Here is a 53,824-nt window from a genome sequence, read left to right on the forward strand (position 1 = left end):
AAAGTCAATTTATTACAATGCCTTATCAGCTCGTTCGAGCTAAGCAGCGGCGATGGCGGAAAACGGATGCTGTGACTTCCGGAAAAGACATGGTGTGACCGACAACAACTGGGGGAAGATGGTAGGCCCGGCAGGACTTGAACCCGCAACCAAGGCGTTATGAGCGCCCTGCTCTAACCAATTGAGCTACAGGCCCACCATTGCCCCCTCCTCTACCACGGCGCGCGCGGGCGTCAAGAAAAGGCGGCGCGGGGCGCGGCTTGGCGTTGCGAGCCGTGCGCCATTACGCTAGGGCTTCGCCCCAAGGAATCCCTGATGGAGAGCGCCGCCATGAGCGAGACAAAACCGGGCCTGACCTATGCCGATGCGGGCGTCGATATCGACGCGGGCAATGCGCTGGTCGAACGTATCAAGCCGGCGGCGAAGCGCACGCAACGCCCGGGCACCATGTCGGGGCTCGGCGGCTTCGGCGCGCTCTTCGATCTGAAGGCGGCGGGCTATAGCGATCCGATCCTCGTGGGCGCGACCGATGGCGTGGGCACCAAGCTGCGCATCGCGATCGACACCGGCAACGTGGACACGATCGGGATCGATCTCGTGGCGATGTGCGTCAACGATCTGGTCTGCCAAGGTGCCGAGCCGCTGTTCTTCCTCGACTATTTCGCGACCGGAAAGCTCGAACTCGACCAGGCGACGCGGATCATCGAGGGCATCGCCGAGGGCTGCGCGCAGTCGGGCTGCGCACTGATCGGCGGCGAAACGGCGGAAATGCCGGGCATGTATCACAAGGGCGATTTCGATCTTGCCGGCTTTGCCGTGGGTGCGATGGAACGCGGCGCGGACCTGCCCGCGGGCGTGGCCGAAGGCGATGTGCTGCTGGGCCTTGGCTCGAACGGGGTGCATTCGAACGGTTATTCCTTCGTGCGCAAGGTGGTCGAGCTGTCCGGCCTTGGCTGGGACGCGGATTGCCCCTTCGACGAGGGTTCGCTCGGCGCGGCGCTGCTGGCGCCGACCCGGCTCTACGTCAAGCAATGCCTCGCGGCGGTGCGGGCGGGCGGCGTTCATGCGCTGGCCCATATCACCGGCGGCGGGCTGACCGAGAACCTGCCGCGCGTGCTCCCCGAGGGCATGGGCGCGACCATCGACCTTTCGAGCTGGCAACTGCCCGGCGTGTTCCGCTGGCTGGCCGAGACCGCGTCGATGGAAGAGGCGGAACTGCTCAAGACCTTCAACTGCGGCATCGGCATGATCGTCGTGGTCGCCGCCGACAAGGCCGACGAGATCGCGGCCCTGCTGGCAGGCGAAGGCGAGAGCGTGACCCGCATCGGCACCGTCACCGCCGGTCAGGGCGTCGCCTATGAGGGCAAGCTCCTGTGATCCGGGTCGCGATCCTGATCTCGGGGGGTGGGTCAAACATGGTCCGCCTCGTCGAGAGCATGGTGGACGACCACCCTGCCCGTCCGGTCCTGATCGCGTCGAATGATGCGGGCGCGGTCGGGCTGGAGAAGGCCGCGCGCATGGGCGTGCCGACCGCCGCCATCGACCATCGCCCCTATGGCAAGGATCGCGCCGCCTTCGAGGCAGAGCTGCTCAAACCGATCCTCGCGGCGAAACCCGATATCCTTTGTCTTGCCGGTTTCATGCGCGTGCTGACCCCGGATTTCGTGGGCCGGTTCGAGGGACGGATGCTGAACATCCACCCCTCCCTGCTGCCGAAATATCCCGGCCTGCACACCCATAAGCGCGCCATCGAGGCGGGCGATACCGAGGCGGGTTGCACCGTCCACGAGGTGACACCTGTCCTTGATGACGGGCCGATCCTTGGCCAGGCGCGCGTGCCGATCGCGGCGGGCGATACGCCCGATGATCTCGCCGCGCGGGTGCTGGTGCAGGAGCATCGCCTGTATCCTGCGGTGCTGCGCCGCTTTGCCGAGGGCAATCGCGAACCGCTTTACCTTTAAGCGCGCTCACGCCGAAATGCACCGGACCCCGCTTGCGGGTGGGCGCGGCTTCGCGCATGAAAGTCGCATGGCAAGCACCGAGCATACGGCCCCGCGCGGGCGGATGATCGCGCCCGACCTGATCCGGGCGGTGGCGCTGATCGGCATGGCGATCTTTCACCTGACCTATGATCTGGAGAATTTCGGCTTCCTCCCTGCGGGGACGGTCTTTCACCCCGCCTTCCTCGATTTCGCCCGCACCGTGGCGAGCACCTTCATCTTCATGGCCGGATTGAGCCTCGTTCTCGCCCACCGGGGCGGATTTCGCGCAGGCCCGTTCTGGCGGCGCATCGGCAAACTCGCAGGTGCGGCGGCGCTGGTGAGTGCGGCGACCTATGTGATGATGCCGGAGTATTTCATCTATTACGGCATCCTGCATTCGATCGCGGTCAGCTCGCTGATCGGCGCGGCGCTTCTGGCCCTGCCCTGGCTCGTGCTGGCAGCGCTTGGCGTGCTCGCGATCTGGGTCAATCTCTATTACGCCTTCCCGGCCTTCGATCATGCATGGCTCTGGTGGATCGGCCTCTCGACCCATTGGCGCCCGTCCATGGATTTCGAGCCGGTCTTTCCCTGGATCGGTCCTTTCCTGATCGGGATGAGCGTGGCGAAGCTGGCCGAGCGCGTGGGCTATTGGCGGCGTGCGGCGCGTTACCAGCCCACGGAGGTCACGGGCGCGCTCAAAATCGCGCTTTTCGCGGGGCGCCACACCTTGCCGATCTACCTGATCCATCAGCCCGTGCTCTATGGGCTGACCTGGGCAGCCTACCTGCTCACCCACTGAACCTTGGCGCTTCTGCCACGCTGCGCGGCGCACGACACGCGCCGCCCTTCCCTTTCGCCCTCCGAGGGGCTAGGGAACTTTCAGATGCGCGGGATGACCCCGCACCCAAGTGAAAGCGCGACATGCAGACCATCTCCACGACCGAGGCCCTCGCGGCCTTCTGCGAAAAGGCCAAGGCCGAAGCTTACGTCACCCTCGATACCGAGTTTCTCCGAGAGCGGACCTACTGGTCCAAGCTCTGCCTCGTACAGATGGCGCTGCCATCGCATGGCGATCAGGAGGGCGAGGCGGTTCTGGTCGATCCGCTGTCCGACGGTCTGTCACTCGAACCGCTTTACGATCTCTTCCGCCACACGCCGACCGTAAAGGTGTTTCACGCCGCGCGGCAGGATCTCGAGATCTTCTTCACCGACGCGCAGGTCTTCCCCGACCCGCTGTTCGACACCCAGATCGCGGCGATGGTCTGCGGTTTCGGCGAGCAGGTGGGCTATGAGACGCTGGTGCGCAAGATCGCCAAGCAGTCGCTGGATAAATCCTCGCGTTTCACCGACTGGTCGCGCCGCCCGCTGACCGAGGCGCAGAAGAAATACGCCATCGCGGATGTGACCCATCTGCGCGTGATCTACGAATTCCTCTCCGACCAGCTGAAAAAGACCGGCCGCGAGGCCTGGGTAGAAGAGGAAGAGGCGGTCCTGCTGAACCCCGAGACCTATATCAACCGTCCCGAGGATGCCTGGCAGCGTGTCAAGACACGCACCAATTCCGGCCGTTTCCTCGGCATCGTGCGCGAGCTGGCGCGGTTCCGCGAGGGCTACGCGCAGGCGCGCAACATCCCCCGGTCGCGCATCTTCAAGGATGACGCGCTGCTCGAGCTCGCCTCGACCAAGCCGAGCTCGATCGACGAGCTGGCCAAGTCGCGCCTCCTTCTGCGCGAAGCCCGCAAGGGCGAGATTGCCGAAGGGATTTTAAACGCGGTGAAGGAAGGGCTCGAGATGCCCTCCGAGAAACTGCCGCGCCCGGCGGATCAGGGCCAGCAATTGCAGGTGGATACCGCGCTTGGTGATCTTCTGCGGGTACTTCTCAAATCGAAATCGCAAGAGGCCGGGGTCGCTGCGAAACTGATCGCGACCTCATCGGATCTCGACCGGATTGCGGCGGGCAAGCGCGATGTGGCGGCACTCAATGGCTGGCGCCTCGAAGTGTTCGGCCATGACGCTCTGCGCCTTGCCAAGGGCGAGGTGGCGCTGACGGCCGATAGCGGCGCGGTGAAGCTGATCGAAGTGTGAGGCCCGCGTCGCGGCTCACGCCTTGCTGGAAGAAATTAAAAGGCTCGGGGATCGCCCGAGCCTTTTCGCTATTGGAATATGATTTGCCCTCAGCGCCGCACGGAGCGGGCGTTTCCGGCGCTTTCCACCACGATCTTGCGCACGCCTTCGAGCTTGTAATTGCTCAGGAAGGCCGCGGCCGAGACCTCGCGCGATTGCGGCGTCATCACCCGGCGCGCGGCCGTGCTGTCGGCGGGCGGCGGGGCGACCATGAACATGTAGGTGATGGTGCCGGTTTCGTCGGGCTTGCCGTCATTGAGCGGCACCAGATCGGTATCCCAGAACCCTTGCGTCGGGGGCAGGCCCATCGCGGTGATGATCGCGCCCGAGGGGATCTTCTCGACCGTCAGGCTCGAGACTTGCGCGACGGGCTGCTGATGGGCCTTGCCCACCTTCGTCGGATATCCGCCGCGCGGGGCAAGCGTCTGGCTCTGCTCGACGCGATCCTTGCCGAACCAGTTGAACGGATTGATCTTGCTGTCGCGGATACGGCCGCAGCCGGCGGTCGCGATAGTCAAGGCAAGTGCCGCGATCAAAGCTTTCTTCATGGTGGCTCCGATACTGTCCCTGCCCTCTCGTAGCCCATTGCGTCAGTTTTGAAAAGCCGCGTCTGGACCCTGCGCGCGCGAGCCGCTACCCAAGGGGCAGACGAGAAGTGCAAGGATGGCAAACCCATGGCAAGCGAAGCCTTTGAAGAGATCGCCGAGACCTTCGAATTCCTCGATGACTGGGAGGACCGCTATCGTCACGTGATCGAGTTGGGTCGGGAACTGCCGCCCCTCGACGAGGCGGTGAAGGTTCCCGCAACCAAGGTGGAGGGATGCGCGAGCCAGGTCTGGCTCCTGCCGCGCATCGAGGGCACCGGACCGCAGGCAAGCTTCGATTTTCAGGGCGAGAGCGACGCGATGATCGTGCAGGGCCTGATTGCGATCCTGCATGCGCTGTATTCGGGCCTGAGCGTTGAAGAGGTTCTGAAAGTGGATGCCACGGCAGAGCTGGGGCGTCTGGGGCTGAACGACCACCTCTCGGCGCAGCGCTCCAATGGCTTGCGCGCGATGGTGGAGCGGATCCGCAAGTTGGCCGGTGAAGCGGCGAGCGCCTGATCTTATCGCCAAGCCGCGACGAGGGACACGCCCGACCCTTGGGTGGGCGCGTTACCGTCCTGCGTGGTCTGCGCTTTATCTCAAAAGCCCGCATGCCGGGTGACCCCGCGAGACCTCGCCAATGCGCCCTCCCGGGGGGAGGGTCGGGCGCGGCCCGGGGCTGGTCGCCCCGCGCCAGAGCTCAAAACGAAAACGGCCGGTCCATCGACCGGCCGTCTCCATTTCCATTCATCCGAAGATCAGTCGATCAACGGCAGAAGCTGGTTCACCGAGTCCTTGGCGTCGCCATAGAACATCCGCGTGTTCTCCTTGTAGAAAAGCGGGTTCTCGATGCCCGAGTAGCCGGTGCCCTGACCACGCTTCGAGACAAACACCTGCTTGGCCTTCCACACTTCCAGAACCGGCATGCCGGCGATCGGCGAATTCGGGTCTTCCTGTGCGGCGGGGTTCACGATGTCGTTCGAGCCGATCACGATCACCACGTCGGTATCGGGGAAGTCCTCGTTGATCTCGTCCATTTCCAGAACGATGTCGTAAGGCACCTTCGCCTCGGCCAGCAGCACGTTCATGTGGCCCGGCAGACGACCTGCGACCGGATGGATCGCAAAGCGCACGTCCTTGCCCTGCGCGCGCAGCTTGCGGGTCAGTTCCGACACCGCTTGCTGAGCCTGCGCCACGGCCATGCCGTAACCCGGCACGATGATGACCGAATCCGCGTCACGCAGCGCCGAGGCCACGCCATCGGCGTCGATCGCGACCTGCTCGCCCTCGACTTCCATCGCCGGACCGGTCGTGTTGCCGAAGCCGCCGAGGATCACCGAGATGAACGAACGGTTCATCGCCTTGCACATGATGTAGGACAGGATCGCACCCGAAGAGCCGACCAGCGCGCCGGTCACGATCAGAAGGTCGTTGCCCAGCGAGAAGCCGATCGCCGCCGCGGCCCAGCCCGAATAGGAGTTCAGCATCGAGACCACGACCGGCATGTCGGCGCCGCCGATGCCCATGATCAGGTGGTAGCCGATGAAGAAGGCCAGAAGCGTCATCGCGATCAGCGCCCAGGCGCCAGCACCGTTCATGAAGGCGATCAGCAGAACGACCGACAGGATCGCGGCGCCTGCATTGAGCATGTGCCCGCCCGGCAGCTTGGTCGCCTTCGAGGTGACCTTGCCTGCGAGTTTGCCGAAGGCTACGACCGAACCAGTGAAGGTCACTGCACCGATGAACACGCCAAGGAACAGTTCGACGCGCAGGATCGACAGTTCGACCGGCGATTTATGCGCGATCAGCGCCGCGAAGCCGCGCAGGCCCTTTTCATGCAGCGCCGCCGCCATGCCCGCCTCGTTGAGCGTAGGCGACATCGACGCCTTGATCGACATCACGTTGGCCATCTCGATATAGGCGTTATAGCCCACGAAGACGGCCGCGAGACCGACCAGCGAGTGCATCGCGGCAACCAGCTGGGGCATCTCGGTCATCTGAACGCGGTTCGCCACGAACCAGCCGATGATGCCGCCGGCAGCGATCATCACCACCGAAATCAGCCAGAGGCCCGAGCCGGGGCCGATCAGCGTGGCGACAACCGCCAGCGCCATACCCACGATGCCGTACCAGACCGCCCGCTTGGCGCTTTCCTGCCCCGAGAGGCCGCCCAGCGAGAGGATGAAGAGAACTGCCGAAACGACATAGGCAGCGGTCGAGAATCCGTTTTCCATTGTCTCGGCCCCCTTACGATTTCTGGAACATGGCGAGCATGCGCCGGGTGACCATGAAGCCACCGAAGATGTTGATCCCGGCCATGAAGACCGACAGCGCCGCGAGCACGATCACGAGCCAGCTGCCCGAACCGATTTGCAACAGCGCGCCCAGGATGATGATCGAGGAGATCGCGTTGGTGACAGCCATCAGCGGCGTGTGCAGCGAGTGCGAAACGTTCCAGATCACCTGGAAGCCGATGAAGCAGCTCAGCACGAAGACGATGAAGTGCTGCATGAAGCTGGCAGGCGCCACGAGACCGACCCCCAGAAGCACGATCGCGCCCACGGCGATCAGCGTCACCTGGCTCTTGGTCTGCGCCTTGAACGCGGCCACTTCGGCGGCGCGCTTTTCTTCCGGCGTCAGTTCCTTCGGCTTCTCGGTCGGCTTCTTCGCCGCGATCGCAGCCACTTTCGGCGGCGGCGGCGGGAAGGTGATCTCGCCCTGATAGGCGACCGTCGCGCCCCGGATCACGTCGTCTTCCATGTTATGGACGACGACACCGTCCTTCTCGGGCGTCAGGTCCGTCATCATGTGACGGATGTTGGTCGAGTAGAGCGTCGAGGACTGCTGCGCCATGCGCGACGGGAAGTCGGTATAGCCGACGATGGTCACGCCATTGTCGGTCACGATCTTTTCGTCGGCCTTGGTCAGTTCGCAGTTGCCGCCGCGCTCGGCGGCGAGGTCCACAATCACTGAGCCGGGCTTCATCGCCTCGACCATGTCCTTCGTCCACAGCACCGGGGCATCGCGGCCCGGGATCAGCGCGGTGGTGATGACGATGTCGATATCGGGGGCCAGCTCGCGGAACTTCTTGAGCTGGGCCTCGCGGAACTCCGGCGAGGAGGGCGCGGCGTAGCCACCGGTGGCGGCCCCGTCGGTCTGCTCTTCCGCAAAATCGAGATAGACGAACTCGGCGCCCATCGACTCGATCTGTTCGGCCACTTCGGGACGCACGTCGAAAGCGTAGGTGATCGCGCCGAGCGAGGTCGAGGCCCCGATCGCGGCGAGACCGGCCACACCGGCGCCGACCACGAGCACTTTCGCCGGGGGAACCTTGCCCGCCGCCGTCACCTGACCGGTGAAGAAGCGGCCGAAGTTGTTACCGGCCTCGATCACCGCGCGATAGCCCGCGATATTGGCCATGGACGACAGCGCGTCCATTTTCTGGGCGCGCGAGATCCGCGGCACCATGTCCATCGCGATCACATTCGCGCCGGTCTTCTCGGCGGCCTTCAGAAGCTCTTCGTTCTGGGCCGGGTAGAAGAAGGAGATCAGGGTCTGGCCGGGTTTCAGGCGCTTGACCTCGACATCGGTGGGGGGTCGTACCTTGACGACGAAATCCACCTCCTTGAAGAGCGCCGCGGCGGTCTTGATCACCGTCACGTTCGCGGCTTCATAAGCTGCATCGGTGAAGCCCGCCTTGAGCCCCGCCCCTGCTTCGATGAAGCACTCATGGCCCAGCTTCTGCAATTGCAGAGCCGAGTCGGGCGTCATGGCGACCCGCGCCTCACCCTCGAAAATCTCCTTCGGAGCTCCGATTTTCACTGTAACTCCCCCTTGATAGCGGCGCATTCGCCCAGCGGCTCGCACGCCCGGAATCTGGCGATGCCTTCCTTAGCATCGCGCAATAATGTTTCACAAGCACCGATGCGCCGTAAAACCTTGTTAATCTGTCGCAGCCGAGATCACGCAGCCGTGTATACCATTGGATACCGTTTGAAATCCGTTTTTTCGCATGAATTTCAAATCCCTAAGCCTCATCCCGCCGGGAAGCGCGGCAAATCCGCCCGCGCGACTTTTTTGCACGCGCAGCATTTTCGCCACATGGCGTTCAGAGCCAGCGGCGGGTGCGGGCGCGATAGGCGGCGTAGCTCTCGCCGAAATGCGCCGCGATCCGAGCCTCCTCGCCCAGAATGTAGCGACGGGTGATGAACGCCATGAAAAGCGGCACCAGCAAGAGCCCCAGGGGCGCGTGCCAGTAAAGCGCCAGCCCCCCAAGCACCAGCGCATCCCCCAGATAGATCGGGTTGCGCGAGAACGCGAAGACGCCGGTGGTCACGAGGTCCGAGGGATCGCGACGCGGGATGAAGGTCGTATGATGGAGCACCATCTGCGCCGCCGCGATCGCCATCAGTGCAAGCCCCAGCCCGATCAAAGCTCCCCCCAGAGCCCGGTCATAAGGCAGCGGCGTCGCGGCCACCTGCGCCAAGGCCCAGGTGATCGCGGCAAAGACCGCCAGCCAGAGCGGCGGCAAATCGATTTCGCGCAGAAGCCTTCTGATCATCGCAGGCCCTCAGAGCCGGTAGACCACGAGCTCGGGCAGCTCGGTCAGAGGAACCTCGAGCAGACGCAACGCGGGCAACGACACTTCCGAGCCTGACCCTGCGGGTTTGCCCGAGGGGATCAGCGTCACCTTGGCGGATTTGCCGGTTCTCGGATCCTCGATTCGGCCCTCGGCCTCGGCGCTCACCAACCCGGTGCGCACCCAGAAACCGGGTTGCGTCGGGTCTCCAAGACTTGCGATCGTCGCGCCCAGCCGCTCTTCACCGCCGGAGGGTTTCTTCGCGGCCTCGGCCCGCTGCGCGGCAGTGGTGGTGTCGAGCGCCTCGGCACTGGTCGCCGCGGGCTTGGGCATCGGGGTCACGACCGCCGCCGGGGCGGGTGCGGGCGCTGCGGTTTTCGTGCTCGGCCCGAGCCCCAGTGTCGCGCAGCCCGCAAGCGGGCCGAGCAGGGCGGCCAGAAGGAAAATACGCATTCTCATCCTCCTCGATTTGCCCCGAGCTTAGGCGGCTTGGATCGTCGGCGCCATCCCTTGCCGCGCGCAAGCCCTCTTGCCCCCTTGCCGCCCTGCGGCCCTCGGCTTACTTTCCCAGCCATGGAACACGCGCCACTCATCGACCCTTTCGCCCGCCCGATTGACTATCTGCGGGTCTCGGTCACCGACCGCTGCGATTTTCGCTGCACCTATTGCATGGCCGAGCACATGCAGTTCCTGCCGAAAAAGGAACTCCTGACGCTGGAAGAACTCGACCGGCTCTGTTCGGCCTTCATCTCGCTGGGCGTGAAAAAACTGCGCATCACCGGCGGCGAGCCGCTGGTGCGGCGCGATATTATGACCTTTTTCCGCTCGATCGCGCGCCATCTCGACAGCGGCGCGCTGCGCGAGCTGACGCTGACCACGAACGGCTCGCAACTGGCGCGCTTCGCCGATGAGTTGGCCGATCTGGGGATGAAGCGGATCAATGTCTCGCTCGACACGCTGGTGCCGGAGAAATTCGCCGAGATCACCCGTTGGGGGCGGCTCGATCAGGTGCTCAAAGGTCTGGAGGCCGCGAAACGCGCGGGGCTGAAGGTCAAGATCAACACCGTCGCGCTGAAAGGCTTCAACGAGGACGAGCTGTTCCCGCTGATCGACTGGTGCGCCGCCGAGGGCCACGACCTGACCTTCATCGAGGTGATGCCGATGGGAGAGATGGGCGAGGAGCTGCGTCTCGATCAATATTGGCCGCTCTCGGATGTGCGCAAGGCGATGGCGGAGCGGTTCACGCTGACCGAACTCGATGAATCCACGGGCGGGCCTGCACGCTATGTGCGCCTTGAGGAAACCGGGCAGAAGATCGGTTTCATCACGCCGCTCACCCATAATTTCTGCGAAAGCTGCAACCGCGTGCGCGTGACCTGCACGGGCGAGCTGTTCATGTGTCTCGGACAGGAAGACAATGCCGATCTGCGCGCGCCCTTGCGTGCGAGCGCCGATGACGCGCCCCTCATCGAGGCGATCCGTGCCGCCATCGCGCGCAAGCCCAAGGGCCACGATTTCGACTATTCGCGCCAGAAGGTCAAAGGCCAGATGTCGCGCCATATGAGCCATACCGGCGGATGAGCCCCAAGGCCCAGCGTGCAGCCCGCGCGTTTGTCGCGGGGCTGATCGGGGCGGCCATCATCGCGCTCAGTCTCTGGGCGCATCTGGTTATCGGCAATTTCGACGTGCTCTCCGGGCTCGGCTATGCCGGACCGGGATCGCGCCCGGTCACCGAACTCGGGCTCTTGCTGGACGCTGGACGTTTCAGCGCGTTTCTGGTCCTGCCGCTTGCGCTGCTGGCCGCCTTTTCCGGGCCCTGGCCATTGCGGGCGCTGCTCGCGGTGCTTTTCGCTTTCGGGTGGTACTGGGCCGCCGAACGGGTCGCGGGCGGGTTCGCCTCGGCCACGGGGGGTGGCTGGCTGCCAGGCGAGGCCTTTGCCGCGCTGATTTATCGCGACACGCTCACCCCCGTTGTCTGGACGCTCGCGGTCCTGACTTTTCTCTTCGTGATCTGGCGGTTGTGCCGACGTCCCGGCTGAACCGCCAGCCTGTACCAAGTGACCCAAATCAATGCCCGCGTCGCTATTTTGCGCGATGCTTCAGCGAAGCGAAAGGAAGCCAGACCATGTATTCCAATATCCTCGTGCCCGTGGCCTTCGATGACGAACACAATCCAGACGCGGCGCTGAACGTGGCGCGGACGCTTGCCAGCGACGGCGCGCGGGTAACGCTCCTGCATGTGATGGAGGACGTGCCCGCCTATGCAATCAGCTACATGCCCGAAGGCTATGCCGACGAACTGCGCAAGGCGATCGAGCGCGACCTGAAATCGCGCGCGGCCGAGTTCGACAATGGCGCCTGGTCGATCGTCGAGGGTCAGGCGGGCCACGAGATCCTGTCCTGCGCCGAGGAGATCGGGGCCGATTGCATCGTCATCGCCTCGCATCGTCCGGGCTTCGGCGATTACCTCATCGGGTCGACCGCATCGCGGGTGGTGCGCCACGCGAAATGCGCCGTCATGGTGATGCGCTGAGGCTGGCGGGGGACGTCACTCGGAGGGCAGCCGCGCCTCGATCATGCCGACGAACCAGCTTGCCCCGGCGGGAAGGATCGCGTCGTTGAAATCATATTGCGCATGATGAAGCGGCGCGGAGTCGCCGTTTCCGATGAAGCCATAGGCTCCGGGGCGGGCTTCGAGCATATAGGCGAAATCCTCCGCCCCCATCATCGGCGCGACCACGCGATCCACATGGCCCGCGACCGCCTCGGCCACCTGGGCCGCCGCCTCGGCCGCCTGAGCGTCGTTGCGCGTCACCGGATAGCCGCGGCGATAATCGACAGTCACACGCGCGTTATGGGTGGCGGCCACGCCTTGAGCGATCTCGCGCAGACGGGTTTCGGCCAGATCGCGGGTCGCGGTGCTCATCGTGCGCACCGTCCCGCCAAGCGTCACCGAATTGCCGATCACGTTGAGCGCCTTTGACTCGGTCGCAAGCGTCGTGACCGAGAGCACGATTTCCTCGAACGGATCGGCGGTGCGCGCCACGATGCTTTGCAGCGCGAGGATCAGGTGCGCGGCGATCGGAACCGGATCGGTCGTCTCCTGCGGCTTCGCGGCGTGACCGCCCTTGCCCTCCAGCGTGATCTCGAAGAAGTCCGCCGCCGCCATCATCGCGCCGGGACGGATCCCGAAAGAGCCCGCCGCCATTCCCGGCATGTTATGAAGCGCGTAGACTTCCTCGATTTCGAACCGCTCCATCAGCCCGTCGCGGATCATCGCGCGCGCGCCTGCCCCGCCCTCTTCGGCGGGCTGGAAGATCATTACTGCACGACCCGAGAACGCTCGCGTCTCGCAAAGATATTTCGCCGCCGCCAGCAGGGTCGCCGTGTGCCCGTCATGCCCACAGGCATGCATCTTGCCGGGTATTTCCGAGGCATAGGCCGCGCCGGTCTTCTCCTCTACTGGCAGCGCGTCCATGTCGGCGCGCAGCCCCACGCAGCGCAGCCCGCCCTTGCGCGCGCCCTGCCCCTCGATCACCCCCACGACGCCGGTCTTGCCGATCCCTTCGACCACCTCGTCGCAACCGAAAGACCGCAGCAGCTCGGCCACCCTGCCCGAGGTGCGCGGCAGGTCATAAAGCAGTTCCGGATTGCGGTGGAAATCGTGGCGCCATTCCACCGCCTCGGGCAGCATATGGGCAAAACGGTTCTTGATCGGCATGGTGGCTCCTTGGTTCGCGCTCACCCTGCCTTGGCAGTGAGGTGGGCGCAAGCGGGGCTCACTCAAGCCGGATCGGCAGCGTGAATGTGTAGCTTTGTCGTTCGAGCTCCTTTGGAGCTTTTGGCAAATTGCCTATTCGCCGCACGGCGGCAAGCACCTCTCGATCGAGCTCGGGAACCCCGGTGCCCTTGACCAGAGATATCGCCAGCACCCGACCTTCGGTGGTCACCTTGAACTCAATCATAAGTCGCGTCGATTTATTCCCTGGAGGAAGGACTGCGCGACGTTGAACATGTGCCGCGATCCGTCCCCCCCAAGTGCCCATGAGAGAGCGGATCTGCCCCGTCGAAGGTGTCGCGGAATTTGCCGACTGGTTGTTCCCGGCAACCGGTCTGCCGCCCTGCCCTTTCGCGCGCAGTTCGGGCTGCGCCTGCGAGGTACGTGAGGCCTTCGCCTTCGTGGGCGCTTTCGGCCTCACCGGTTTCGTCTCGGGCTGCACGGGCTTCGCCAGCGGGCGCGGCGTCTCGGGCGGGGCCGGGTCCGCTTGCGCGGGCAAAGGCGCGTCGGGGGCGGGTGGCGCGGTCAGGGCCGAAGGGGCGGCGACCCGGGGCTGGTCCTGCGGTTGTGGTTCGGCGCTTTCGGGCTGCGCCTGCGGCGGAACGGGCTCGGTCATCTCGGGCTCTGAAGTTTCGAGCTCGGGCGGGCGCTCCCACTGGGCGACCATCGCCTCCATCGCCGCCGAGGCGGGTGCGAGCGAGACCAGCGCCTCGCCCCCCTCGCCCGAAGATTGCGCGCCACCCGAAGGCGCGGGCTCCCAGATCGCAAGTACCCCGGCATGCACGCCAAGCGCCGCAAGGAGCGCTCCCGCAAAGGCCAGCCCCCGCGCGGTCATTTCCCGCGCACCACGAGTTTGAGGTTCTTGAAGCCAAGCGCGCTCAATTCCGGCACCAGCTTCGCCAAGGCCTCGCCCGAAACCTTCGAATCCGCCCGCAGCGTGAGCGTGTCGGCGCACGCGCCACAGGCCGCCCGCGCGCTTTGCGCCGCAGCCCCCAGCACCGCAAGCGCCGCCGCGCCGCGCGCCTCACCAAAGCCCAGCTGGCCGTCCGCACCCACAAAGAGCGTCAGGTCGCCGGGGTCGGCCTGCTCCCCGCCCATGGCCTCGGGCGGAGAGACCTCGAACGGCGTCGGCTGGGCAAGCGTCGCGGCAAGCAGGAAGAAGATCAACAACAGGAAGACCACGTTGATCATCGGCAAAAGCGGCTCGGGCAAGCTGCGCCGGGGCGTGTCGGTGAACAGCTTCATGGGATCAGCACCAGCTGCGTGAGCCCCGCACCGCGCAGCGCGTCGAGCACCTGCGTCACCGCCCCCAGATCACCGCCCTTGGGGCGCAGCACGACAGGATCGGTCGCGGCCTCCATCAACGGCGCGAGATCGGCGGCCAGATCGCTCAGTGCGACCGGCTGGCCATTGAGCGCAAGCGCGCCATCCGTCCCGATATCGACCAGCCGCGGCGGTCCCGACCATTCCGCCTGCGCGCCGCCCCCGCCAAGGGTGAGATCAAGCGTGCGCTCCACGCCGAAACGCGAGGCGAGCATGAAGAAGACAAGCAGCAGGAACACCACGTCGATCATCGGCGTGAGCGCGGGACGGCGGCGCGGGCGGGATGGCCCGAAGGCGAACATCACTCGGCTGCGGCGCGCGGCCGCTCCCTGTTTGTATCCCCGTTCTCAGCGGGCGCACGCGCAAAGATCCGGGTCGCGGCATCTTCCATGTCATGGCGCAGCCGATCGACCACCGCGTCGAAACCCGAGAGCGCGATCTGCGCAGGAATCGCCACCGCCATACCGGCGGCAGTGGTCAGAAGCGCCTCCCAGATCCCGCCCGCAAGCGTCGCCGGATCGGCCTGCACACCCGCCTCCTGCAATGCGCGGAAAGCCGCGATCATCCCCGCAACCGTGCCCAGAAGCCCCAGCAGCGGGCCGATCACCACGGCCAGCTCCAGCCCGCGCAACCCCGAGCGCGCCCGCGCCAACAGATTGCGCGCCACCCGCGCGGTTTCGGCCTCGGCGCCAGCCCGGTCAAGCTGCGGATCACGCAGGCTCGCCATCGCGGCGCGGGCGAGCTGCGCACGCAAGGACCGGCGATCCTTCAGCTCGGCCTCGGCCGCGCCGATATCCCCGCGCGCCCAGGCCTCGATCGCGGCCTGCGTACGCGCGCCGCCCGACCAGGCACCGGCGGCGAGAAGATCCCAGAGTTTCCAGAAGATCAGCGCCAATGAAAGCACAGAGAGCGCGGCAATCGCCCACATCGCGGGCCCACCAAGCACAAGCGCATCGACCATGCGGCCCGGGAGCGCCCCGGAGATCTGAGCGGTGCTGTCCATCGCGCCCCCCGAAAGGCTGACTGGTGCCGGCGGAGGGACTCGAACCCCCGACCCCCTGATTACAAATCAGACGCTCTACCAACTGAGCTACGCCGGCGTGACCGGCCCGCAATAGCGCGGCTGGAATTTTCGCGCAAGTCGGGGCTCAGCGAGAACGGCCGAGATTGGCGCGCGCGAGGATCGCCACTGCGACAAGCCCAACGGCCGAGACCAGAAGGGCTGCCGGCGATGCGTCACCGAGATTCTCGAGGCTCGCCTTCTCCTGCGTGCGCGTCGCCAGCGTCTCGAAATTGAAGGGGCGCAAGAGCAGTGTCGCGGGCAATTCCTTCACGCAATCGACGAAGACCAACAGCAGCGCCGAGCCGACCGAGCCGCGCATCAAGGGCAGGTAAAGCTCGCGCAATACGCCTCCCGGCCCCCGCCCGAGCGAGCGCGCCGCCATCGGCAGCGAGGGCGGCACGCGGCCGAAGGCGCCATCCGCGGCCCCCTGTGCGATGGCGAAGAAACGCACCGTATAGGCGAGGATGATCGCGAAGGCCGACCCGGTCAGCATGAGCCCGGGATCATAGCCCGTGAGCGCTGCGATCGTATCCGCCAGCGCGTGATCGAGCCCGGCGAGCGGGATCAGGATACCGACCGCCAGCACCGCCCCGGGCGCCGCATAGCCCAGCGTCGTGAGCGGCAGCACCACGCGCGGCAGGCTGCGCCCCGAAAGCCGCACTCCGTACACCATGAAGAGCGCCAGCGCCACCGTGATCGCCGCGGCCACCCCTCCGGTGAAGATCGTGTGCCAGAGCGCAAGGCCAAGGCCGCGCCCGAACCAGGCATCCGGATTGGCGAGCGCATGGCTCCCCATCACAGCGACGGGGAGAACGAACCCCACCGCCACCGGCAGCGCACAAAGCAGGCTCGCGCCCCAGCCCGCCCAGCCGGTCAGGCGTTGCGGCAGAACCGGGCGCGATTGCCGCGCGGTCTGGAAATAGCGCACCTTTCGGCGCGAGAGCTTCTCAAGCGCGAAGAGCGCGAAGACGATCCCGAGGATCACCAGCGCCAGTTGCGCAGCACCCCCGGCATTGCCACCCGACAACCATGTCGTGAAGATCCCCGTTGTCAGCGTCTGGACGCCGAAATGATCGACGACGCCGAAATCCGCCACCGTCTCCATCATCGCGATCGCGGCGCCCGCAGCGATTGCGGGACGGGCGAGCGGCAGTCCGACGCGCCAGAACAACCCGAACGGTCCGGTGCCGAGCGCGCGCGCTACCTCGTAGCTCGCCCCCGATTGCTCGCGCAGGGCCGCGCGGGTGATCAGGTAGATATAAGGGTAGAGCGCCGCGGAAAGCACGACGACGGCAGCCTCGCGCGAACGGATCTCGGGAAACCAGTAATCGCGCGCCGAGGCCCAGCCGAACGCACCGCGCAGCGCCGTCTGCACAGGCCCGGAATAGTCGAGGAAATCCGTGAGCGCATATGCCCCCACATAAGCCGGGATCGCGAGCGGCAGCAGCAACAACCACTCCAGCACCCGATGACCGGGGAAGCGATACATCACGACGAGCCATGCCGCGCCCGCCCCGACGGCCGAAGCCAGCAGCCCGACTCCGCCGGTCAGCACGGCGGTATTGGCAAGATAGCGCGGCAGGGTCGTGGCGATCAGATGCGGCCAGATATTCTCGCGCGGATCGAGCGCCATCCAACCCACCGCAAGGATCGGCGCAAGCACCAGCCCCGCGATCACGAGAGCCCCCAGCGACCACAGCCCCGAACCCGGAACGTGTCTGCGGGCCGAGGGTGCGCGCGCGCCAATTACCTGAGTTGTTTGCTCGGATTTCATCCCTCCCCTCTATCCCGAAACGCGTTTGCCTGTCCAGAACTCTACGGCTAGAGTGACGCGCAATCATAAGAGCTTGGCCAGACTGAGCATATTGAGGCGCGCAGCATGAAAGTCGTTTTCCATCTCGGGGCCCATTCGACCGATGAGGACCGCATCGTTCGCGTGCTGGCTGGCAATCGCGACGTGCTCGAAACATACCGTATCGCGGTGCCCGCGCCGCGCCGTTACCGGATGGTGCTGCGCGATGCACTGGTCTCGCTCAAGGGTGGCCCCGCGCCGCAAGACATCCAGGACGCTCTGCTCGAAGCTTGCACCGACCGCCCCGACATCGAGCGGCTCGTCTTCAGTCACGAGTTTTTCCTGTGCATCCCCGAACGCGTGGTGACGCAAAAGGGTTTCTACGTGATGGCGCCGGGCAAGCTAGGCCCCCTCGCCAATCTCTTCCCCAGTTCGGAAACCGAGTTCCACCTCGCGCTGATCAACCCCGCGACGCTGCTTCCGCAACTCGTCAGGCGCCTGCCCAAACGCAGCTACGAACAGATCATGCAGGGCCACGATCCGCGCGATCTGCGCTGGGAACCGGTGATCCGTGACATGGCCGCGGCCGCCGGCGGACGCCGTCTGGTGATCTGGTGCAACGAGGATCTGCCGATGATCTGGCCCGAGGTGCTGCGCGCAGTCGGCGGGCTACCCGAGAGCCAGGCGCTGGACGGCGAGTTGATGATCCTCGAGCAGATCATGCCGCCCGACGGGGTGGCGCGGCTGCGCAGCTATCTCCAAAGCCATCCGCCGAAATCGATCCTGCAACGGCGCAAGATCTTTACGGTTTTCCTCGACAAATACGCACGTTCCGAGGCGATCGAGATCGAGGCGCCGCTGCCGGGATGGACCGACGAACTGGTCGCCGAGATCACCGCGCAATATGATGCGGACGTTGTCGCGATTGCACGGATGCCGGGGGTGGAGTTCATCGCGCCCTGATGCGGGCGCGAGGATGCCCGCGAAGGCTCAGGACATGCCGAGCGCGGATTTGTAGAGGTCGAGGATCGCCTCTTCCTCGGCGACATCGTCCTTGTCGCGCTTGCGCAGGGCGACGATCTTCTTGAGAACCTTGGTATCGTAGCCGCGCGCCTTGGCTTCGGACATGATGTCCTTCTGCTGCTCGGCAATGTCCTTCTTCTCGGCCTCCAGGCTCTCGAATTGCTCGATGAACTGGCGCAGCTCGTCGGCGGCGACATTATAGGCGGCATCGCTGGGCATCGGGCTCTCTCCTGCTGCTCGACTGGATCGGCGCCTTCACTAGCCCGCCCCGCCCCGCGCATCAAGAGGCGCCGCGCGCGCCTCCGGCGTCGAGGGGGCGCTGCCCCCGTCCGCGACACGCGGACTCCCCCGAGATATTTGGATCAAGAAGAAGGGCGATTTTCCGCTTCTTCTTGAAAAAAATATCTCGGGGTGAATGCCGAAGGCAGAGGGGCCGCGCCCCTTTTCCTTGCCTTGCCCCGCGCGCTCGGCTAGGGCAGGCGCGCATCATCGCAGGAGGCAAGTATGGAATTTCTGATCTGGGCCGGAGCCGGCGTTTCGGTGCTGGGGCTGATCGGCATCCTCTATTGCATCATCGCGGTGGCGAAGGCCAAGCGTGCGGGGCTTCCCGACGACGCGCTGCGGGCAAAGCTTCAGAAGGTTGTCGCGCTCAACATGGGCGCGCTTTTCGTCTCGGTGATCGGGCTGATGATGGTCGTGGTCGGGATCTTCCTGGGCTGACGCGTTTGCGTTAGCGCCGGTCGAGATCAGCGAAATTCTTGCCGTTGCGGATCAGCACGTCCCAGAGCGTGACCGGCGCAGGCGCACCTTCCTCGGCGAGGGCGCGCAGCAGTTTGCGCGTCGCGATCAGCCCGGCCCGGTCGGCCGCGAACATCACCCCTCCGAGGCTCGCCGGCAAACCCAGCGCGTAGCGCGCGGCGAGGTCGATATCGCAGGCGCGATGGGCCTGGGCACGCTGCAACAGAGCCGCACCTTCATTGGCGAGCTCAGCCAGGATTCGAGCGCGGATCTGTGCGGTGCCCAGACGGCGCGGCGCAATCCCGGCCTCGCGGCGCAGCGCGGCGAGGGCCTCGGCCTGGTCGGGGATCGGACGCGCGGCGCGGTTCGACCAGTCGTAGAACCCCTGACCGCTCACGCGGCCTTCCTGTCCTTCGAGTTCGAGGAGCCCGAGGAACGGCCCCGGCGCGCGGTGGATCTGCTCGAGCCCGGCGCAAACCCTCGAGATCCCAATCGTGTCGGCCAGCCGCAGCGGCGGGGTCGTGATCCCCAGTTGCGCAAGCGCCTCATCGACCTGGGCGACCGAAGCGCCGGCGATCACCGTACGTTCCGCCGCAGCGATATAGGCAAGGCGCAGATGGGTGACGATGCCACCGACCCCGGGCCCGCCGATCACAACGGGCTCATCCCCGAGACGCAGCAACGCCTCCAGCCGTGCGAGGTCTTCGGGCGTGGTCTCTGCGCCGGGAACCAGCTCGGCGATGCCGCCCGCGCGGATCAGCACCGGCCCCGTCTGGTCGGGCAGCGCGCGGTCGAGCACGGACAGGCGCATCGGCACCTCCGGCACCGGCTGCTGCCCCGTCGCAATCAGCAAATCACAGCCGACCAAACCGTCGCGCGTCATCGCCGCGCCGAGCCGCGCCCAATCCGTGTCGCGGGTTTCGGGATCGAGGCTGCCTTCCTGCACTTGCCGTTCCTGTTCGCGGGCGATGGCCGCGAACCCCGCCTCGATCGCGCCGGGATCGCTTGCCCCGAGCACCACCGCATGGCCGGCCGCCAGAAGCGCGCCGGCAAATCCCGGCGGTTGATCCCAGAGCCCGATCCGCATCGGCTCGGGATGCTCGGCTGATCGCACCCGCGACGTACAGCGTTCGGCGTGGCGCAGCGCTTGCGACAGCGGCGCGGCGCTCAGATCCTCGAGGGCAACGGCCTCGAAATCGAGCGCTTCCTCGAGTGGCAGCAGCAGCGCGCCTTCGATCACCTCAAGCGCCCGCGCGCCCGGCTCGGCAAGCGCCCCCTTGCGCAAGCCGGCGCGGCGCGGCTCGATTGCGGCGAGATAGGCGGCAGGATCGGAGAGCGCGGCATCGGCTGGCGGCACGCCCTCGTCATGGAGCAATTCGAGCGCGGCGGCGATCTCGGGCGGCTCGGGATCGGAAAGGATTATCTCGCACAACCCAAGCCCCATGGCTTCCGTGGCCCCAAGCGGCGTCTCGCGGGGGAGCAATTCGAGCGCGGCCGCGCCGCCCGCGCGCCGCGCAAGCCTGACCAACCCGCCTGCGGCCGGGATCGCGCCGAGAGAGAACTCGGGCGAGAGGAACGTCGTTTCGGGATCGGCAATGCGCAGATCGGCGGCCTGGGACAGCGCGAGACTTCCCCCGGTGATCCGTCCCGACAGTCGCGCAAGCACCGGCAGCTCGAGTGTCGCCAGAGCCTGCGCAAGCGTTGCGAGATCGGGGGCCTCGCCCACGGTCGCATAATCCTCAAGCGGGTCCGGGGCGACGGGCCAACCCGCTGCATCACCCTGAACGATCACGCCGCGCAGGGAGTGGTCGCGCGCCACGAGGTCGAGGAGCCCGCCAAGTGCGGCACGCAGATCAGGCGTGTAACCAGCAGGTGCGCCGCTTGCGTCGAGACCGCACAGCGTGATCCAAGCCAGCCCGTCCTGGGTCCGAAATCTCACCCGCTTTGCCATTGCCCCCGCCACTGCATCGACCGACCGAACGCTTCGCTCGCGCCGCAAGTCTAAGGCCGACGAGCTTCAAAACAAAGGGTTTTTACCCGTTGCGAACCGCAAACGGCAAGAAGGCGCGGATCGGGACCAAGGACAGGCGCGCTCAACCGCGCCCGGTCTTGGCGCCGGGGGCATGCTTGCGGCAGAAGGGCGTGGCGGGCAGCACATCGAGGCGTGCCTCATCGATGCGCTCGCCGCAGGTGACGCAAAAACCGTATTCCCCTTCCGCGATTCGCCCGAGTGCAGCCTCGATCGCGCGCAATTCCTGCTGCGCCGACTCGCCAAGGTCTTCAAGAACCTCATCTTGTTCCTGCTCGACCGCAGCGTCGTCCCAATCCTTCTCGACATGGCTGTCGAGCTCGGATTCGACCTGTTCCATCCGCGTCATCAACTGTGCGCGGCGTGCTTCCAACTCCGCTTGGCGGGTTTCGACCGATTTCATGCGCTCCTCCATCTGCTCGGCAAATCATAGCAGTTAAAGGGCTTTTCCAACGTTGATACAAGTCAACCGGAAAAACCGAAACATATGCGGATATCAAAATCCTTGCACGAGAGCCCCGCCGGGTTCTAGCATTGCAATTCAGACGGGTTTGGGAGACCCCGTCGTGTTTCAAAGTACGAGCACAGGGAGAGCTCATGCATCAGGATTGGATTTGGGGCCTCGTCGGCGGTCTGATGATCGGCGCGGGTGCCGGAGTATATCTATTGGTCAATGGCCGCATCATGGGCGCGAGCGGCATCATCGGCGGGCTGATCGACGGATCGGGCCGCGATACGGTTTCGGAACGCGTGGCTTTTCTGGGCGGGCTCATCGCCGTGCCACCGCTTCTGGTTCCGCTCTACAAGGTCGTTGATACCCACGTGACAAGCTCGATCTGGGTGATCGTCGCGGCGGGCGTGCTGGTGGGTCTGGGTACGCGGCTTGCCAATGGCTGCACCTCGGGGCACGGGGTCTGCGGCATCTCGCGCTTCTCTCTGCGCGGTATCGTGGCGACGGCTTTCTACCTGCTTGGCGGGGGGCTTTCGCTGGTGATCTTCCGCCATCTGCTGGGAGTGATCTGAGATGCGCAATTTCTTTGCATTCCTCTCGGGAGGCCTCTTCGGCGCGGGGCTTCTGGTGGCCGGCATGGTCGACACAAAGAAGGTTCAGGGCTGGCTCGACGTGTTCGGCGACTGGGATCCGACGCTCGCCTTCGTGCTGTCCGGTGCGGTGGGCGTTATGTTCTTTGTCTGGATGGTCGCGCAGCGGCGCGAGAAGTCCATGCTCGGCTCACCGATGCCGGGGGCATTTCCGCGTCTCGTTGACCGGAACCTCGTGCTTGGCTCGCTGTTGTTCGGCGCGGGCTGGGGCATGGCGGGGCTTTGCCCGGGTCCGGCGATGGGCTCGCTGAGCTTCAACGGCTGGCAAGGCTGGCTCTTCATCATCGCGATGGGCGTGGGCATGGCAATTGCGCCGCGGGTCAAGGACTGGCTCTCCGCCCTCGATCGCACGAAGCTCGAAGTGCCACCCTGTGAGAACATCCCCGAGGAAGAGCGCGCACTGGCAGGCAACACCTCGCGCGCAGTGGCTCGCTGAACCTTACAAACCCGATCCGATCTTGAGCGGCGGCAGGTCTCCTGCCGCCTCTTTCTCATTCGCGAGACCGCGCAGGCCATCCATTCCGCCCAGCCCACCGAGCCCGTCACCCTCTTCGGGCAAGTCTAGCCCGCCCAACCCTGCGCCAGTCTCAAGCCCTCCCAATCCGCCAAACGGATCTGGCGCATTGGCTGTCGTGCCGGACAGATCGTCGGGCGCGCCGTAGGCGGCGTTCATCGGGTCGCCCAGCGGACCCGGTTCAACGGGCAGATCGACCTTCGGGAAAGGCGTCTCCCCGGTCGCGACCAGAGCGCTGGGCTTGCGTTTGGGCACGGCTTCCAAACCACCAGTCTCATCAGCCTCGACCAGCCGCAGCGCCCGCATCCCCCGGCTTTGCCCGAGCCGCGCCTGTGAAAGTTTGCGGCGCCCCTGCCCTTCGAGCGCGATCTTCTCCAGGGCGTCCTCGGGGATCGGGATTTCCATGCCGGGAGCAAACCCCATCACGGCAGCCAGAGGCAAGGTCACGCGATGAAGCACCGCGTCGAGCGTGGCGGGGGCCGAGAGCACCGCGCGTTCGAGCGCCTCCTCCCAGTCCGGGCCGGGATCGGGTGCGACAACCCCTTGAACGTCTTGCGCCCGCGCCCTTTTCAGCGCCACGCCCCGGCCCGATTGCGGCACCGCCCAAAGAAAGCCTCCCTCACGCTCGGCGCCCGCGCCAAAGGTGATCCGCGCCGACCAGACCCGGTAGCTGATATCTTCGAGCAGGAGCCCCAGCGGACGCGGATCATCGAGATGGGAGGCGTAGCGAAACCCGCCCGCCCAGGAAATCGCGTCATCCTCGATCAAGAACTCCTCGATCATCGCAAGCAGCGCATCGATGAAATCCGCCGCCATCGCCGCGTCGATCCGCGTCGGCTTGCGCAGCCCCGGTGCGGATTTGCCAAGCCGCCCCATCGTCTGCATCTCTATCAGGACCGATAGGGTTGTGGGCGGCAGCGCAACCAGCCCCAGCCCCTCCCCCGGCCCCTCGATCACCGCGAGCAGCGAGAGGTCCTCCAGCATCTCGGGGAGATCGGCGAGGCCCCGGCGGGTCTCGGTCAGTTCGGTCACGCGCAAGGGTAAGCCCAACATCTCCTGCGCGACCTTGGCGAGGCTTTGCGAGATCGCCTTCTCAGAGGTCATGCGGACGCCGTCCGGGGCGATCCTCCCCGCCTCGGCCTTCCTGCGCAGCACTGAATTGTCGCGCTCCTGAGCCATAACCTCCATCCGCCCGCCAATCGGGACATCCCCCAAGCCTTGGCAGAACGAGCTTTACAAATGGTTGAAATTGCTTGTCGCGTTCAGACCTGTGCGCCCACGGGCGGAGGTGTCGCCGGATCCTTCCGCCGGAGCGGCAGGCTCACGCGGAAGGCCGCGCCGCCCTGTCCGGGCAGATAGTCGATCGTGCCACCGAGATTGGCCATGATCTCGCGGCAGATCGCGAGTCCAAGCCCCGCGCTGCCTGCGCGGCTCTGGTCGGTGAGGCGTGCGAACTTCTCGAAGATCAGCTTTTGCGACTGTTTCGGAATGCCCGAACCGTTATCGAGGAAGTCGATCTGTACCCGCTTGCCGCGCTTTTTCACCTCGATGCGCAGCACCGCACGCTCGGCGTCGCAATACTTGCGCGAGTTCGAGATCAGGTTGATGAAGACCTGCACCAGCCGGTCGGTATCGGTGAAGATCGGCATATGCTCGGTCGGAAAATCGCGCTCGATCCGGAAGGCGCGCTCGGGCTGGGTCGAGGAGGCCGCCTGCACCGCGCGATTGATCAGGTCATGCAGGTTCGCCACCGAGATATTGAGCTGCGCGCGGCGGTTCTCGAGCACCGACAGATCGAGCAGATCATCGAGCAGCCGGGTCAGGCGGCGGGCCTCCTCGTGGATGATCTCGGCGTATTGCGCGCGCATCGCATCTGGCAGGTCCGGCTCCATAAGGATCTCGGAAAAGGCGCGGATCGAGGTCATCGGTGTGCGCAGTTCGTGGCTGATCTGGCTGAGGAAGGCGTCCTTCTGGACCGACAATTCCTTGAGCTTGTCATTGGCCTCGCGCAACGCGCGCGCGGTCCGGGCCAGCTCTTCCGATTTCGCCTCGAGCCGGGCGGAGTATTCCTTCGCCTCGGCCGTCTCGCCCGCCACCGCGATCAGATCCTGCATCGAGACCGACGAGCCGCCGGTGAGCTGCGAGATCATCGCATGGGCCGTAGCCGCCCCCACCGAGCCCGCGAGCTTACGTTCGAGCCGCGCAAGGAAATCGGGGGTAGTGTCGGGCAGGAACCCGGCCTTGCCCTGCCCCGCGGCCTGCGCCTGGAAGAAATGCTGTGCCGGTTCCGCCCCGAGGATACGCTGAGCCATCGAGAGCAGGTCTTCGGCCTCCGCCCCGCCCTGGGCCCAGGATCGGGTTGCCGGTCCCTGATCGTAGATATTGACGAAAGCCACGCCCTGAAGTCGCTCCATCGGCCCCGGGAAGGAGGTCATCGAGAAGATCAGGAAGGCGAGCGTGTTGAACAGAAGTGACCAGAACAGCGCGTGCAGAAGCGGGTCGAGCCCGCCGATCCCGAAGAGCGCATGCGGCCGCAGCCAGCCCAGTCCCAACAGCCCATGGTCGAGCACCGCCTGCGGCAAGAGCCCCGCCTCGCCCACCGACGGCAAGAAGAGAGTGTAGGCCCAAAGCGCAAAGCCGGTGATCAGCCCCGCCGCCGCGCCGACATGGGTGGCCCCGCGCCAGAACATGCCGCCGAGCAGCGCGGGCAGGACCTGCGCCGCACCGACGAAAGCGATCAGGCCGATTGCCGCCAGCGCCTCGGAGCCGCCCGACATCCGGTAATAGGCATAGCCCATCGCAAGGACCACGATGATCGAGACTCGCCGCGAGGCGAGCACAAGCCCGCGCACATCGCCCGGCGCACGCGCATCCGAGCGGCGCAGCGTAAGCCAGAGCGGCGTGACGATATGGTTCGAGACCATCGTGGCCAGCGCGATCGCGGCCACGATCACCATCGAGGTCGCCGAGGAAAATCCGCCGAGGAAAGCCAGCAGCGCGAGCTTGCCCTGCCCCTCCGACAGCGGCAGCGTCAGAACGAAGAGATCCGGGTTTGCACCCTCGGGCATCCGCTCCAGCCCCATTACCGCGATGGGCACGACGAAGAGGCTCATCAGCATCAGATATGCCGGGAAGGCCCAGCTCGCGGTGGCAAGGTGACGCTCGTCCACATTCTCGACCACCAGCACCTGAAACATCCGCGGCAGGGTCAGGATCGCTGCGGCGGAGACAAAGGTGAGACCAGCGAAACGGCCCGGGTTCAGCTCCCATTCCGCGATCTTCGAGGCGTCGATGCGCGAGAGCATGTCCACCGGCCCGCCGCCCAGCCCCCAAACCACGAAGACCCCGACCGCAACCAGCGCGACGAGCTTCACCACCGCTTCGAGCGCGATTGCCGTGACAACGCCGTGATGGCGCTCGTTCGCGTCGAGATTGCGGGTGCCGAAAAGAATGGTGAAGATCGCAAGCCCGCCCGCGATCCAGAGCGCCGTCGCGCCCTGGTCGGGAAGCGCCCAACCCTCGGGCGTGCCTGCCGCGAAGACGCCAAAGCTCAGTGTCACCGATTGCAGTTGCAGCGCGATATAGGGTGTGGCCGCGGCGACAGACATCAACGTGACGATGACGCCAAGCGTGTTCGATTTACCGTAGCGGCTGGAGATCAGGTCGGCGATCGAGGTCACCCGATGGGTCCGGCCGATCCGCACCAACTTGCGCAGCACCCACCACCAGCCGACGAAAACCAGCGTCGGGCCTAGGTAGATCGTGAGGAATTCCAGCCCCGAGCGCGCCGCATAGCCAACCGCACCATAAAACGTCCAGGCGGTGCAATAGATCGAGAGCGATAGCGTGTAGATCACCGGCGAGCGCAGGAAGCGCAACCGGCGGCGTTGCGCGCGGCGCTCTGCCACGAAGGCCACCGAGAAGAGCACGATCACATAGCCGAGGCAAACCGCGACGAGGATATTGAAGGGCATCTCAGCCCTCCGCTGCGTCGTCGGGATCAGCCCCCCGCACACGCCCGGCCGTCGCGAACCCTTCCGGCAGTTCCTCGACATCGAGCACCGGCCCGAGCCCGCGCGCGATCAGGAAAGCCGCGAGGATAAGCCCGATCCAGACCGCAAAGAGATAGAGCCCTCCCCGACCGGTGTCAGGCGCCACGGTCTCCGCAGGATGCCAGAGCCCCGGCAGCAGGATCAGTACCACGCCCAAAACCGGCAACAACCGCGCCGCATCCATCAGGCGGCGGCGGCGATAGGATCTTCGGGCGAGAAAGAGCGGTTGGCCCGTTTGCGGCATCAAGCAGGCTCCCGGCGGGCCTCGCCGCCCCCGGTGATCGCCTCGAGCCGGGCCAGCACATCGGCATTGGCGAAAGGCTTGGCGAGGAAGGCGGTGGCCCCCGCGCGCTCGGCTGCCTCGCGGTCACGGCCCTGCCCGCGCGCGCTCAGCATCAGCACCGGCAAGCGCGAGAGATCGGCATCCGCGCGCAAATCCGACAGGATTTCGAGACCGGAACGCCCCGGCAGCATCAGATCCAGAATGATTGCGTCGGGCAGCACCTCGGCGATGCGCGACATCGCCTGCGCCCCGTCGCCCAGAACCGACACCGCCCAACCCGCGCGTGACAGGATGAAGCGGATCGCCTCGGCGATATGCGGCTCGTCCTCAATCAGCAAAACCTGTTTATTCGGCATCGCCACTCCCCCTCGCCTGACTATCGCGGGCAGGCTGCGTGGTGTCAAACCCTTGCAGGGCTTATCCTGCACCAGAAACGATCGAGGGCTCACGCCGACCCGGGCAATCCGCGCGCGGACAGATCCGGCAGGAGGCACCGATCGCGCGGGCCGGGGCCTCGGTCGCCTCCGCCGGCGCAGGGAGGATCAGCATCGTCGCGCGCATCAGCAAAGGCCCGTCGAACCCGGTCGGGCGCGGCTCGCTGACCGCATAGGTCAGAAAACGCTGCGGCAAGCGGCCCGCCATGTCGACCAGTGCTCGTATCGGCTGGGTGGGACGCGCCAGCGCCTCGTAAAGCGGCCAGAGCGGACAAGCTGCGGCAAAGCGCGGCGGGGCGAAACCGGGCGCGGGACGGCGGAAGGTCAGGGTTCCCGAGCCGTCACAAATCACCAGCCCTGGCTGGCCGAGCCCCGGCTGACCGGGCGGCAGCGCCGCGAGGCGACGCAAAACCTGCGCCAGGGGCGCGCCGGTGCGCGCAACGATTGCACCTGGATCGGGGCCGAGATCGGCCAGTGCCGCGTGCATCGTCTCGAGCGGCAAGGCGCGGGCATCGTTGGTCAGCTGTGCCAGATGCTGCTCGGCCAGCGCCCGCGCCGCCGCCGACGCCAATTCCGGCGCACCCGCGATCAGATCGGGCACCGATGCCTCACCCGCCTCGATCTCGGGGAAATGCCATGCCCGCGCCTCGAGCCAGGCTTCGAGCTGTTCTTGCGGCGAGGACAGCCCCGTCTCCGCCGTTTCCATCTCGTCGAGATAACCCACCAGCGCCTCGGCGGTGCCCGAAAGACGCAGGCTTTCCTCCTGGATCGTCTGGAGAAACCGCGCGCGCCACTCGGGCTCGATATCCTCTGTCTCGACGAGAATTGCAGCGGTCGAGCGCAGGCTCGTCACCGCCGAAAGAACCTCATGCAACGAGGTCAGCAGGAACGGGTCTTGCGCCATGCGCTCGGCATAGGCCTCGACCACACGCTCAAGCGCCGCAAGCCGCGCCTGACGCGATGCTAGAAGCGCGGCCCAGGCCGGAAAACGACCTACGAATTCCTCGATCCGGTCGAGATCGGGGGCCTGATACAGCGCCCCCCCTTCGGATTCGGCCGCGGCCGCGGCCTCGCGAAGCCCGTCGAACAACGCCCCTTCCGCGCCCTCGCTGAGCGCGACCGGATCAACGCCCATCGCCTGCGCGATGCGCTCCATCAACGCATCACCCACCCTGCGGCGGTTATGTTCGATCAGGTTGAGATAAGCCGCCGAAATCCCTGCTGCGCGGGCGAGATCGGCCTGCTTTAGACCCAGCGCAGTGCGCCGTTCGCGAATGCGGGTACCAGTAAGAGCGGAACGGGCCATGCCAAGTCCTCCTGCACCAGCTTTACAGCCAAGCGCAGGAGGGCAAAAGGCATTTACCAGCCTTTACACGCGATCAGCAGGGGCCGGTGCCCGCAGGCGCAACCGTCGCCATGCCCGAGATCGACTCGACGCCCGGCTCACATTGGCCGACGTCTTTCTCGAACTGGGCACAACCGGCAAGTGCGGCAAGCGCCAAGACCGCAAGCAGTTTCACAGCTCGGAAGTTGTGATGGTCTTTCATGATTTTCTCCTTCTCTCCATGTGCGAAGGATCTCCCTTTGCGAGTGTGAATTTACACTGGAGGCGCCGCTTGCGCCCTGATCCGTGTCAAGATCGCCACCGTTTTTCGCGCCCCGATTTGACAGCCGACCGGAATGCGCCATTCTCAATGCGGCAGCGCAGCAATTTTCGGGAGAGACAATGCAACCCGAGCAGATCGAGACAGAACTGCAACAAGCGATCGGCGCCGCACAGCGCGTGCTGCCCGATTGGGCGGTGGCTCTGGCGGCCTATGTGATCGCGGCATTCCTGGCGTTGGTTCTGTTTCGCGTCGTCTTCTCGATGCTGACGCGGGCGGTGGCGGAGCGCGACCTGTTCTGGCGCTCGCTGGTCACCCGCGCGGCGCGGCCCCTGCGGCTCGTGCTGCTGATCATGGCGCTCGGTTTCGCCAACGGGCTTGCTCCGGCAAGTGCGGCCACGACCACGACGATCACCCATGTCCTGCTCGTCGCGCTGATCCTGAGCCTTGCCTGGATCGCCTATACCGCCCTCTATATCTGGACGACGATCCACCTTCGGCGCTTCAAGCTCGATGCCGAGGACAACCTGCTTGCGCGCAAGCACGTGACGCAGACCCGGATCCTGATGCGCGTCGCCAAGGTGATGATCGTGATCCTTGCCGTGGCCGCTGCCTTGATGACCTTCCCCGCGGTGCGCCAATACGGCGTCTCGCTGCTGGCGGCCGGAGGAGCTGCCGGGATCGTCGTCGGTCTTGCCCTGCAACCTGTTTTGAAGAACCTCTTCGCAGGCATTCAGCTTGCGTTGACCCAGCCGATCCGCATCGACGATGCCCTGATCGTGGAAGGAGAATGGGGCAATGTCGAGGAGATCACCTCGACCTATGTGGTGATCCGGATCTGGGACTGGCGGCGATTGGTCGTTCCACTGAGCTATTTCATCGAACAACCTTTCCAGAACTGGACACGCGAGAGCGCCGAACTGATCGGGACGGTGATGATCTATCTCGATCATACTGCCGATATAGAGGCGGTCCGCGCCAAGGCCCGCGAGATTACCGAGGCTGACCCCCTCTGGGATGGCAAGGTCTTTGCGGTGCAGGTGACCGATTTCCGGGAGCGGGTGATGGAGGTGCGCATCCTCGCCTCCGCCCGCAACGGCCCGCGCACCTATGATCTGCGCTGCAATATCCGCGAAAAACTCGTGAGTTGGTTACAGGCCGAGATGCCGAGCGCCCTGCCTCGCACCCGCGCGGACCTCTCTTCCGGCGAAGCCGTGCAGTTTGCGGCGCCCGAGATCAGCGGCCCTAAGCCACCGCCCGAGACAGGCGGGCTTTGACCCACTCATGTTCTCACAGATCGCCCGTCGCTGCTGCTAGTCGAAGGCGCGGAACCGCGCCCCGAAATTGATCGCTTTGTTCGAGCAGGCATCCATCGCGTCGATCAGCCAGAGCCGGTCAGGCGCTTTCCCTACCAGCAGATGACGCCCCAAGGCTGCCTCTCCCTTGGCGATATTGCCAGCGAGATCGCCCCTGAACCCCATCAATCGTTTCAGCCAGAAGTCCTGCGCCTCTCCCACATAGCCGCCACCGCCGCCGCCCGGTGCGATCGTACGGGCCACGGCAAGACAATATCCCGCCTCGACCCCTTCCGTCTGCGTATCGAAGAGATAGCCAAGCGGTGCCGCGAATTGGCTTTTCCAAGTAAGCCAAAACAGGCCCGTCAGGAAAACCGCCCCCAGTACGAAGGCGAGATAGACACGCAACGGCAAGACCGTATCGGTCGGCGCCCGATAGCGCCCGTGCCTTCCTGCGCGAACATGATTGCCTTGATCGATCATGTAGACCTCCTTGGGCCCAGCAAAACCGATTCTCGTTAACAAAACGTCGAAAAGAAAACGCCCTCCGGCGGGGGCCGGAGGGCGCAAGCGTTCAAGACAGGATCAACTCAGAGGCCAGCCTTGTCGGTGACCTCATGCGTCCAGGCGCCTTCCGGCTTCTTGGTGATGACCGGATCCGAACCGCCCGACATCAGCACGTCCACGGTGCGCTCGTAATCGGCCGGATCAAGCGCGCCATTCGACCCTTCGGTCAGCTTGGCGACCTCGGTCATCATGCGCTCCTGATGCTCCATCGTCTGCGCGCCGGTCTCGTCATATTCGAGCACGATCTCGGCGGCTTCCTTCGGGTTCGCCTCGGCGTATTTCCAGCCCTCCATCGAGGCTTTCACGAATTTCGCCATCTTCTCGACGAAAGCCGGGTCCTTGAGGTTGTCTTCCATGACATAGAGGCCGTCTTCCAGCGTCGCGACACCCTCGTCCTCGTATTTGAAGGTGATGAGCTGATCGGGCGAGATACCCGCGTCGATGACCTGCCAGTATTCGTTATAGGTCATGGTCGAAATACAGGCCGCCTGCTTTTGCAGGAGCGGATCGACGTTGAAGCCCTGCTTGAGCACGGTCACGCCATCATCGCCGCCCTCGGTCGAGATGCCCAGATGGTTCATCCAGCTCAGGAACGGGTATTCATTGCCGAAGAACCACACGCCCAGCGTATGGCCGGGGAAGTCCTTGGGGCTCTCGATGCCCGATTCCTTGAGGCAGGTCAGCATCATGCCCGATTTCTTGTAGGGCTGGGCGATGTTGACGAGCGGCAGGCCCTTTTCGCGCGCTGCCAGTGCCGCCGGCATCCAGTCGACGATCACGTCGGCACCACCGCCCGCGATCACCTGCTCGGGCGCGATATCGGGGCCGCCCGGCTTGATCGTCACGTCGAGGCCCGCATCCGAATAGTAGCCCTTCTCGAGCGCCACATAATAGCCCGCGAACTGGGCCTGGGTGACCCATTTGAGCTGCAGCGTCACATCCTCATTGGCCCAGGCGGCGCCCGCCATGGTGAGGCTTGCCGCCACCCCCGCGATCAGTTTCTTCATCGTTTCACTCCACTGTTGGCCCCGGATCTTGCGCCCGGGATTTTGGTTATTTCTCAGGCTCGTGCCCTAGGTTCGGGCCCGTTGCGACGGGTGCCAGAACGTCACCAGCTTCTCGATCAGGGCGACCAGCCCATAGAAGCCCGAGCCCGCAAGGGCCGCAACGGTAATTTCCGACCACACGAGCGGCAGATCAAGCTGCCCCACGGCGGTCGAGATACGAAAACCCATCCCCATCGTCGGGCTGCCGAAAAATTCGGCAACGATCGCACCGATCAGCGCCAGCGTCGTCGCGATCTTGAGCCCGTTGAACAGGAACGGCATGGCCGCGGGCAGGCGCATCTTGAACAGCCCCTGCCAGTAGCTGGCCGAATAGGTCGCCATCAGGTCGCGCTGCAGAGCATCGGTCGCGGCCAGCCCCGCCACCATGTTCACCAGAACCGGGAAGAAGACCATCACCACGACGACCGCCGCCTTGGACTGCCAGTCGAAGCCGAACCACATCACGAGGATCGGCGCGATGCCGACGATCGGCAGGGCAGCCACGAAATTCCCGATCGGCAGCAGACCGCGCTGCAGGAAGGGCGAGCGGTCGATCAGCACCGCCACCACCACGGCCGCGCCGCAGCCGATCAGGTAGCCCGAGAGCGCGCCCTTCAGGATCGTCTGCATGAAATCCTCGCGCAGGATATCAGTCGAGGCGGCGAAGCTTGCCGCGATCTGGCTTGGCGCGGGCAGGATGACGGGGCTGATATTGAGCCCCAAGACCAACCCTTCCCACAAGATCAGGATCGTGAGCCCGAACAGAGCCGGGATCAGGAACCGCGCCCAGCGCTCGGCCCCATGCGCCTTCGCCAGCCAGGAATTCAGCGCCCAGGCCGCGAGCCAGAAGACAATCGCGAAAATCAGCCAGCTCATCGCACCATCCCCATCCGCTTGAGCGTGATCTGCTCGATGATGCCGACGACCACGACGAGGATCGCAGCAAGTGCGGCGGCGGCAAACAGCGCCGACCAGATCTGCACCGTCTGCCCGTAATAGCTGCCCGACAGCAGCCGCGCGCCCAGCCCGCGCGTGGCGCCTGCGGGCAGTTCGGCGACGATCGTGCCCACGAGGCTCGCCGCCACGCCGACCTTCAGCGAGGCGAAAAGGTAAGGCATCGAGGACGGTAGCCGCAGCTTCCAGAAGGTCTCGCCCTTGGAAGCGTTATAGGTCTTCAGCAAATCAAGCTGCATGTGGTCGGGCGCTCGCAGCCCCTTCACCATCCCCACCAGAACCGGGAAGAAACTCAGATAGGCCGCGATGATCGCCTTGGGCAGCAAGCCGGTGATCCCGAGGCTCGCCAGAACCACGATCACCATCGGCGCGATCGCGAGGATCGGGATCGTCTGGCTGGCGATCGCCCAGGGCATGACGCTGAGATCCATCGCCCGGCTATGGGTGATCCCCACCGCCAGCAAGATCCCCAGCCCCGTGCCCAGCGCAAACCCCGCCAAGGTCGCCGAGAGCGTGATCCAGCCGTGATAGACGAGGCTGCGCTTCGAGGTGATCTTCTGCCCCGCGACGCCTTCCCAAAGCCCGACCGCCACCTGATGCGGCGCAGGCAGCACGGGGCGCTTCTGGTTCATCGTATCGACGACGACCTCCGAGAAACTCACCTCCTGCCCGGCCCGCGCGGCCTGGTCATAGGTCCATTGCGAATTCAGCCAGACCGTCGCCCCGTACCAGAGCAGGATGATCGCGGCCAGAACGGTCAGAACGGGCGCCACCATCTTCATGACAAGACCCTCCGCTTCGACTTGGCCGAAATATCCTCGGGGGGTGAATGGCGCAGCCAGAAGGGGGCAGACAGCCCACCTGCCCGGGTCGCGATCAGCGCATCACTCATCATACGCATGCCCCGCCCGCAGCCCCTCGCGCACCCGGTGCGCGATTTGCAGGAATTCTTCACTGTCGCGAATATCAAGCGGGCGCGGCCCGCGCGGCAGGGTGCTCTCGATCACCTCGTGGATGCGGCCCGGCCGGGGCGACATCACCACGATCTTTGTCGAGAGATAGACCGCCTCTGGGATCGAGTGGGTGACGAAGCCGATCGTCTTGTTCGTCGCCGACCAGAGCTTCAGCAGCTCCTCGTTGAGCTTGTCGCGCACGATCTCGTCGAGCGCGCCGAAAGGCTCGTCCATCAGCAGGATCTCGGCGTCGAAGGCAAGCGCCCGCGCGATCGAGGCGCGCTGCTGCATGCCCCCCGACAGCTGCCAGGGAAACTTCTTGCCGAACCCCTCCAGATCGACGAGCGAGAGCACTTTCTCAACCCGCGCATCCATTTCGCTGCGCGGATAGCCCATGATTTCCAGCGGAAGTTTCACATTTCCAGCAATCGTGCGCCACGGATACAGACCCGCCGCCTGGAACACATAGCCATAGCTGCGCGCCTTGCGCGCCTCCTCGGCGCTCATCCCGTTGACGCGCAATTCACCCCCCGTGGGCGTCTCGAGCGCCGCGATACAGCGCAGGAAGGTCGTCTTGCCGCAGCCCGAGGGACCGATGAAGGAGACGAAATCGCCCTTCTCGATATCGAGATCGATATCCTTGAGCGCGTGGACAGGCCCGTCATTCGTCTGGAATGTCAGGTTGAGCCCTCGGGCCTTGATCACCGGAACAGCCGTCATCCGCGCCTCCAAAGGGTTTTGTCCGCGATTTCGACGCTATTGCCCGCCGGATCGCGCAGATAGATCGAGCGCGCGCCGTTCGGCCAGAAGAAATCGGCCTCAATCTCCACGTTGTTTTCCCTCAAGTGTCGTTCCCATTCATTCATTTCTTCGGCTTTCGCGGCGAGACATACATGGCCCGGACCGATCGCGCCATGGGGCGGAACCGGCAGGGCTGACGCGTCATCGGAAGGCACGCGTGTCGCCTCGGCGATGAAGGTCAGGATCACCCCCTCGCCGCAGCGAAAGAAGACATGCCGTCCGTCGCGCCGCGTCAGCCGTTCGAGCCCCAGCAACCCGCCATAGAAAGCCTCGGTCGCGTCGAGATCCTCGACATAGACCGCGGCCTCGAGAAGGCCGGTGCTGACCGGGGCCCCCATCTGGCCTCAGACCCCGCTCGCCGGAATGCCCGAGCGCTGCACAGGGCGCGGCGCGGTCAGCTCTTTCCAGGTGGAAAGCGCCTTGGTGACCGGCATGCCCGCGTCGCGCGCGACAAACTCGCCATGGCCTTCCGTCGACTGGATCTTGCCATCGCCCCAGGCCACGGTGCCGCGGCTGAGCGTATAACGCGGCAGGCCCCTGACCTCCTTGCCCTCGAACACATTGTAATCGATCGCGGATTGCTGCGACGAGGCCGAAATCGTCTTGGTGGCCTCCGGGTCCCAGACCACAAGATCGGCATCCGCGCCCACCAGAACAGCGCCCTTCTTCGGGTAGCAGTTGAGGATCTTGGCGATATTGGTCGAGGTCACGGCCACGAATTCGTTCATCGTGATCCGGCCTTTGTTCACCCCCTCGGTCCAGAGCATCGGCATCCGGTCCTCGAGCCCGCCCGTGCCGTTCGGGATCTTGGTGAAGTCGCCCACGCCATAGCGTTTCTGATCGGTGGTGAATGCGCAGTGATCGGTCGCCACGCAAGACAGCGTTCCCGAGGAAAGCCCCGCCCAGAGGCTGTCCTGATGCTGCTTGTTGCGGAAGGGCGGGCTCATCACGCGGCGTGCGGCATGGTCCCAATCCTTGTCGAAATACTCGCTCTCATCGAGGGTCAGGTGCTGGATCAACGGCTCACCCCAGACGCGCTTGCCGTTCATCTTCGCGCGCCGGATCGCCTCATGCGCCTCCTCGCAGGAGGTATGCACGACATAAAGCGGCACGCCCGCCATATCGGCGATCATGATCGCCCGGTTCGTGGCCTCGCCCTCGACCTGGGAGGGGCGGGAATAGGCATGCGCCTCGGGGCCGGTATTGCCCTCGGCCAGAAGCTTCGCCGACATCTCGGCCACCACATCGCCGTTCTCGGCATGAACCAACGGGATCGCCCCCAGTTCGGCGCAGCGCTTGAACGAGGCGAACAGCTCGTCATCGTTCACCATCAGCGCGCCCTTGTAGGCGAGGAAATGCTTGAAGGTGTTGATGCCGCGATCCGTCACCTCCTTCATCTCGTTGAAGACCTGCTCGCCCCACCAGGTGATCGCCATGTGGAAAGAGTAGTCGCAATGCGCACGGGTCGACTTGTTGTCCCATTTCTTGAGCGCATCGAGCAGCCCCTCGCCCGGAGAGGGCAGCGCGAAATCGATGACCATCGTGGTACCGCCGGCCAGAGCGGCGCGCGTGCCGCTCTCGAAATCATCGGCCGAATATGTGCCCATGAAGGGCATTTCGAGATGGGTATGCGGATCGATCCCACCCGGCATCACATAGCAGCCGGTCGCGTCGATCACCTCGTCGCCCTTCAGGTCCGGACCGATCTCGATGATCTTGCCACCGTCGATCAGCACATCGGCCTTATAGGTCAGATCGGCGGTGACGATGGTTCCGTTCTTGATGACTTTGGTCATGGTTTGGCCTCCTAGGACGGGTCTTTGCCCTTCCTCTTGGTTCAAATATCCCGGGGGTCCGGGGGCAGAGCCCCCGGCGCGCTCTCCGTCAGCTCACGATCTCGGCCGTCTCCAGCACCGCGTGGAACAGGACATCCGCCCCTGCTGCCGCCCAGTCCTTCGAGATTTCCTCGGCCTCGTTATGGCTCAGCCCGCCTACGCAGGGACACATCACCATCGTCGTCGGCGCGACCTTGGCCGCCCAGCAAGCATCGTGGCCCGCGCCCGAGATGATGTCGAGATGGCTGTAGCCCAGACGCTCGGCGGCGTTGCGCACGTTCTCGACCAGTTCGGGAGTGAAGGTGACCGGGTCGAAATGGCCGACCGGGTCGATCTCGCAGCCTACGCCAAGGGGTTCGCAGATCTCGGCGGCGCGTTTCTCGATCTCGGCGCGCATCCCGTCGAGTTTGGCCTGATCGGGGGAACGGATATCGACGGTGAAGACGACCTTGCCGGGCAGCACGTTGCGCGAATTGGGCGAGAAGGTCACCTGCCCCACGCCACCGACGGCATTGGGCTGGGCCGCCATCGCGACCTCCTGCACCATCTCGAAGATGCGCGCCATCGCGAGACCCGCATTGGTGCGCATCGCCATCGGCGTAGAACCGGTATGCGCTTCTTTTCCGGTCAGGGTGAATTCGAGCCACCACAGGCCCTGGCAATGGGTCACGACGCCGATCGTCTTCTCTTCGGCCTCGAGGATCGGGCCCTGTTCGATATGCAGCTCATAGTAGGCGTGCATCTTGCGATCGCCCACTTTCTCGTCGCCCTTCCAGCCGATCCGCTCGAGCTCATCGCCGAAACGCTTGCCCTCGAGATCGACGCGATCATTGGCGTATTCGAGCGTATGGATACCTGCGAACACACCGGAGGCGAGCATGGCGGGCGCGAAACGCGCGCCTTCCTCATTCGTCCAGTTGGTGACCACGATCGGGTGCTTGGTCTTGATGCCGAGATCGTTCATCGTGCGCACCGCTTCAAGCGCGCCCAAAACGCCAAGCACACCATCGTATTTCCCGCCCGTGGGCTGGGTGTCGAGGTGGCTGCCCATATAGACCGGCAGCGCGTCGGGATCGGTCCCTTCGCGGCGCATGAACATGTTGCCGATCTCGTCGAGCCCCATCGAGAGCCCAGCCTCGTCACACCATTTCTTGAACAGCGCACGCCCTTCGGCGTCCTCATCGGTCAGCGTCTGACGGTTGCAACCGCCCGCGATTCCCGGGCCGATCTTGGCCATCTCCATGAGGCTGTCCCAAAGGCGGTCGGGATTGATGCGGAGGTTTTCTCCGGGTGCTGCCATGTCAAAACTCCCTGTCGACATTTGCGGGGGTTATCCCCTCTTGCGACGAATCTTTTTCTGACCGTATGGTCAGGTTGAAGTGGGCCATGGCCTGACCATCCGGTCAATAAAAATCAGGACGCTTTTTGAATGAAAGATAACGAGACCGGCAAACGCACAAAAAATGGGCGAAACACCAGTGGAAGCCGGGCCGAAGCCCGCCGGGCGACGGAAGATGCGATCCTGAAAGCGGCCGAAACCGTCTTTGCCGAAGCCGGGTTCGGCGGGGCCACGATGCAACTCATCGCGGATATGGCGGGACTGCCGAAAGCCAATCTCCATTACTATTTCGAGACCAAGGAAGCGCTCTATCGCCGCGTGGTCGAACGCATTTTCAACATCTGGCTCGAGGCCGCGGATGTCTTTGACGCGGCGGCGGGTCCGGCCGAGGGGATCGGTGCCTATATCGACGCCAAGATGGAGATCTCGCGCCGCCATCCGAACGGCTCGAAGGTCTGGGCATCCGAGGTGATGCACGGCGCACCGGTGATTCAGGACTACCTAGAGACGACTCTGAGCGACTGGACCGAAGGGCGCGCCACGATTATCCGGCGCTGGATCGCGGAAGGAAAAATGGCGGATGTGGACCCGCGCCACCTGCTCTACATGCTTTGGGCCACGACCCAGCATTACGCCGATTTCTCGCATCAGATCGAGACGCTCAACGGTGGCAAACCGCTCTCGGATGCGCAATGGGAAGCCGCGAAGACCAGCGTGAAACAGATCGTCTTGCGCGGAATCGGCGTTATCGAGACCTAATCGGCAGCCTCCGGCACCGGCGTCGTCTCAACCGCCTCTGGCAGGTCTGTCGTCTCGACCGGACGCAGCGGCGCGCCGTTCACACCGGGCGGCAAATGGGTGACGGGCAGTTCAGAGCCGAGGATTTCCGCGCCATTGTCAGGTTCGGGCATCGGCTCGGCCTGAACGCCCACCCCGTCCGCCCCCTCTTCGGAGCAGACATAGACCGCGCCGCCGACCACCACCGCCGTCGCCGCGAGCGCGGGCGTCGAGGCCCCGGCCAGAACTGCCAGCCCGGCATCGACCAGCCGCTTTTGCAGCCGGTCGGCCTGATCGGAGACGATCATCCCGCCGATCTTTTCACCAAGCACCGTCCCGACCGCGCCGCCTGCTGCATCAATCGCGCCATCGCGCAGCTTGCCTGCCGTCTCCGCGCTCCCGGTCAGCCGCTGGCAGATGCTCTTCGAAGGTTTCCGGCAGATCCCGTAGGCGTCACGGTCACCCCGGTCATAACCGAGATAGGTTTCGCGCTTGGCGTCCCACTGCAGGCAGAAGGGTGCACGCTGCGCATCGTTCAGCTCTGGCGTGATCGCGCGGAGCGTCACCAGCGCCGGACAACTCACCTCCCCCTTCTCGCCGAAGATCTTCTCGCGCAGCGACCGGCTCTCCTTGAGCGCCGCATTGCCGGGGTCGTAGCGGAACTCATAGGTCTTGCCCCGGATCGACGTCTGGCAGGAAACCAGTTCCGCCTTCGCGGGCGCGGGCAGTATCAGCAAGAGAATCAGCGCGGCACGCCACATCGGGTCACCTCCGGGGGAATCTCGCGCAAGATAGGCGCAAGGCTTTCTCCCGCAAGAGGGCGCGAAGCTCTCGGCAAGGTTTCGCGCGCGTCTGCACAGGGTTTGCGCCTTCGGCTCGATCGCCTTTCGGGTTACCCTTTGCCTCACCGAAGACGGGAGGAGACCATGCGCAAATTGCAGACCCAAGGGGTTCATCACATCACGCTGACCGGAGCGGATCGTCAGAGCTCGATCGATTTCTGGGAAGGCGTGCTGGGCATGCCCTTTGTCTTCGACCAGCCCAATCTCGATAATGAGAACGAGGGTCATCTCTATTTCGATCCCGGCGACGGGCGGCTGATCACCATCTTCACCGACGAAAACCGCAAGCCCGTGCATGATCGCACGCCGACCGATCCGGGCTGCGTGCATCACATCGCCTTCAACGTCTCGATGGCAACCCATCGGCAGGTGGTGAAGCGTCTCGATGAGCGCGGCATCAAGCATTCGGGCGTGAAGGATCGCGGCTTCATGGACTCGATCTATTTCAAGGATCCGCTTGGGCTCCTGATCGAGCTTGCCTGCTACAAGTTCGAGCCCCCGCGAGGACATGCCCATGCAGATGTGATGATCGAAGCTCACCGTATCCGAGTGGCGCGAGGCGACCGGGCGATCGGGGAAGAGCATTTGGCGGATGCGATCGAGCTTCTGGTAAGCCGTTCGCAACAAACGCTGAGTTCGGATCGAGGCGCGAAGAACCCGTATTGAGACGATAGGGCTTTGGGCCGACGTGGAGCGGATAAGGGCCGTGCACGGCCGCCGCGCGCAGAACTGCTTCAGAATTCAGGGCTCGAATGGAGCGACCAGCACCTGCCAGGAAAGGTCGCTCCAGACGCCCCGCGATATCGGGCCACGGCTCGCCCGCAACATCTTCTCCGCTCTCGCGGACTGACACGTCGTCAAAAGAAAACCGGCCGCGCAATTCGCGCGACCGGTTCAAACCCCTCGGAGAGCTCGATCAATCGAGCGTTTTGAGAACCTCTTTCAGCGTCCCGATCAGCTGGTCGATCTGCTCTTTCGAGATGATCAGCGGCGGACTCATCGCGATGATGTCGCCGGTGGTGCGGATCAGGATCCCCTTCTCGTAAGCCTTCAGGAAAGCCGAGAAGGCACGCTTCGTCGGTTCGCCCGCGATCGGTTCCAGCTCGACCGCGCCGATCAGGCCCTCGTTGCGGATGTCGATCACATGGCGCGTGCCCTTGAGCGAATGCAACGCGTCCTCCCAATAGGGAGCAAGCTCGGCGGCGCGCTCGAAGAGACCTTCTTCCTTGTAGGTTTCAAGCGTCGCGATCCCGGCGGCGGCCGCGATCGGGTTACCCGAATAGGTATAGCCGTGGAACAGCTCGATCATGTGCTCGGGGCCGTTCATGAAGGCGTCATGCACCTCGGCCGAGGTCAGGACCGCACCCATCGGGATCACGCCGTTGGTCAGGCCCTTGGCGGTGGTCATGATATCGGGCGTCACGCCATAATGCTGCGCCGCGAAGGCTGCGCCCAGACGCCCGAAACCGGTGATCACTTCGTCGAAGATCAGCAGGATGCCGTGCTTCTTCGTGATCTCGCGCAGCTTCTGGAGATACCCTTTGGGCGGCAGCAGGACGCCGGTCGAACCCGCCATTGGCTCCACGATCACGGCCGCGATGGTTTCAGCGCCATGAAGCGCGACGATGCGTTCGAGCTCGTCTGCCAGATAGGCGCCGTTTTCGGGCTGGCCGCGGGTGAAGGCGTTCTGGTCGGGCAGATGGGTGTGCGGCATGTGGTCGACACCCGGCACGAGCGGGCCGAACACCTTGCGGTTGGTCACGATGCCGCCGACCGAGATGCCGCCGAAGTTCACGCCGTGATAGCCGCGCTCGCGCCCGATCAGGCGGGTGCGCGCACCGTCGCCGCGGGCGCGGTGATAGGCGATCGCCAGTTTCAACGCGGTCTCGACCGACTCGGACCCGGAGTTGGTGTAGAACACGTGCTCCATGCCCTCGGGCGCGATGTCGATGATCCGGTTGGCAAGCTCGAACGCCGCCGGATGGCCCATCTGGAAGGCCGGAGCGTAATCCAGTTCGGCGGCCTGTTTCTGGATCGCTTCGGTGATCTTCGGGCGGCAATGGCCCGCGTTGCAGCACCACAGCCCCGCCGTGCCGTCGAGCACCTGGCGCCCGTCCGAGGTGGTGTAATGCATATCCTTGGCGCCCACGAACATGCGCGGGCTCTTCTTGAACTGCCGGTTCGCAGTGAACGGCATCCAGAAGGCGTTCAGGTCGTTGGGGGTCTTGCGGTCGAGTGCCATGGCTAACTCCGGTCGGGCGGCCGGAGCTCCGGCCGGGAAGAACAGTTTGACCAATCGGTCAGGGTCACGCTAGCACAGCAAAAAGGCCAGTCAAGCTTGCCCTGCCGATGCAGCTTTTCCATCCATAAGCTTCACATCCGATTGATCAAGCCTTGGGCAATCGGTTACCGTGGTGGCCCATCAGGAGAGACGCATTGGCCGAAGAACAGAACGCGCAGGATTTCACCGAAGACGGGGATGAAGGCAAACGCCCGCTGACCCGGATCCAGAAGGTCAATCGCGGCAAGATCCTCGAGGCCGCCCTGGAGGTGTTCTCCGCGCATGGCTTTCGCGGTGCGACGCTCGATCAGATCGCGGCCGAGGCGGGCCTTAGCAAACCCAATGTGCTCTATTATTTCCCCTCGAAAGAGGCGATCCACGAAGCTCTTCTCGCGGGGCTTCTCGATATCTGGCTGGCGCCCTTGCGCAAGATGGATCCCGAGGGAGAGCCCCGCGAGGAAATCATGCGCTACATGCGCCGCAAGCTCGAAATGAGCCGCGAGATGCCGCGCGAGAGCCGTCTCTTCGCCAACGAGGTGCTGCAAGGCGCCCCGCGCATCGGTGCTGGGCTGAGTACCGATCTCAAGACGCTGGTGGATGAAAAGGCCGCCGTGATCGACACCTGGATCGCGCAGGGCCGCCTCGCGCCGGTCGATCCGCATCACCTGATCTTCTCGATCTGGGCGCTCACGCAGCATTACGCCGATTTCGACGTGCAGGTGCGCGCGGTACTCGGGCCGGGCAAGGACCCGATCGAAGGGGCTGCGCCCTTCCTCGAGTTGCTCTTCACACGCTTGCTGACTCCCTGACCCACCAGGTCGCTTCGGCCCTTGTTAACCCTCGGGCACGAAACCGGCTCCTCTTTACGTTTGATAAACCTCGGAAGCGCAGAATCGCTTCCCGTGGGGGTGTTTGGAAACGGAGTTGGGGATGGACCGCATTTCGGGGCTGATGCCCCAGATCGGTTGGTCGCCGCTGCTAATGGCCGCGACACCGAAAACAGCGCCTGCCAGTACGGTGGAGCCTGCAATGAAATCAGCCGATACGAATGGCGGCATGGGCGCGGATGTGGATACGCAGACGCCGCAAGATCATGCACAACAGGCGCGGGCGCTTGGCGTGATGGCCGAGATGCGGGCGAATGCCGCGCGCGACGCGGGCGGGGCGCAAGACCTGCCGCCGCCCGATCCCGATCCGCTGACCGGGCCGCTTCCGACCTTCGAGGTCACGCCGCTCCAGGCCAAGGCGGCAGCGCTGAAAGCGGCGCCCGAGCTGATCGAGGCGGATGCGCCCGAGACTTCCGACGAGGCCGAGCCGGCGGACAGCCGCGCCACGCCTCGGGAGGAAACGGCGCCCCAAGCGACCGCAACGAAAGACGCGCCATCCGATGATCGGAGTGGCGCGCCTCGGGAGGGTTGGTCACAGGTCGCCGAGCGCCCCTCGCCGAACCTCGACGTGACGCGCTAGGCCCCTGCCCTTACTCGGCCGCAGCGGCCGAGGGGTTGTTCGGATGGGTCGTCCAATTGGCGTAATCGCCGATCGTCTCACCCGTACGCGGGTCCACCTCGCCCTTGTCGAGCTTGCGCATGGTGATGCAATCCACCGGGCAAACATCGACGCAGAGGTTGCAGGCCACACATTCCTCGTCCTTGACCGAATAGACGCGATCATCGGACACCGCGATCGCCTGGTGCGAGGTATCCTCGCAGGCGGCGAAGCAGCGGCCGCATTTGATGCAATCGTCCTGATTGATCTCGGCCTTGGTGACGTAGTTGAGGTTGAGATATTGCCAATCGGTGACATTGGGCACCGCGCGGCCCACCAGCTCGGAGGTCGAGGTGAAGCCCTTGCGGTCCATGTAATCCGACAGGCCCGAGATCATTTCCTGCACGACCTTGAACCCGTAGGTCATCGCCGCGGTGCAGACCTGAACGTTGCCCGCGCCAAGCGCCATGAACTCCGCCGCGTCGCGCCAGGTGGTCACGCCACCGATGCCGGAAATCGGCAGGCCCGCCGTCTCGGGGTTGCGCGCGATCTCGGCCACCATGTTGAGCGCGATCGGCTTCACCGCCGGGCCGCAATAGCCGCCATGGGTGCCCTTGCCGTCGATCGTGGGCTCGGGTGCGAAATCGTCCAGATCGACCGAGGTGATCGAGTTGATCGTGTTGATCAGCGACACCGCATCCGCCCCGCCGCGTTTGGCAGCTTCGGCAGGGCGGCGGATATCGGTGATGTTGGGCGTGAGTTTCACGATCACCGGCATGCGGGTGTATTGCTTGCACCAGCGCGTCACCATCTCGATATATTCGGGCACCTGCCCCACCGCCGAACCCATGCCGCGCTCGGCCATGCCATGCGGGCAGCCGAAGTTCAGCTCGATCCCGTCGGCGCCTGTTTCCTCGACCAGCGGCAGGATCGCCTTCCAGCTATCCTCGTCGCAGGGCACCATCAGCGACACGATCAGCGCCCGATCCGGGTAGTCGCGCTTGACCGATTTGATCTCGCGCAGGTTGGTCTGGAGCGGACGGTCGGTGATCAGCTCGATATTGTTCAGACCCAGCAGCCGACGATCCGCACCATAGATCGCGCCGTAACGCGGGCCGTTCACATTGACGACGGGCGGGCCTTCCGAGCCCAGCGTCTTCCACACGACCCCGCCCCAACCGGCCTCGAAGGCGCGGCGGACGTTATACTCCTTGTCGGTCGGCGGCGCGGAGGCGAGCCAGAACGGGTTGGGGGATTTGATACCGATGAAATTGGAAGTCAGATCGGCCATCTCTCAGCCCTCCATCAGGAATTGGTGGATCTCTTCGGCTGCATCGCGCCCCTGCGAAACCGCCGTCACGGTCAGGTCTTCGCCGGCATGGGTGCAATCGCCCCCGGCCCAGACACGCTCAACCGAGGTCCGGCCAGTGCCGTCCACCTTGATCTTGCCGCCCGCGATCTCGACCTGCGCGGGCATGTCGCCCAGCGTCTGGCCGATCGCCTTGAAGACCTGATCGGCCCTGAGACGGAAGGTCGCGTCGGTCAATTCCAGACCGTCCGGCCCCTTCTTCGTATAGGCGAATTCGACCTCACGCACCGCGCCATTGCCGTGGATGGCGATGGGGGTGGCGTTCTCGATGATGGTCACACCATGGGTCAGCGCATGCTCCTGCTCGACCCTGCTCGCGGGCATCTCGGCGCGCGAGCGGCGGTAGACGAGGCTCACATTGAGCGCGCCCAGCAGCTTCGATTGCACCGCAGCATCCACCGCGGTCATGCCGCCGCCGATCACCACCACGTCGCGCCCGATCGGCAGCTCGGCCAGATCGGAGGCCTGACGCAGCTCGGCGATGAATTCGGTCGCCGGACGGATGCCGTCCTTGTCCTCGCCCTCAAGGCGCAGCGCGTTCACGCCCGAAAGCCCCATGCCAAGAAAGACCGCATCGAAATCGCCCAGCAGTTCGGCCAGATCGCCATCACCTTCGCGGCCCAGCTGCCAGTTCTCGACCAGCTTGATCCCGCCGATCTGCATCAGCCATTCGACCTCGGCCTGAGCGAAACCGCCCGGCGCCTTGTAGCTGGCGATCCCGTATTCATTGAGCCCACCCGGTTTCGCGTGCGCATCATAGATCGTGACCTCATGGCCCTTCAGCGCAAGGCGATGCGCGCAGGCCAGCCCCGCAGGTCCGGCACCAACCACCGCCACCGATTTGCCCGAGCGCTCGGCGCGGGCGAAGGGATGGCTTTGTTTCGCCATGAGCGTGTCGGTCGCGAAGCGCTGAAGTGCGCCGATCTCGACCGGCTCGCCTTCCGCATCCATGCGCACGCAGGAGCCTTCGCAGAGGTTTTCGGTCGGGCAGACGCGGGCGCACATGCCGCCGAGGATGTTCTGCGCGAAGATCGTTTTGGCCGCTGCCTCGGGAGTCCCCGTCGCGATCTGCCGGATGAAGAGCGGCACGTCGATCGTGGTCGGGCACGCCTCCATGCAGGGCGCGTCATGGCAGAAATAGCAGCGATCGGCCGCGATACGGGCCTCTTGCGCGCTCAGGGGCGGCGCATGATCGGCGAAGTTGGAGCAATAGCTTTCCGGGTCGAGCCGTCCGGGCACGATCCCTTCGGTGAGCTGGCTGGTGGACACTTGCGGGCTCCCTGTCAGTTTTTCGTTGTTTCCACGCTGACACAGGATTGAATTTTATCAAGTGGTAAAATATGCCGCGCCGCGGCGACCGATTTTTTCGGGCGCCCTGCCCGGAAGTTGAGCACGAAACCCCTCGAGCGCTAAACTTTCGGGCAGTCACGAGATTGCGAGTCCATGACGCAACGACAGCCGATCCGCCTTTTCACCGCGCGTGACCTCGCGTATAAACCCTCCGATCCACAAGGCCCCGCAGAACGGGCCATCATCAAAAGCACCCTTCGAGGACCGCATGACCAAGAACACCCGTGACAATGACGTGGCCTTCATCCAGGCCCTGGCCGAGCTTCTCAACGCCAACGATCTGACCGAGATCGCGGTGACCCGTGATTACGCGCAAGATGACAGCCTGAAAGTACGGGTGTCGAAGCAGACCAACATCGTGCACGCCGCAGCACCCGCCGCAGCCGCGCCTGCTCCGGTCGCCCATGCAGCTCCTTTCGCGCAAGCTCCCGCCCCCGAACAGCCCGGCCCGGTCGCGGCCGAAGATCCGGCGAACCACCCCGGCGCTGTCGCCTCGCCGATGGTCGGCACCGCCTATCTCTCGCCCGAGCCGGGCGCATCCGCCTTCGTGAAAGTCGGCGATCAGGTCAAGGAAGGCCAGACGCTGATGATCGTCGAGGCGATGAAGACCATGAACCACATCCCCGCGCCGAAATCTGGCACGGTGAAGCGGATCCTCGTCGATGACGGCCAGCCGGTCGAATACGGCACGACCCTGATGATCGTCGAATAAGGGGGCCACCATGTTCGACAAGATCCTGATCGCCAACCGGGGCGAGATCGCGCTGCGTGTGATCCGTGCCTGCCGCGAGATGGGGATCGCGAGCGTTGCGGTCCATTCCACCGCCGACTCGGATGCGATGCATGTGCGCATGGCCGATGAATCGGTCTGCATCGGCCCCAACAGCTCGGCGCAATCCTATCTCTCGATCCCCGCCATCGTTGCGGCCTGCGAGATCACGGGCGCGCAAGCGATCCACCCGGGCTACGGCTTCCTTTCCGAGAATGCCGCCTTCGTGCAGGTTCTCGAAGATCACGGCATCACCTTCATCGGCCCCTCGGCCGAGCATATCCGGCTGATGGGCGACAAGATCACCGCCAAGGAAACCGCGAAGAGCCTGGGCATCCCGGTCGTTCCGGGCTCGGATGGCGGCGTCCCCGACATCGAGACCGCGCGCAAGGTCGCGGCCGAGATGGGCTATCCGGTGATCATCAAGGCCACGGCCGGTGGCGGTGGGCGCGGCATGAAGGTCGCGAAATCGGAAGAGGACATCGAGGTTGCCTTCCGCACCGCGCGGTCCGAGGCGAAAGCCGCCTTCGGCAATGACGAGGTTTATATCGAAAAGTATCTCCAGAGACCGCGTCACATCGAGATCCAGGTCTTCGGCGACGGCAAGGGGCGCGGTGTCCATCTGGGCGAGCGCGACTGCTCGCTCCAGCGCCGCCACCAGAAGGTCTTCGAAGAAGCTCCCGGCCCCTGCATCACGCCCGAAGAGCGCGCCCGCATCGGCGGCATCTGCGCCAAGGCGATCGGCGAACTGGGCTATTCGGGCGCGGGCACGATCGAGTTCCTCTATGAGGATGGCGAGTTCTATTTCATCGAGATGAACACCCGCCTTCAGGTCGAACACCCCGTCACCGAGGCGATCTTCGGCGTCGATCTCGTGCGCCAGCAGATCAAGGTTGCCGCCGGAGAGCCGATGGAGTTCGAGCAGGACAAGCTCTCGATCCGCGGTCACGCGATCGAAGTGCGGATCAATGCCGAGAAGCTGCCGAATTTCGCGCCCTGCCCAGGCAAGATCACCCATTACCACGCGCCGGGCGGCCTTGGCGTGCGGATGGATAGCGCGCTTTACGACGGCTACACGATCCCGCCCTATTACGACAGCCTCATCGGCAAGCTGATCGTGCATGGCCGCGACCGCCACGAGGCGCTCCAGCGCCTCCACCGCGCACTTGGCGAGCTGATCGTGGACGGGGTGGATACGACCGTTCCGCTCTTCAACGCGCTTTTGCAAGAGCCGGATATCCAGTCGGGGAACTACTCGATCCACTGGCTGGAGAAGTGGCTCGAAAAGAACCTCTGATCGGTTCCAAAGTTACAAAAACGCCCCCGGTTTCGGGGGCGTTTTTCATTTCGGTGTCAGAAGGCAGGTGCCGCGTCGCTTCGCCTGATCGGCCGGACGGTAGTAATCGCCGATGTGGCGACGCTTTCCCGGCCCGATCTGATCCCAATCGAGCCAATGGCAATCGTAATCGAGCACATCGGCCATCGCCTCCATCGCCGGGAAGGACGGTATGCCGATCAGCGCCTTCTCCTGTCCCTCGATCTGCGGGATCGAGTTCAGTTCGTTATCGGTGCGCTCGCGCATGAGCAGGATCACCGGCCCGGGACGCTGCGCGAACTCGCTGTCCACGATGACAAGCTCGGGGCCGAGCTTGCGCACCAGCTGGAACAGGCGGAAGTGATCCATCACGTGGTAAAGGATGCCCAGCACCCCCACGACATCGAATTTCTCGCCCGCATCGATCAGCTTTTGCATGCCGTCATAGATGTCGTCGCAGAAGAGCTTTACCTTTTCGCGCAGATGGGCGCGGGGGAATTCCTCGAACCGGTCGATCAACTCCTGCCGGCCTTCAATGCCGATCACCTCACGCGCGCCCGCAGCCGCAAAGGCATAGGCCCAACGCCCGTCATGCGCGGCCAGATCGAGCACACGCTTGCCCTCGATCTCCGCCTCGAGAGGCTTGATGATCATCCTGTGTCGCAGGTTCATCCGCTCGACCGTGCCAGGATCCTCGGCATAGCGCCCGATCTCGGGAAGAAAATCATAGAAACCCATGTTTGCGCTTGGCTCTGCTCTGGTTCATCTTGGCGCGGAGCCTAGGCGTAACGGGAGAACCGGGCAAGAAAATGACGGACAGGTTGAGCGCGGAACTTCTGCTTGCAGGCTATGCGCAAGGCATCTTTCCGATGGCGGAAAGTCGGGAAAACCCGCAGCTGCACTGGTTCGATCCGGCGATGCGGGGCATCGTACCCTTGGAGAATTTCCACATTTCGCGGTCGCTTGCGAAACATCTTCGCCGCGGAAATTACACTATTTCAACAAACCGGGCTTTTCGCGCTGTCGTAGAGGGCTGCGCCGATCGCGACGAGACATGGATCAACGGGCCGCTCTTCGCGCTCTACGACCAGCTCCACGCGGCAGGCTTCGCGCACAGCCTCGAGGTCTGGCAAGACGGCGACCTCGCAGGCGGTATCTTCGGGATCACCCTTGGCGGGGCGTTCTTCGGCGAGAGCATGTTCTCGCGCCGCACCAATGCGTCGAAAACCGCGTTGGCCTATCTCGTGGATCGGTTACGGCAGGCGGGCTTCTCGCTGTTCGACACGCAATATATCACCCCGCATCTCGCAAGCCTCGGCGCCGTCGAAATTCCGCGTGCCGACTATCGCGCGCGGCTGGCACGCGCCTTGCGTCAGGAAGCGGATTTCGATGCGCCGGAGCTGCCGGGCCCTCACTCGCTCTTGCAGCGAATGACCCAGACGTCGTAGCGCGGATGATCGAGTGCCGAGAGCGCGGGGCTAGAAGCGATCATCCAGCCGGAAAAATCGGGCTGCGGCTTGCCTTTCTCGGTGACGGTCACGAACGCATAAGCATCCGACGAGGGGTCATCGGCCGGATAGCGGCATTCGCGCAGGCTGATCGTGATGAAGCCGTAATCGACACTCTGACCGACATTGAGCGAGATATCCGAGCTGACACCCGACACCTTGTCGAGCCCGCGCAGCATCGCACCGGTCCCATCGGCAAGCCCCTTCGCGGGCTCATCCACCGGGATCTGGTCGTCCGGCGTCGCATCGGGCAGCATCTCCTGTGCCCCCGCAACCATCGGCAACATCGCAAGCGCAAAGGCCAAAACTCGGATCATTGCGCGCTCTCCCCTTCGCCGCCGTTGCTGCCGCCGCCCGCGAATTTCATCATGAGGTTCAGGACCGAGACCGCGCTCTGCGTATCGAGGATCTCGTCGCCCGGCTTGAGATTGTCCATCGCGCCGCCCGGGATCAGCTCGATATAGTTCGACCCCAAGAGACCATCCTGCGTCACGGCTATCACCGTATCCTCGGGCAGCTCCACACCATCACGCACCGAGATCGTCGTGTCGGCAAAGAAGGTCTGGGGGTTGAGCTTCACATCCGTGACGGTGCCCACCTTGACACCTGCAAGGCGCACATCGGTGCCCGGAACGATCCCGCCGACCGAGCGGAACGACGCGTGCAAAGGATAGCTGCCGCCGTCCGGACCCAGACCGATTCCCTTGCCTGCCCAGACCAGAAAGCCCAAGGCGACGACCAGCACCAAGGCGCCAGTGAGGATTTCGGTGCGATTCTCGCTCATCGCGCGCCTGCCTTATTCGGGCTGCCAAGCCTCGTAATCGCGGCGCTCCACCGGGTGAGCCAGACGGATCGAGCCCGGCGGCACATAGGCAGCCTCGGTGCCGGTGTAATTCTCGTGATGCGGCTTTTCCCAGGGCTTGTGAGCCAGCGGCTTGTCGGTCGGCGGCTCGTCATAGGTGAAATGAATCCAGCCATGCCAATCCGGCGGAATGCGGCTTGCCTCGCTCTCGCCGTTGTAGATCACCCAGCGCTTCTTGCCGTCGCGGGTCTGGTAATAGATGTTGCCCTGTTCATCCTCGCCCACTTTCACGCCTTTGCGCGCGGTGAACACCTGAGTGCCAAGGGTCTGACCGTTCCACCAGGTGAGAATTCGAAGCAGAAACTTCATGGGACAACCTCCGCAATGCGTCCCGCCTGTTATATCCAACAGCGCGTCAAGGTCCAGTGCTCAGGTGCCCTGACGATGCGCTCGGCGTGGAAATCTGCGGCTTCACCTGGCCTCGGCGACGAATGGCGCGCATTGCGGGACGTTCGACCCAGTGCCACGACAAGACCGCAAACCCCAGCGTAATCGGCGCCGAAATCGCGATATTCTCAACCGGGCTCATACCACCCCAAAGCGCAATCACCATCCCCTGCACGGGAAAGGCGTAAATATAGGTTCCGTAAGAGTAATCTCCGACCTGGTTCCAAAGGCGCAACGGCCCCGACTCGCGCCCGGCCAAGTAAAGCACCGCATACGAAACCGCGAGAGCCATGGTCACATAGCCCAAAGGACCATGCGCACAGAGCACGGAGACGAGAACCAAAGCGAAAGCGATGATCGACGAAGCTGGAAGCCGATTGCGCGCAAGATACATCGCCATGCCCAGAAAGAACGGAAGCCCTGGATACCACAGCGAACGAAGAGCGTGGGCGCCGCGAAATTCGAGCGAACCGCTGAAGGAAATCACCAACAGCCCCAAGCCGCAGGTGAGAGCGAGCAAGACCGGCCTGCGAAACATTCCAAGGAGCCCCAGGAGCGCGACAACGACATAGAGACGCATCTCGACCGGCAGCGTCCAGAGCGATCCCTGCACGGTTTTGTAGGGCGTGTCTTCGAACACGCCCGGCAGGTGATAGTGAAGACGCAGCAAGCTCGAATTGCCGAAGAACGCTTGCCAGGTTTCGCTCGCCGCGAAATACGACGGCACAGGCAAAGTTGAGAAAATCGGCCCCAGCCCAAGTGTGACGAGAGCAATCGAGACGATCAACCCAGGATAAATTCGCGCGGCGCGCGCCCGTAGATAGGTCCAGAGTCCATCGGAACGCTCGAAACTCGCAGAAATCAGGAACCCCGAAATTGCGAAAAACGTGAAGACGGAAAGTGCGCCGAGACTGAACCCTGTCAGGGCCTCGAGCGGCTCGACAGCTCCCGGGCCGAGCGTAATGGGCCAGGCGTGCGACACCAATACGCTCAGGGCTGCGATCAACCTGATAAGATTGAGATTATTTGAATGCTCCGCCGCCAAAGGCGCGAAATTCTGCCTCATCGTCATGCCCATCTGTGGGTCGTGTTGATCGATCCCTAGCCGATCGCGCGTTTTTCAGGAAGCGATTTGAGCAAAACGAAAGGGGCGAGCCATCGCCCGCCCCTTTATTCCGTGCCTATCCGCGCTGGTCAGCTGGCGGATTTGCCTTCTTTCTTGGCCTCGGCATAGATCAGAAGCGGCTTGGCTTCCGCCTGCGTCACGGCCTCCTCATTGACGACGACCTCTTCGACCTCTTCCATGCCGGGAAGTTCGAACATCGTGTCGAGCAGGATGTCTTCCATGATCGAGCGCAGGCCGCGCGCGCCGGTCTTGCGTTCGATCGCCTTCTTGGCGATCGCGGTGAGCGCGTCGTCGGTGAAGCTCAGTTTCACATCCTCAATCTCGAAGAGGCGCTGGTATTGCTTGACCAATGCGTTCTTCGGCTCGGTCAGGATGGTGACCAGCGCTTCGGCATCGAGATCGGTCAGCGTCGCGATCACCGGAAGACGGCCGACGAATTCCGGGATCAGGCCGAACTTCAGCAGGTCCTCAGGTTCAAGCTCTTTGAAGAGTTCCCCCACGCCACGTTCGTCATTGTCCTTCACATCCGCGCCGAAGCCGATCGCGGAGCCCTTGCCGCGCTGCGCGATGATCCGGTCGAGGCCCGCAAACGCGCCGCCGCAGATAAAGAGGATATTCGTGGTGTCCACCTGCAGGAATTCCTGCTGAGGATGCTTGCGGCCGCCCTGCGGCGGGACGCTTGCCACGGTGCCTTCCATGATCTTCAGCAGAGCCTGCTGCACGCCCTCACCCGAGACGTCGCGGGTGATCGAGGGGTTGTCGGACTTGCGCGTGATCTTGTCGACCTCGTCGATATAGACGATGCCGCGCTGCGCGCGCTCGACGTTGTATTCCGAAGCCTGCAGAAGCTTGAGGATGATGTTCTCCACATCCTCGCCCACGTAACCGGCCTCGGTCAGCGTGGTTGCATCGGCCATCGTGAAGGGCACATCGAGGATGCGCGCCAAGGTCTGCGCCAGAAGCGTCTTGCCGCAGCCGGTCGGGCCGATCAGCAGGATGTTCGATTTCGCCAGTTCGATATCGGTCTTGGTACCGTGGTTGAGGCGCTTGTAGTGATTGTGCACCGCCACCGAGAGCACGCGCTTGGCGTGTTCCTGACCGATCACGTAATCGTCGAGCACCTTGCAGATATCGCGCGGGGTCGGCACGCCGTCGGTCGATTTGAGACCGGCCGATTTCGTTTCCTCGCGGATGATGTCCATGCACAGCTCGACGCATTCGTCGCAGATGAACACGGTCGGACCCGCGATCAGCTTGCGCACCTCATGCTGGCTTTTGCCGCAGAACGAGCAGTAAAGCGTGTTCTTGCTGTCGGAGCCGTTCGAGTTCGCCATCTATTACCTCTGCCTGCCCGGCCGCCCGGGCTTCGTGATTTGGCCTGTCCCTGCAAGAGTAGGACAGGCCAACCGTCACCTCAATGTCAAAATCACCCGGCGGTTAAGCAGGGGGATCACTTTTCGCCGTCTTCGCCGCCGCGGCTTTCGAGGATCTCGTCGATCAGGCCCCAGTCCTTCGCTTCTTGCGCGGACATGAAGTTGTCGCGTTCCAGCCCGGCCTCGATCGTGTCGTAATCGTTGCCGGTATGCTTGACGTAGATCTCGTTCAGGCGGCGCTTGAGCTTCTCGGTTTCGCGGGCGTGGATCATGATATCCGTCGCCTGACCCTGATAGCCGCCCGAGGGTTGGTGGACCATGACGCGGCTGTTCGGGAGCGAGAAGCGCATCCCCTTTTCGCCCGCGGTCAGCAGCAGCGAGCCCATCGAGGCCGCCTGCCCGATCACCAGCGTCGAGACCTTGGGCTTGATGTATTGCATCGTGTCGTAGATCGAGAGGCCCGAGGTCACCACGCCGCCCGGCGAGTTGATATACATCGCGATCTCTTTCTTCGGGTTCTCGGCCTCGAGGAAGAGAAGCTGGGCGCAGATCAGCGTCGACATGCCGTCATGCACCGGACCGGAGAG

At 64.4% G+C, this 53,824-nt stretch carries 59 protein-coding genes and 2 tRNA genes (1 of these 61 cut by a window edge); 20 read left to right on the forward strand and 41 right to left on the reverse strand.

Annotation, left to right across the window (positions count from 1 at the left end; genetic code table 11):
- Positions 1-119: 119 nt before the first annotated feature.
- Positions 120-196: transfer RNA gene (locus BMI90_RS00005), tRNA-Ile, on the reverse strand.
- Positions 197-330: 134 nt separating this feature from the next.
- Here BMI90_RS00005 and purM point away from each other — a divergent pair.
- The 4 genes from purM (at position 331) to rnd (ending at position 4,067) form a co-directional block, all read left to right on the forward strand.
- Positions 331-1,377: a phosphoribosylformylglycinamidine cyclo-ligase gene (gene purM / locus BMI90_RS00010; RefSeq protein WP_078527104.1), complete on the forward strand. Its 1,047-nt coding sequence runs from the start codon at positions 331-333 to the stop codon at positions 1,375-1,377.
- Positions 1,374-1,961, forward strand: coding sequence for a phosphoribosylglycinamide formyltransferase (purN, locus tag BMI90_RS00015; RefSeq protein ID WP_078524692.1), 588 nt, complete (start codon positions 1,374-1,376; stop codon positions 1,959-1,961). Before purM ends, purN begins: the two co-directional genes overlap by 4 nt.
- Before the next feature lie 67 nt (positions 1,962-2,028).
- Positions 2,029-2,781, forward strand: coding sequence for a heparan-alpha-glucosaminide N-acetyltransferase (locus tag BMI90_RS00020; protein WP_168172692.1), 753 nt, complete (start codon positions 2,029-2,031; stop codon positions 2,779-2,781).
- Positions 2,782-2,903: 122 nt separating this feature from the next.
- Positions 2,904-4,067, forward strand: a complete 1,164-nt coding sequence (gene rnd, locus BMI90_RS00025) for a ribonuclease D (RefSeq protein ID WP_078524696.1) — start codon at positions 2,904-2,906, stop codon at positions 4,065-4,067.
- Positions 4,068-4,156: 89 nt separating this feature from the next.
- Here the strand turns inward: rnd and BMI90_RS00030 are convergent, their stop codons facing one another.
- Positions 4,157-4,654 (reverse strand): hypothetical protein, encoded by a 498-nt coding sequence (locus BMI90_RS00030; RefSeq protein ID WP_078524698.1) that lies wholly within the window; start codon positions 4,652-4,654, stop codon positions 4,157-4,159.
- Positions 4,655-4,780: 126 nt separating this feature from the next.
- On the opposite strand from BMI90_RS00030, the gene BMI90_RS00035 reads away from it, so the two are divergent.
- Positions 4,781-5,209 (forward strand): SufE family protein, encoded by a 429-nt coding sequence (locus BMI90_RS00035; protein ID WP_078524700.1) that lies wholly within the window; start codon positions 4,781-4,783, stop codon positions 5,207-5,209.
- A gap of 239 nt (positions 5,210-5,448) precedes the next feature.
- Here BMI90_RS00035 and BMI90_RS00040 read toward each other — a convergent pair whose 3' ends face one another.
- From BMI90_RS00040 to BMI90_RS00055, 4 genes are all read right to left on the reverse strand, one after another.
- Positions 5,449-6,924, reverse strand: a complete 1,476-nt coding sequence (locus tag BMI90_RS00040; protein WP_078524702.1) for an NAD(P)(+) transhydrogenase (Re/Si-specific) subunit beta — start codon at positions 6,922-6,924, stop codon at positions 5,449-5,451.
- A gap of 13 nt (positions 6,925-6,937) precedes the next feature.
- On the reverse strand, positions 6,938-8,512 hold the full coding sequence (locus BMI90_RS00045) for a Re/Si-specific NAD(P)(+) transhydrogenase subunit alpha (RefSeq protein WP_078524704.1): 1,575 nt from the start codon (positions 8,510-8,512) through the stop codon (positions 6,938-6,940).
- A gap of 286 nt (positions 8,513-8,798) precedes the next feature.
- On the reverse strand, positions 8,799-9,251 hold the full coding sequence (locus BMI90_RS00050) for an isoprenylcysteine carboxylmethyltransferase family protein (protein ID WP_245794947.1): 453 nt from the start codon (positions 9,249-9,251) through the stop codon (positions 8,799-8,801).
- Between the two features lie 9 nt (positions 9,252-9,260).
- Positions 9,261-9,722, reverse strand: a complete 462-nt coding sequence (locus tag BMI90_RS00055) for a hypothetical protein (protein ID WP_078524706.1) — start codon at positions 9,720-9,722, stop codon at positions 9,261-9,263.
- A 120-nt stretch (positions 9,723-9,842) separates the two neighbouring features.
- Between BMI90_RS00055 and moaA the strand changes: the two genes are divergently transcribed.
- The 3 genes from moaA (at position 9,843) to BMI90_RS00070 (ending at position 11,802) form a co-directional block, all read left to right on the forward strand.
- Positions 9,843-10,850, forward strand: a complete 1,008-nt coding sequence (moaA, locus tag BMI90_RS00060; RefSeq protein WP_078524708.1) for a GTP 3',8-cyclase MoaA — start codon at positions 9,843-9,845, stop codon at positions 10,848-10,850.
- Positions 10,847-11,308 (forward strand): hypothetical protein, encoded by a 462-nt coding sequence (locus BMI90_RS00065; protein ID WP_078524710.1) that lies wholly within the window; start codon positions 10,847-10,849, stop codon positions 11,306-11,308. The genes moaA and BMI90_RS00065 overlap by 4 nt, the downstream gene beginning before the upstream one ends.
- Positions 11,309-11,394: 86 nt before the next feature.
- Positions 11,395-11,802, forward strand: coding sequence for a universal stress protein (locus BMI90_RS00070; protein ID WP_078524712.1), 408 nt, complete (start codon positions 11,395-11,397; stop codon positions 11,800-11,802).
- 15 nt (positions 11,803-11,817) lie between these two features.
- On the opposite strand, the gene BMI90_RS00075 is transcribed toward BMI90_RS00070, so the two are convergent.
- The 7 genes from BMI90_RS00075 to BMI90_RS00105 all read right to left on the reverse strand — a co-directional run bounded on the left by BMI90_RS00075 (position 11,818) and on the right by BMI90_RS00105 (position 17,207).
- The gene (locus BMI90_RS00075) at positions 11,818-12,990 is read right to left on the reverse strand and encodes a M20 aminoacylase family protein (protein ID WP_078524714.1); all 1,173 of its coding nucleotides are present in this window, start codon (positions 12,988-12,990) and stop codon (positions 11,818-11,820) included.
- Positions 12,991-13,048: 58 nt separating this feature from the next.
- Complete coding sequence (locus BMI90_RS00080; protein WP_078524716.1) at positions 13,049-13,882, reverse strand: TonB family protein; 834 nt, start codon at positions 13,880-13,882, stop codon at positions 13,049-13,051.
- Complete coding sequence (locus tag BMI90_RS00085; RefSeq protein ID WP_078524718.1) at positions 13,879-14,292, reverse strand: biopolymer transporter ExbD; 414 nt, start codon at positions 14,290-14,292, stop codon at positions 13,879-13,881. The genes BMI90_RS00080 and BMI90_RS00085 overlap by 4 nt, the downstream gene beginning before the upstream one ends.
- Positions 14,289-14,672 (reverse strand): biopolymer transporter ExbD, encoded by a 384-nt coding sequence (locus tag BMI90_RS00090; RefSeq protein ID WP_078524720.1) that lies wholly within the window; start codon positions 14,670-14,672, stop codon positions 14,289-14,291. Before BMI90_RS00090 ends, BMI90_RS00085 begins: the two co-directional genes overlap by 4 nt.
- The gene (locus tag BMI90_RS00095) at positions 14,672-15,373 is read right to left on the reverse strand and encodes a MotA/TolQ/ExbB proton channel family protein (protein WP_078524722.1); all 702 of its coding nucleotides are present in this window, start codon (positions 15,371-15,373) and stop codon (positions 14,672-14,674) included. The genes BMI90_RS00090 and BMI90_RS00095 overlap by 1 nt, the downstream gene beginning before the upstream one ends.
- Positions 15,374-15,394: 21 nt before the next feature.
- A tRNA-Thr gene (locus BMI90_RS00100) sits at positions 15,395-15,470 on the reverse strand.
- Positions 15,471-15,518: 48 nt separating this feature from the next.
- Positions 15,519-17,207, reverse strand: coding sequence for an iron ABC transporter permease (locus tag BMI90_RS00105; RefSeq protein WP_078524724.1), 1,689 nt, complete (start codon positions 17,205-17,207; stop codon positions 15,519-15,521).
- Between the two features lie 105 nt (positions 17,208-17,312).
- Here BMI90_RS00105 and BMI90_RS00110 point away from each other — a divergent pair, with 105 nt between their 5' ends.
- Positions 17,313-18,188: a hypothetical protein gene (locus BMI90_RS00110; RefSeq protein ID WP_078524726.1), complete on the forward strand. Its 876-nt coding sequence runs from the start codon at positions 17,313-17,315 to the stop codon at positions 18,186-18,188.
- 27 nt (positions 18,189-18,215) lie between these two features.
- Here BMI90_RS00110 and BMI90_RS00115 read toward each other — a convergent pair whose 3' ends face one another.
- Complete coding sequence (locus BMI90_RS00115) at positions 18,216-18,467, reverse strand: DUF2312 domain-containing protein (protein WP_078524728.1); 252 nt, start codon at positions 18,465-18,467, stop codon at positions 18,216-18,218.
- 285 nt (positions 18,468-18,752) lie between these two features.
- On the opposite strand from BMI90_RS00115, the gene BMI90_RS00120 reads away from it, so the two are divergent.
- Entirely contained in the window at positions 18,753-18,968 is a 216-nt protein-coding gene (locus BMI90_RS00120; RefSeq protein ID WP_078524730.1) for a hypothetical protein, read from the forward strand.
- A gap of 10 nt (positions 18,969-18,978) precedes the next feature.
- Here BMI90_RS00120 and BMI90_RS00125 read toward each other — a convergent pair whose 3' ends face one another.
- Both BMI90_RS00125 and BMI90_RS00130 read right to left on the reverse strand, forming a co-directional pair.
- A complete protein-coding gene (locus BMI90_RS00125; RefSeq protein WP_168172693.1) occupies positions 18,979-20,925 on the reverse strand; it encodes an enoyl-CoA hydratase-related protein in 1,947 nt (648 codons plus the stop codon).
- 154 nt (positions 20,926-21,079) lie between these two features.
- Positions 21,080-21,418, reverse strand: a complete 339-nt coding sequence (locus BMI90_RS00130; RefSeq protein ID WP_078524734.1) for a TraR/DksA C4-type zinc finger protein — start codon at positions 21,416-21,418, stop codon at positions 21,080-21,082.
- 194 nt (positions 21,419-21,612) lie between these two features.
- Here BMI90_RS00130 and BMI90_RS00135 point away from each other — a divergent pair, with 194 nt between their 5' ends.
- Together BMI90_RS00135 and BMI90_RS00140 are read left to right on the forward strand one after the other, a co-directional pair.
- Positions 21,613-22,038 (forward strand): YeeE/YedE thiosulfate transporter family protein, encoded by a 426-nt coding sequence (locus tag BMI90_RS00135; RefSeq protein ID WP_078524736.1) that lies wholly within the window; start codon positions 21,613-21,615, stop codon positions 22,036-22,038.
- A 1-nt stretch (position 22,039) separates the two neighbouring features.
- Positions 22,040-22,552: a DUF6691 family protein gene (locus BMI90_RS00140; protein WP_337957681.1), complete on the forward strand. Its 513-nt coding sequence runs from the start codon at positions 22,040-22,042 to the stop codon at positions 22,550-22,552.
- 3 nt (positions 22,553-22,555) lie between these two features.
- On the opposite strand, the gene BMI90_RS00145 is transcribed toward BMI90_RS00140, so the two are convergent.
- The 6 genes from BMI90_RS00145 to BMI90_RS18660 all read right to left on the reverse strand — a co-directional run bounded on the left by BMI90_RS00145 (position 22,556) and on the right by BMI90_RS18660 (position 28,946).
- The gene (locus BMI90_RS00145) at positions 22,556-23,809 is read right to left on the reverse strand and encodes a FliM/FliN family flagellar motor switch protein (protein WP_168172694.1); all 1,254 of its coding nucleotides are present in this window, start codon (positions 23,807-23,809) and stop codon (positions 22,556-22,558) included.
- An 83-nt stretch (positions 23,810-23,892) separates the two neighbouring features.
- Complete coding sequence (locus tag BMI90_RS00150; protein WP_078524740.1) at positions 23,893-26,604, reverse strand: sensor histidine kinase; 2,712 nt, start codon at positions 26,602-26,604, stop codon at positions 23,893-23,895.
- Between the two features lies 1 nt (position 26,605).
- On the reverse strand, positions 26,606-26,926 hold the full coding sequence (locus tag BMI90_RS00155; RefSeq protein WP_078524742.1) for a hypothetical protein: 321 nt from the start codon (positions 26,924-26,926) through the stop codon (positions 26,606-26,608).
- The gene (locus BMI90_RS00160; RefSeq protein ID WP_078524744.1) at positions 26,926-27,321 is read right to left on the reverse strand and encodes a response regulator; all 396 of its coding nucleotides are present in this window, start codon (positions 27,319-27,321) and stop codon (positions 26,926-26,928) included. The genes BMI90_RS00155 and BMI90_RS00160 overlap by 1 nt, the downstream gene beginning before the upstream one ends.
- Before the next feature lie 61 nt (positions 27,322-27,382).
- On the reverse strand, positions 27,383-28,705 hold the full coding sequence (locus BMI90_RS00165) for a helix-turn-helix transcriptional regulator (RefSeq protein WP_078524747.1): 1,323 nt from the start codon (positions 28,703-28,705) through the stop codon (positions 27,383-27,385).
- Between the two features lie 73 nt (positions 28,706-28,778).
- The gene (locus BMI90_RS18660; protein ID WP_168172695.1) at positions 28,779-28,946 is read right to left on the reverse strand and encodes a hypothetical protein; all 168 of its coding nucleotides are present in this window, start codon (positions 28,944-28,946) and stop codon (positions 28,779-28,781) included.
- Between the two features lie 179 nt (positions 28,947-29,125).
- Between BMI90_RS18660 and BMI90_RS00170 the strand changes: the two genes are divergently transcribed.
- Positions 29,126-30,280 (forward strand): mechanosensitive ion channel family protein, encoded by a 1,155-nt coding sequence (locus BMI90_RS00170; protein WP_078524749.1) that lies wholly within the window; start codon positions 29,126-29,128, stop codon positions 30,278-30,280.
- Between the two features lie 36 nt (positions 30,281-30,316).
- Here the strand turns inward: BMI90_RS00170 and BMI90_RS00175 are convergent, their stop codons facing one another.
- The 8 genes from BMI90_RS00175 to BMI90_RS00210 all read right to left on the reverse strand — a co-directional run bounded on the left by BMI90_RS00175 (position 30,317) and on the right by BMI90_RS00210 (position 37,754).
- A complete protein-coding gene (locus tag BMI90_RS00175; protein WP_078524752.1) occupies positions 30,317-30,781 on the reverse strand; it encodes a hypothetical protein in 465 nt (154 codons plus the stop codon).
- A 107-nt stretch (positions 30,782-30,888) separates the two neighbouring features.
- Positions 30,889-31,872: an ABC transporter substrate-binding protein gene (locus tag BMI90_RS00180; protein WP_078524753.1), complete on the reverse strand. Its 984-nt coding sequence runs from the start codon at positions 31,870-31,872 to the stop codon at positions 30,889-30,891.
- A 66-nt stretch (positions 31,873-31,938) separates the two neighbouring features.
- Entirely contained in the window at positions 31,939-32,787 is an 849-nt protein-coding gene (locus tag BMI90_RS00185; RefSeq protein ID WP_078524755.1) for an ABC transporter permease, read from the reverse strand.
- Entirely contained in the window at positions 32,784-33,647 is an 864-nt protein-coding gene (locus BMI90_RS00190) for an ABC transporter permease (protein ID WP_078524757.1), read from the reverse strand. The genes BMI90_RS00185 and BMI90_RS00190 overlap by 4 nt, the downstream gene beginning before the upstream one ends.
- Positions 33,648-33,749: 102 nt before the next feature.
- Positions 33,750-34,538 carry an ABC transporter ATP-binding protein gene (locus BMI90_RS00195; protein ID WP_078524759.1) on the reverse strand — a complete coding sequence of 263 codons (789 nt, stop codon included), beginning with the start codon at positions 34,536-34,538 and terminating at the stop codon, positions 33,750-33,752.
- Positions 34,535-34,957, reverse strand: a complete 423-nt coding sequence (locus BMI90_RS00200) for a VOC family protein (protein WP_078524761.1) — start codon at positions 34,955-34,957, stop codon at positions 34,535-34,537. The genes BMI90_RS00195 and BMI90_RS00200 overlap by 4 nt, the downstream gene beginning before the upstream one ends.
- A 6-nt stretch (positions 34,958-34,963) precedes the next feature.
- The gene (gene hydA, locus BMI90_RS00205) at positions 34,964-36,415 is read right to left on the reverse strand and encodes a dihydropyrimidinase (RefSeq protein ID WP_078524763.1); all 1,452 of its coding nucleotides are present in this window, start codon (positions 36,413-36,415) and stop codon (positions 34,964-34,966) included.
- Between the two features lie 88 nt (positions 36,416-36,503).
- Positions 36,504-37,754 (reverse strand): Zn-dependent hydrolase, encoded by a 1,251-nt coding sequence (locus BMI90_RS00210; RefSeq protein WP_078524765.1) that lies wholly within the window; start codon positions 37,752-37,754, stop codon positions 36,504-36,506.
- A 129-nt stretch (positions 37,755-37,883) separates the two neighbouring features.
- Between BMI90_RS00210 and BMI90_RS00215 the strand changes: the two genes are divergently transcribed.
- The gene (locus tag BMI90_RS00215; protein ID WP_078524767.1) at positions 37,884-38,552 is read left to right on the forward strand and encodes a TetR/AcrR family transcriptional regulator; all 669 of its coding nucleotides are present in this window, start codon (positions 37,884-37,886) and stop codon (positions 38,550-38,552) included.
- Here the strand turns inward: BMI90_RS00215 and BMI90_RS00220 are convergent.
- Positions 38,549-39,331 (reverse strand): hypothetical protein, encoded by a 783-nt coding sequence (locus BMI90_RS00220; RefSeq protein WP_078524769.1) that lies wholly within the window; start codon positions 39,329-39,331, stop codon positions 38,549-38,551. The genes BMI90_RS00215 and BMI90_RS00220 overlap by 4 nt on opposite strands.
- A gap of 165 nt (positions 39,332-39,496) precedes the next feature.
- Between BMI90_RS00220 and BMI90_RS00225 the strand changes: the two genes are divergently transcribed.
- Positions 39,497-40,078 (forward strand): VOC family protein, encoded by a 582-nt coding sequence (locus BMI90_RS00225; RefSeq protein ID WP_078524772.1) that lies wholly within the window; start codon positions 39,497-39,499, stop codon positions 40,076-40,078.
- A gap of 250 nt (positions 40,079-40,328) precedes the next feature.
- Here BMI90_RS00225 and BMI90_RS00230 read toward each other — a convergent pair whose 3' ends face one another.
- Complete coding sequence (locus BMI90_RS00230; RefSeq protein WP_078524774.1) at positions 40,329-41,654, reverse strand: aspartate aminotransferase family protein; 1,326 nt, start codon at positions 41,652-41,654, stop codon at positions 40,329-40,331.
- Between the two features lie 254 nt (positions 41,655-41,908).
- On the opposite strand from BMI90_RS00230, the gene BMI90_RS00235 reads away from it, so the two are divergent.
- Together BMI90_RS00235 and BMI90_RS00240 are read left to right on the forward strand one after the other, a co-directional pair.
- Complete coding sequence (locus BMI90_RS00235; RefSeq protein WP_078527108.1) at positions 41,909-42,502, forward strand: TetR family transcriptional regulator C-terminal domain-containing protein; 594 nt, start codon at positions 41,909-41,911, stop codon at positions 42,500-42,502.
- 121 nt (positions 42,503-42,623) lie between these two features.
- On the forward strand, positions 42,624-43,160 hold the full coding sequence (locus tag BMI90_RS00240) for a hypothetical protein (RefSeq protein WP_078524776.1): 537 nt from the start codon (positions 42,624-42,626) through the stop codon (positions 43,158-43,160).
- Between the two features lie 10 nt (positions 43,161-43,170).
- Here the strand turns inward: BMI90_RS00240 and preA are convergent, their stop codons facing one another.
- Together preA and BMI90_RS00250 are read right to left on the reverse strand one after the other, a co-directional pair.
- A complete protein-coding gene (gene preA / locus BMI90_RS00245; RefSeq protein ID WP_078524778.1) occupies positions 43,171-44,469 on the reverse strand; it encodes an NAD-dependent dihydropyrimidine dehydrogenase subunit PreA in 1,299 nt (432 codons plus the stop codon).
- 3 nt (positions 44,470-44,472) lie between these two features.
- Positions 44,473-45,816, reverse strand: coding sequence for an NAD(P)-dependent oxidoreductase (locus tag BMI90_RS00250; protein WP_078524780.1), 1,344 nt, complete (start codon positions 45,814-45,816; stop codon positions 44,473-44,475).
- A 289-nt stretch (positions 45,817-46,105) separates the two neighbouring features.
- Here BMI90_RS00250 and accB point away from each other — a divergent pair, with 289 nt between their 5' ends.
- Together accB and accC are read left to right on the forward strand one after the other, a co-directional pair.
- Complete coding sequence (gene accB, locus BMI90_RS00255) at positions 46,106-46,609, forward strand: acetyl-CoA carboxylase biotin carboxyl carrier protein (RefSeq protein ID WP_078524782.1); 504 nt, start codon at positions 46,106-46,108, stop codon at positions 46,607-46,609.
- Positions 46,610-46,619: 10 nt separating this feature from the next.
- On the forward strand, positions 46,620-47,963 hold the full coding sequence (gene accC / locus BMI90_RS00260; protein ID WP_078524784.1) for an acetyl-CoA carboxylase biotin carboxylase subunit: 1,344 nt from the start codon (positions 46,620-46,622) through the stop codon (positions 47,961-47,963).
- A 45-nt stretch (positions 47,964-48,008) separates the two neighbouring features.
- On the opposite strand, the gene BMI90_RS00265 is transcribed toward accC, so the two are convergent.
- Positions 48,009-48,719 (reverse strand): class I SAM-dependent methyltransferase, encoded by a 711-nt coding sequence (locus BMI90_RS00265; protein ID WP_078524786.1) that lies wholly within the window; start codon positions 48,717-48,719, stop codon positions 48,009-48,011.
- 71 nt (positions 48,720-48,790) lie between these two features.
- Here BMI90_RS00265 and aat point away from each other — a divergent pair, with 71 nt between their 5' ends.
- The gene (gene aat / locus BMI90_RS00270) at positions 48,791-49,429 is read left to right on the forward strand and encodes a leucyl/phenylalanyl-tRNA--protein transferase (protein WP_078524788.1); all 639 of its coding nucleotides are present in this window, start codon (positions 48,791-48,793) and stop codon (positions 49,427-49,429) included.
- Here the strand turns inward: aat and BMI90_RS00275 are convergent.
- From BMI90_RS00275 to BMI90_RS00300, 6 genes are all read right to left on the reverse strand, one after another.
- Positions 49,393-49,806, reverse strand: a complete 414-nt coding sequence (locus BMI90_RS00275; protein WP_245794948.1) for a DUF2155 domain-containing protein — start codon at positions 49,804-49,806, stop codon at positions 49,393-49,395. The two genes, aat and BMI90_RS00275, sit on opposite strands and share 37 nt — an antisense overlap.
- Complete coding sequence (mlaD, locus tag BMI90_RS00280; RefSeq protein WP_078524790.1) at positions 49,803-50,273, reverse strand: outer membrane lipid asymmetry maintenance protein MlaD; 471 nt, start codon at positions 50,271-50,273, stop codon at positions 49,803-49,805. The genes BMI90_RS00275 and mlaD overlap by 4 nt, the downstream gene beginning before the upstream one ends.
- 12 nt (positions 50,274-50,285) lie before the next feature.
- Entirely contained in the window at positions 50,286-50,660 is a 375-nt protein-coding gene (locus BMI90_RS00285) for an NADH:ubiquinone oxidoreductase subunit NDUFA12 (RefSeq protein ID WP_078524792.1), read from the reverse strand.
- 46 nt (positions 50,661-50,706) lie between these two features.
- Positions 50,707-51,816, reverse strand: coding sequence for an acyltransferase (locus BMI90_RS00290; RefSeq protein WP_078524794.1), 1,110 nt, complete (start codon positions 51,814-51,816; stop codon positions 50,707-50,709).
- 116 nt (positions 51,817-51,932) lie between these two features.
- On the reverse strand, positions 51,933-53,198 hold the full coding sequence (gene clpX / locus BMI90_RS00295) for an ATP-dependent Clp protease ATP-binding subunit ClpX (RefSeq protein WP_078524796.1): 1,266 nt from the start codon (positions 53,196-53,198) through the stop codon (positions 51,933-51,935).
- Positions 53,199-53,314: 116 nt separating this feature from the next.
- Positions 53,315-53,824: the 3' portion of an ATP-dependent Clp protease proteolytic subunit gene (locus BMI90_RS00300; RefSeq protein ID WP_038072301.1), read on the reverse strand. 120 nt of this gene lie beyond the right edge of the window; only the last 510 of its 630 coding nucleotides appear in the window; its start codon lies beyond the right edge, outside the window; the stop codon is at positions 53,315-53,317.

This window comes from Thioclava sp. L04-15, assembly GCF_002020275.1.
GTDB lineage: Bacteria > Pseudomonadota > Alphaproteobacteria > Rhodobacterales > Rhodobacteraceae > Thioclava > Thioclava marina.

What these genes read in the sequence shown, in the direction of transcription:
- BMI90_RS00095 (WP_078524722.1), bottom strand. Translation starts at nt 15,373, where the DNA reads ATGGACAGCACCGCTCAGATCTCCGGGGCGCTCCCGGGCCGCATGGTC.
- BMI90_RS00210 (WP_078524765.1), bottom strand. Translation starts at nt 37,754, where the DNA reads ATGGCAGCACCCGGAGAAAACCTCCGCATCAATCCCGACCGCCTTTGG.
- BMI90_RS00055 (WP_078524706.1), bottom strand. Translation starts at nt 9,722, where the DNA reads ATGCGTATTTTCCTTCTGGCCGCCCTGCTCGGCCCGCTTGCGGGCTGC.
- BMI90_RS00170 (WP_078524749.1), top strand. Translation starts at nt 29,126, where the DNA reads ATGCAACCCGAGCAGATCGAGACAGAACTGCAACAAGCGATCGGCGCC.
- BMI90_RS00040 (WP_078524702.1), bottom strand. Translation starts at nt 6,924, where the DNA reads ATGGAAAACGGATTCTCGACCGCTGCCTATGTCGTTTCGGCAGTTCTC.
- BMI90_RS00285 (WP_078524792.1), bottom strand. Translation starts at nt 50,660, where the DNA reads ATGAAGTTTCTGCTTCGAATTCTCACCTGGTGGAACGGTCAGACCCTT.
- BMI90_RS00110 (WP_078524726.1), top strand. Translation starts at nt 17,313, where the DNA reads ATGAAAGTCGTTTTCCATCTCGGGGCCCATTCGACCGATGAGGACCGC.
- hydA (WP_078524763.1), bottom strand. Translation starts at nt 36,415, where the DNA reads ATGACCAAAGTCATCAAGAACGGAACCATCGTCACCGCCGATCTGACC.
- aat (WP_078524788.1), top strand. Translation starts at nt 48,791, where the DNA reads ATGACGGACAGGTTGAGCGCGGAACTTCTGCTTGCAGGCTATGCGCAA.
- BMI90_RS00265 (WP_078524786.1), bottom strand. Translation starts at nt 48,719, where the DNA reads ATGGGTTTCTATGATTTTCTTCCCGAGATCGGGCGCTATGCCGAGGAT.
- BMI90_RS00275 (WP_245794948.1), bottom strand. Translation starts at nt 49,806, where the DNA reads ATGATCCGAGTTTTGGCCTTTGCGCTTGCGATGTTGCCGATGGTTGCG.
- BMI90_RS00180 (WP_078524753.1), bottom strand. Translation starts at nt 31,872, where the DNA reads ATGAAGAAACTGATCGCGGGGGTGGCGGCAAGCCTCACCATGGCGGGC.
- BMI90_RS00155 (WP_078524742.1), bottom strand. Translation starts at nt 26,926, where the DNA reads ATGCCGCAAACGGGCCAACCGCTCTTTCTCGCCCGAAGATCCTATCGC.
- purM (WP_078527104.1), top strand. Translation starts at nt 331, where the DNA reads ATGAGCGAGACAAAACCGGGCCTGACCTATGCCGATGCGGGCGTCGAT.
- BMI90_RS00215 (WP_078524767.1), top strand. Translation starts at nt 37,884, where the DNA reads ATGAAAGATAACGAGACCGGCAAACGCACAAAAAATGGGCGAAACACC.
- BMI90_RS00135 (WP_078524736.1), top strand. Translation starts at nt 21,613, where the DNA reads ATGCATCAGGATTGGATTTGGGGCCTCGTCGGCGGTCTGATGATCGGC.
- clpX (WP_078524796.1), bottom strand. Translation starts at nt 53,198, where the DNA reads ATGGCGAACTCGAACGGCTCCGACAGCAAGAACACGCTTTACTGCTCG.
- BMI90_RS00075 (WP_078524714.1), bottom strand. Translation starts at nt 12,990, where the DNA reads ATGCCGATCAAGAACCGTTTTGCCCATATGCTGCCCGAGGCGGTGGAA.
- BMI90_RS00115 (WP_078524728.1), bottom strand. Translation starts at nt 18,467, where the DNA reads ATGCCCAGCGATGCCGCCTATAATGTCGCCGCCGACGAGCTGCGCCAG.
- preA (WP_078524778.1), bottom strand. Translation starts at nt 44,469, where the DNA reads ATGGCCGATCTGACTTCCAATTTCATCGGTATCAAATCCCCCAACCCG.
- BMI90_RS00165 (WP_078524747.1), bottom strand. Translation starts at nt 28,705, where the DNA reads ATGGCCCGTTCCGCTCTTACTGGTACCCGCATTCGCGAACGGCGCACT.
- BMI90_RS00080 (WP_078524716.1), bottom strand. Translation starts at nt 13,882, where the DNA reads ATGACCGCGCGGGGGCTGGCCTTTGCGGGAGCGCTCCTTGCGGCGCTT.
- BMI90_RS00185 (WP_078524755.1), bottom strand. Translation starts at nt 32,787, where the DNA reads ATGAGCTGGCTGATTTTCGCGATTGTCTTCTGGCTCGCGGCCTGGGCG.
- BMI90_RS00020 (WP_168172692.1), top strand. Translation starts at nt 2,029, where the DNA reads ATGGCAAGCACCGAGCATACGGCCCCGCGCGGGCGGATGATCGCGCCC.
- BMI90_RS00090 (WP_078524720.1), bottom strand. Translation starts at nt 14,672, where the DNA reads ATGTTCGCCTTCGGGCCATCCCGCCCGCGCCGCCGTCCCGCGCTCACG.
- BMI90_RS00120 (WP_078524730.1), top strand. Translation starts at nt 18,753, where the DNA reads ATGGAATTTCTGATCTGGGCCGGAGCCGGCGTTTCGGTGCTGGGGCTG.
- BMI90_RS00240 (WP_078524776.1), top strand. Translation starts at nt 42,624, where the DNA reads ATGGACCGCATTTCGGGGCTGATGCCCCAGATCGGTTGGTCGCCGCTG.
- BMI90_RS00195 (WP_078524759.1), bottom strand. Translation starts at nt 34,538, where the DNA reads ATGACGGCTGTTCCGGTGATCAAGGCCCGAGGGCTCAACCTGACATTC.
- BMI90_RS18660 (WP_168172695.1), bottom strand. Translation starts at nt 28,946, where the DNA reads ATGAAAGACCATCACAACTTCCGAGCTGTGAAACTGCTTGCGGTCTTG.
- BMI90_RS00035 (WP_078524700.1), top strand. Translation starts at nt 4,781, where the DNA reads ATGGCAAGCGAAGCCTTTGAAGAGATCGCCGAGACCTTCGAATTCCTC.
- BMI90_RS00065 (WP_078524710.1), top strand. Translation starts at nt 10,847, where the DNA reads ATGAGCCCCAAGGCCCAGCGTGCAGCCCGCGCGTTTGTCGCGGGGCTG.
- accC (WP_078524784.1), top strand. Translation starts at nt 46,620, where the DNA reads ATGTTCGACAAGATCCTGATCGCCAACCGGGGCGAGATCGCGCTGCGT.
- BMI90_RS00085 (WP_078524718.1), bottom strand. Translation starts at nt 14,292, where the DNA reads ATGAAGCTGTTCACCGACACGCCCCGGCGCAGCTTGCCCGAGCCGCTT.
- moaA (WP_078524708.1), top strand. Translation starts at nt 9,843, where the DNA reads ATGGAACACGCGCCACTCATCGACCCTTTCGCCCGCCCGATTGACTAT.
- BMI90_RS00105 (WP_078524724.1), bottom strand. Translation starts at nt 17,207, where the DNA reads ATGAAATCCGAGCAAACAACTCAGGTAATTGGCGCGCGCGCACCCTCG.
- BMI90_RS00160 (WP_078524744.1), bottom strand. Translation starts at nt 27,321, where the DNA reads ATGCCGAATAAACAGGTTTTGCTGATTGAGGACGAGCCGCATATCGCC.
- mlaD (WP_078524790.1), bottom strand. Translation starts at nt 50,273, where the DNA reads ATGAGCGAGAATCGCACCGAAATCCTCACTGGCGCCTTGGTGCTGGTC.
- BMI90_RS00140 (WP_337957681.1), top strand. Translation starts at nt 22,040, where the DNA reads ATGCGCAATTTCTTTGCATTCCTCTCGGGAGGCCTCTTCGGCGCGGGG.
- BMI90_RS00050 (WP_245794947.1), bottom strand. Translation starts at nt 9,251, where the DNA reads ATGATCAGAAGGCTTCTGCGCGAAATCGATTTGCCGCCGCTCTGGCTG.
- BMI90_RS00175 (WP_078524752.1), bottom strand. Translation starts at nt 30,781, where the DNA reads ATGATCGATCAAGGCAATCATGTTCGCGCAGGAAGGCACGGGCGCTAT.
- accB (WP_078524782.1), top strand. Translation starts at nt 46,106, where the DNA reads ATGACCAAGAACACCCGTGACAATGACGTGGCCTTCATCCAGGCCCTG.
- BMI90_RS00145 (WP_168172694.1), bottom strand. Translation starts at nt 23,809, where the DNA reads ATGGCTCAGGAGCGCGACAATTCAGTGCTGCGCAGGAAGGCCGAGGCG.
- BMI90_RS00070 (WP_078524712.1), top strand. Translation starts at nt 11,395, where the DNA reads ATGTATTCCAATATCCTCGTGCCCGTGGCCTTCGATGACGAACACAAT.
- BMI90_RS00220 (WP_078524769.1), bottom strand. Translation starts at nt 39,331, where the DNA reads ATGTGGCGTGCCGCGCTGATTCTCTTGCTGATACTGCCCGCGCCCGCG.
- BMI90_RS00290 (WP_078524794.1), bottom strand. Translation starts at nt 51,816, where the DNA reads ATGGGCATGACGATGAGGCAGAATTTCGCGCCTTTGGCGGCGGAGCAT.
- rnd (WP_078524696.1), top strand. Translation starts at nt 2,904, where the DNA reads ATGCAGACCATCTCCACGACCGAGGCCCTCGCGGCCTTCTGCGAAAAG.
- BMI90_RS00130 (WP_078524734.1), bottom strand. Translation starts at nt 21,418, where the DNA reads ATGAAATCGGTCGAAACCCGCCAAGCGGAGTTGGAAGCACGCCGCGCA.
- BMI90_RS00200 (WP_078524761.1), bottom strand. Translation starts at nt 34,957, where the DNA reads ATGGGGGCCCCGGTCAGCACCGGCCTTCTCGAGGCCGCGGTCTATGTC.
- BMI90_RS00030 (WP_078524698.1), bottom strand. Translation starts at nt 4,654, where the DNA reads ATGAAGAAAGCTTTGATCGCGGCACTTGCCTTGACTATCGCGACCGCC.
- BMI90_RS00150 (WP_078524740.1), bottom strand. Translation starts at nt 26,604, where the DNA reads ATGCCCTTCAATATCCTCGTCGCGGTTTGCCTCGGCTATGTGATCGTG.
- BMI90_RS00225 (WP_078524772.1), top strand. Translation starts at nt 39,497, where the DNA reads ATGCGCAAATTGCAGACCCAAGGGGTTCATCACATCACGCTGACCGGA.
- BMI90_RS00190 (WP_078524757.1), bottom strand. Translation starts at nt 33,647, where the DNA reads ATGAAGATGGTGGCGCCCGTTCTGACCGTTCTGGCCGCGATCATCCTG.
- BMI90_RS00230 (WP_078524774.1), bottom strand. Translation starts at nt 41,654, where the DNA reads ATGGCACTCGACCGCAAGACCCCCAACGACCTGAACGCCTTCTGGATG.